49 protein-coding genes and 6 pseudogenes (2 of these 55 running past the window's edge) are annotated in these 56607 nt (G+C 68.1%); 23 read left to right on the forward strand and 32 right to left on the reverse strand.

Annotation, left to right across the window (positions count from 1 at the left end; all coding sequences use genetic code 11):
- Nucleotides 1-466 carry the 3' portion of a purine-nucleoside phosphorylase gene (gene deoD / locus L2X99_RS12980; RefSeq protein WP_236135216.1) on the forward strand. The gene continues 248 nt to the left of window position 1, outside the view, so 466 of the gene's 714 nt are visible here — the last part of the coding sequence; its start codon lies beyond the left edge, outside the window; it ends in the stop codon at nt 464-466.
- Nucleotides 467-1022: 556 nt separating this feature from the next.
- Here deoD and L2X99_RS12985 read toward each other — a convergent pair.
- On the reverse strand, nt 1023-2774 hold the full coding sequence (locus L2X99_RS12985; protein ID WP_236135217.1) for a beta-galactosidase: 1752 nt from the start codon (nt 2772-2774) through the stop codon (nt 1023-1025).
- Nucleotides 2775-2872: 98 nt separating this feature from the next.
- Between L2X99_RS12985 and L2X99_RS12990 the strand changes: the two genes are divergently transcribed.
- Nucleotides 2873-3898 (forward strand): LacI family DNA-binding transcriptional regulator, encoded by a 1026-nt coding sequence (locus L2X99_RS12990; RefSeq protein WP_236126368.1) that lies wholly within the window; start codon nt 2873-2875, stop codon nt 3896-3898.
- Between the two features lie 195 nt (nt 3899-4093).
- On the opposite strand, the gene L2X99_RS12995 is transcribed toward L2X99_RS12990, so the two are convergent.
- On the reverse strand, nt 4094-7960 hold the full coding sequence (locus L2X99_RS12995) for an endo-alpha-N-acetylgalactosaminidase family protein (protein ID WP_236135218.1): 3867 nt from the start codon (nt 7958-7960) through the stop codon (nt 4094-4096).
- Between the two features lie 347 nt (nt 7961-8307).
- Here L2X99_RS12995 and L2X99_RS18665 point away from each other — a divergent pair.
- Nucleotides 8308-8832 (forward strand): annotated as a pseudogene (locus L2X99_RS18665) (glycoside hydrolase N-terminal domain-containing protein); the annotation flags it as partial.
- A 128-nt stretch (nt 8833-8960) separates the two neighbouring features.
- On the opposite strand, the gene L2X99_RS13005 reads toward L2X99_RS18665, so the two are convergent.
- Entirely contained in the window at nt 8961-9122 is a 162-nt protein-coding gene (locus L2X99_RS13005) for a hypothetical protein (protein ID WP_236135220.1), read from the reverse strand.
- Between L2X99_RS13005 and L2X99_RS13010 the strand changes: the two genes are divergently transcribed.
- A complete protein-coding gene (locus L2X99_RS13010; protein WP_236135221.1) occupies nt 9113-11392 on the forward strand; it encodes a glycosyl hydrolase family 95 catalytic domain-containing protein in 2280 nt (759 codons plus the stop codon). The genes L2X99_RS13005 and L2X99_RS13010 overlap by 10 nt on opposite strands.
- A gap of 100 nt (nt 11393-11492) precedes the next feature.
- Nucleotides 11493-12530, forward strand: a complete 1038-nt coding sequence (locus tag L2X99_RS13015) for an FUSC family protein (RefSeq protein ID WP_236126364.1) — start codon at nt 11493-11495, stop codon at nt 12528-12530.
- A 122-nt stretch (nt 12531-12652) separates the two neighbouring features.
- Here the strand turns inward: L2X99_RS13015 and L2X99_RS13020 are convergent, their stop codons facing one another.
- Entirely contained in the window at nt 12653-13303 is a 651-nt protein-coding gene (locus tag L2X99_RS13020) for a TetR/AcrR family transcriptional regulator (RefSeq protein ID WP_236126363.1), read from the reverse strand.
- A gap of 66 nt (nt 13304-13369) precedes the next feature.
- Here L2X99_RS13020 and L2X99_RS13025 point away from each other — a divergent pair, with 66 nt between their 5' ends.
- Nucleotides 13370-14188, forward strand: coding sequence for an oxidoreductase (locus tag L2X99_RS13025; RefSeq protein WP_236126362.1), 819 nt, complete (start codon nt 13370-13372; stop codon nt 14186-14188).
- A 24-nt stretch (nt 14189-14212) separates the two neighbouring features.
- Here L2X99_RS13025 and L2X99_RS13030 read toward each other — a convergent pair whose 3' ends face one another.
- Nucleotides 14213-14626, reverse strand: a complete 414-nt coding sequence (locus tag L2X99_RS13030; RefSeq protein ID WP_236126361.1) for a protease inhibitor I42 family protein — start codon at nt 14624-14626, stop codon at nt 14213-14215.
- 63 nt (nt 14627-14689) lie between these two features.
- Between L2X99_RS13030 and L2X99_RS13035 the strand changes: the two genes are divergently transcribed.
- From L2X99_RS13035 to L2X99_RS13045, 3 genes are all read left to right on the forward strand, one after another.
- On the forward strand, nt 14690-17323 hold the full coding sequence (locus tag L2X99_RS13035) for a DEAD/DEAH box helicase (RefSeq protein WP_236126360.1): 2634 nt from the start codon (nt 14690-14692) through the stop codon (nt 17321-17323).
- 210 nt (nt 17324-17533) lie between these two features.
- Nucleotides 17534-18607 (forward strand): M4 family metallopeptidase, encoded by a 1074-nt coding sequence (locus tag L2X99_RS13040; RefSeq protein WP_236126359.1) that lies wholly within the window; start codon nt 17534-17536, stop codon nt 18605-18607.
- Entirely contained in the window at nt 18582-19190 is a 609-nt protein-coding gene (locus L2X99_RS13045) for a protealysin inhibitor emfourin (RefSeq protein WP_236126358.1), read from the forward strand. Before L2X99_RS13040 ends, L2X99_RS13045 begins: the two co-directional genes overlap by 26 nt.
- Here L2X99_RS13045 and L2X99_RS13050 read toward each other — a convergent pair.
- The 7 genes and pseudogenes from L2X99_RS13050 to L2X99_RS13080 form a co-directional block, all read right to left on the reverse strand.
- Nucleotides 19187-20077: a hypothetical protein gene (locus tag L2X99_RS13050; protein WP_236126357.1), complete on the reverse strand. Its 891-nt coding sequence runs from the start codon at nt 20075-20077 to the stop codon at nt 19187-19189. The two genes, L2X99_RS13045 and L2X99_RS13050, sit on opposite strands and share 4 nt — an antisense overlap.
- A gap of 70 nt (nt 20078-20147) precedes the next feature.
- Nucleotides 20148-20684: a hypothetical protein gene (locus L2X99_RS13055; RefSeq protein WP_236126356.1), complete on the reverse strand. Its 537-nt coding sequence runs from the start codon at nt 20682-20684 to the stop codon at nt 20148-20150.
- 200 nt (nt 20685-20884) lie between these two features.
- A complete protein-coding gene (locus L2X99_RS13060; protein WP_236135222.1) occupies nt 20885-21685 on the reverse strand; it encodes an alpha/beta fold hydrolase in 801 nt (266 codons plus the stop codon).
- 58 nt (nt 21686-21743) lie between these two features.
- A complete protein-coding gene (locus L2X99_RS13065) occupies nt 21744-22724 on the reverse strand; it encodes an SRPBCC family protein (protein ID WP_236126354.1) in 981 nt (326 codons plus the stop codon).
- A gap of 176 nt (nt 22725-22900) precedes the next feature.
- Nucleotides 22901-23233, reverse strand: a pseudogene (locus L2X99_RS13070) (ArsR/SmtB family transcription factor); the annotation flags it as partial.
- A 157-nt stretch (nt 23234-23390) separates the two neighbouring features.
- The gene (locus L2X99_RS13075) at nt 23391-23615 is read right to left on the reverse strand and encodes a hypothetical protein (RefSeq protein ID WP_236126353.1); all 225 of its coding nucleotides are present in this window, start codon (nt 23613-23615) and stop codon (nt 23391-23393) included.
- Between the two features lie 287 nt (nt 23616-23902).
- The gene (locus tag L2X99_RS13080; RefSeq protein WP_236126352.1) at nt 23903-25114 is read right to left on the reverse strand and encodes an MFS transporter; all 1212 of its coding nucleotides are present in this window, start codon (nt 25112-25114) and stop codon (nt 23903-23905) included.
- A gap of 403 nt (nt 25115-25517) precedes the next feature.
- On the opposite strand from L2X99_RS13080, the gene L2X99_RS13085 reads away from it, so the two are divergent.
- The 4 genes and pseudogenes from L2X99_RS13085 (at nt 25518) to L2X99_RS13100 (ending at nt 29352) form a co-directional block, all read left to right on the forward strand.
- Nucleotides 25518-27035 (forward strand): hypothetical protein, encoded by a 1518-nt coding sequence (locus tag L2X99_RS13085; protein WP_236135223.1) that lies wholly within the window; start codon nt 25518-25520, stop codon nt 27033-27035.
- 77 nt (nt 27036-27112) lie between these two features.
- Nucleotides 27113-27781 (forward strand): hypothetical protein, encoded by a 669-nt coding sequence (locus tag L2X99_RS13090; RefSeq protein ID WP_236126350.1) that lies wholly within the window; start codon nt 27113-27115, stop codon nt 27779-27781.
- A gap of 388 nt (nt 27782-28169) precedes the next feature.
- Nucleotides 28170-28331 (forward strand): annotated as a pseudogene (locus L2X99_RS13095) (AAA family ATPase); the annotation flags it as partial.
- A gap of 118 nt (nt 28332-28449) precedes the next feature.
- Nucleotides 28450-29352 carry an ATP-binding protein gene (locus tag L2X99_RS13100; protein WP_236135224.1) on the forward strand — a complete coding sequence of 301 codons (903 nt, stop codon included), beginning with the start codon at nt 28450-28452 and terminating at the stop codon, nt 29350-29352.
- A 16-nt stretch (nt 29353-29368) separates the two neighbouring features.
- Here L2X99_RS13100 and L2X99_RS13105 read toward each other — a convergent pair whose 3' ends face one another.
- Nucleotides 29369-34159: an NAD-glutamate dehydrogenase gene (locus L2X99_RS13105; RefSeq protein WP_236135225.1), complete on the reverse strand. Its 4791-nt coding sequence runs from the start codon at nt 34157-34159 to the stop codon at nt 29369-29371.
- Between the two features lie 206 nt (nt 34160-34365).
- Here L2X99_RS13105 and L2X99_RS13110 point away from each other — a divergent pair, with 206 nt between their 5' ends.
- Entirely contained in the window at nt 34366-35412 is a 1047-nt protein-coding gene (locus L2X99_RS13110; RefSeq protein ID WP_236126348.1) for an FUSC family protein, read from the forward strand.
- 45 nt (nt 35413-35457) lie between these two features.
- Nucleotides 35458-36225 carry a hypothetical protein gene (locus L2X99_RS13115; RefSeq protein ID WP_236135226.1) on the forward strand — a complete coding sequence of 256 codons (768 nt, stop codon included), beginning with the start codon at nt 35458-35460 and terminating at the stop codon, nt 36223-36225.
- A 452-nt stretch (nt 36226-36677) separates the two neighbouring features.
- On the opposite strand, the gene panB is transcribed toward L2X99_RS13115, so the two are convergent.
- The 10 genes and pseudogenes from panB to L2X99_RS18390 all read right to left on the reverse strand — a co-directional run.
- Nucleotides 36678-37547, reverse strand: a complete 870-nt coding sequence (gene panB / locus L2X99_RS13120; RefSeq protein ID WP_236126346.1) for a 3-methyl-2-oxobutanoate hydroxymethyltransferase — start codon at nt 37545-37547, stop codon at nt 36678-36680.
- Nucleotides 37544-37927: an aspartate 1-decarboxylase gene (gene panD / locus L2X99_RS13125; RefSeq protein ID WP_236126830.1), complete on the reverse strand. Its 384-nt coding sequence runs from the start codon at nt 37925-37927 to the stop codon at nt 37544-37546. Before panD ends, panB begins: the two co-directional genes overlap by 4 nt.
- Nucleotides 37927-38793 (reverse strand): pantoate--beta-alanine ligase, encoded by an 867-nt coding sequence (gene panC / locus L2X99_RS13130; RefSeq protein WP_236126345.1) that lies wholly within the window; start codon nt 38791-38793, stop codon nt 37927-37929. The genes panD and panC overlap by 1 nt, the downstream gene beginning before the upstream one ends.
- Nucleotides 38790-39767, reverse strand: coding sequence for a Rossmann-like and DUF2520 domain-containing protein (locus tag L2X99_RS13135; protein WP_236126344.1), 978 nt, complete (start codon nt 39765-39767; stop codon nt 38790-38792). The genes panC and L2X99_RS13135 overlap by 4 nt, the downstream gene beginning before the upstream one ends.
- A gap of 127 nt (nt 39768-39894) precedes the next feature.
- A pseudogene (locus L2X99_RS18670) lies at nt 39895-41771 on the reverse strand (ABC1 kinase family protein).
- 5 nt (nt 41772-41776) lie between these two features.
- Nucleotides 41777-42352 carry a PadR family transcriptional regulator gene (locus L2X99_RS13150; RefSeq protein ID WP_236126343.1) on the reverse strand — a complete coding sequence of 192 codons (576 nt, stop codon included), beginning with the start codon at nt 42350-42352 and terminating at the stop codon, nt 41777-41779.
- A gap of 71 nt (nt 42353-42423) precedes the next feature.
- Nucleotides 42424-42762 (reverse strand): HepT-like ribonuclease domain-containing protein, encoded by a 339-nt coding sequence (locus L2X99_RS13155; RefSeq protein WP_236126342.1) that lies wholly within the window; start codon nt 42760-42762, stop codon nt 42424-42426.
- Nucleotides 42759-43097 carry a nucleotidyltransferase family protein gene (locus L2X99_RS13160; protein ID WP_236126341.1) on the reverse strand — a complete coding sequence of 113 codons (339 nt, stop codon included), beginning with the start codon at nt 43095-43097 and terminating at the stop codon, nt 42759-42761. The genes L2X99_RS13155 and L2X99_RS13160 overlap by 4 nt, the downstream gene beginning before the upstream one ends.
- A gap of 142 nt (nt 43098-43239) precedes the next feature.
- Nucleotides 43240-43737 (reverse strand): MFS transporter, encoded by a 498-nt coding sequence (locus tag L2X99_RS18385; protein WP_329608024.1) that lies wholly within the window; start codon nt 43735-43737, stop codon nt 43240-43242.
- Between the two features lie 170 nt (nt 43738-43907).
- Nucleotides 43908-44441, reverse strand: a pseudogene (locus tag L2X99_RS18390) (MFS transporter); the annotation flags it as partial.
- A gap of 45 nt (nt 44442-44486) precedes the next feature.
- Here L2X99_RS18390 and L2X99_RS13170 point away from each other — a divergent pair.
- The 5 genes from L2X99_RS13170 (at nt 44487) to L2X99_RS13190 (ending at nt 46303) form a co-directional block, all read left to right on the forward strand.
- The gene (locus L2X99_RS13170) at nt 44487-44813 is read left to right on the forward strand and encodes a hypothetical protein (protein ID WP_236126339.1); all 327 of its coding nucleotides are present in this window, start codon (nt 44487-44489) and stop codon (nt 44811-44813) included.
- A gap of 14 nt (nt 44814-44827) precedes the next feature.
- A complete protein-coding gene (locus L2X99_RS13175) occupies nt 44828-45124 on the forward strand; it encodes a DUF503 domain-containing protein (RefSeq protein ID WP_236126338.1) in 297 nt (98 codons plus the stop codon).
- A gap of 92 nt (nt 45125-45216) precedes the next feature.
- Nucleotides 45217-45663 (forward strand): hypothetical protein, encoded by a 447-nt coding sequence (locus tag L2X99_RS13180; RefSeq protein ID WP_236135227.1) that lies wholly within the window; start codon nt 45217-45219, stop codon nt 45661-45663.
- A 20-nt stretch (nt 45664-45683) separates the two neighbouring features.
- Nucleotides 45684-45914 carry a FitA-like ribbon-helix-helix domain-containing protein gene (locus L2X99_RS13185; protein WP_236135228.1) on the forward strand — a complete coding sequence of 77 codons (231 nt, stop codon included), beginning with the start codon at nt 45684-45686 and terminating at the stop codon, nt 45912-45914.
- On the forward strand, nt 45911-46303 hold the full coding sequence (locus L2X99_RS13190; RefSeq protein WP_236126335.1) for a type II toxin-antitoxin system VapC family toxin: 393 nt from the start codon (nt 45911-45913) through the stop codon (nt 46301-46303). The genes L2X99_RS13185 and L2X99_RS13190 overlap by 4 nt, the downstream gene beginning before the upstream one ends.
- A 6-nt stretch (nt 46304-46309) precedes the next feature.
- On the opposite strand, the gene L2X99_RS13195 is transcribed toward L2X99_RS13190, so the two are convergent.
- Entirely contained in the window at nt 46310-48130 is a 1821-nt protein-coding gene (locus L2X99_RS13195) for a nuclease-related domain-containing DEAD/DEAH box helicase (protein WP_236135229.1), read from the reverse strand.
- 283 nt (nt 48131-48413) lie between these two features.
- Here L2X99_RS13195 and L2X99_RS13200 point away from each other — a divergent pair, with 283 nt between their 5' ends.
- The gene (locus L2X99_RS13200; RefSeq protein WP_236135230.1) at nt 48414-49259 is read left to right on the forward strand and encodes a DUF5067 domain-containing protein; all 846 of its coding nucleotides are present in this window, start codon (nt 48414-48416) and stop codon (nt 49257-49259) included.
- A gap of 91 nt (nt 49260-49350) precedes the next feature.
- Here L2X99_RS13200 and L2X99_RS13205 read toward each other — a convergent pair whose 3' ends face one another.
- The 7 genes and pseudogenes from L2X99_RS13205 to L2X99_RS13230 form a co-directional block, all read right to left on the reverse strand.
- Nucleotides 49351-50004, reverse strand: coding sequence for a hypothetical protein (locus L2X99_RS13205; RefSeq protein WP_236126332.1), 654 nt, complete (start codon nt 50002-50004; stop codon nt 49351-49353).
- A 262-nt stretch (nt 50005-50266) separates the two neighbouring features.
- Nucleotides 50267-50851, reverse strand: a complete 585-nt coding sequence (locus L2X99_RS17945; protein ID WP_268928515.1) for an aldo/keto reductase — start codon at nt 50849-50851, stop codon at nt 50267-50269.
- Complete coding sequence (locus tag L2X99_RS17950; protein WP_268928516.1) at nt 50733-51227, reverse strand: aldo/keto reductase; 495 nt, start codon at nt 51225-51227, stop codon at nt 50733-50735. Before L2X99_RS17950 ends, L2X99_RS17945 begins: the two co-directional genes overlap by 119 nt.
- Nucleotides 51228-51230: 3 nt before the next feature.
- Nucleotides 51231-52016 (reverse strand): amino acid ABC transporter ATP-binding protein, encoded by a 786-nt coding sequence (locus tag L2X99_RS13215; RefSeq protein ID WP_236126330.1) that lies wholly within the window; start codon nt 52014-52016, stop codon nt 51231-51233.
- Complete coding sequence (locus L2X99_RS13220; RefSeq protein WP_236135231.1) at nt 52003-52335, reverse strand: ABC transporter permease subunit; 333 nt, start codon at nt 52333-52335, stop codon at nt 52003-52005. Before L2X99_RS13220 ends, L2X99_RS13215 begins: the two co-directional genes overlap by 14 nt.
- A 76-nt stretch (nt 52336-52411) precedes the next feature.
- Nucleotides 52412-52903 (reverse strand): annotated as a pseudogene (locus L2X99_RS18675) (ABC transporter permease subunit); the annotation flags it as partial.
- The gene (locus L2X99_RS13230; RefSeq protein WP_236126328.1) at nt 52887-53768 is read right to left on the reverse strand and encodes an ABC transporter substrate-binding protein; all 882 of its coding nucleotides are present in this window, start codon (nt 53766-53768) and stop codon (nt 52887-52889) included. The gene L2X99_RS13230 and the pseudogene L2X99_RS18675, both read right to left, overlap by 17 nt.
- 197 nt (nt 53769-53965) lie before the next feature.
- On the opposite strand from L2X99_RS13230, the gene L2X99_RS13235 reads away from it, so the two are divergent.
- The gene (locus L2X99_RS13235) at nt 53966-54463 is read left to right on the forward strand and encodes a MarR family winged helix-turn-helix transcriptional regulator (protein WP_236126327.1); all 498 of its coding nucleotides are present in this window, start codon (nt 53966-53968) and stop codon (nt 54461-54463) included.
- 43 nt (nt 54464-54506) lie between these two features.
- On the forward strand, nt 54507-55589 hold the full coding sequence (locus tag L2X99_RS13240) for a hypothetical protein (RefSeq protein ID WP_236126326.1): 1083 nt from the start codon (nt 54507-54509) through the stop codon (nt 55587-55589).
- A 20-nt stretch (nt 55590-55609) separates the two neighbouring features.
- Here the strand turns inward: L2X99_RS13240 and L2X99_RS13245 are convergent, their stop codons facing one another.
- A protein-coding gene (locus L2X99_RS13245) for a type I restriction endonuclease (RefSeq protein WP_236126325.1) crosses the window boundary here: on the reverse strand, nt 55610-56607 show its 3' portion. The gene runs 85 nt beyond the window's last position; 998 of the gene's 1083 nt are visible here — the last part of the coding sequence; its start codon lies off the right edge, out of view; its stop codon occupies nt 55610-55612.

Genomic DNA, 56607 nt, shown 5'->3' on the forward strand with positions numbered 1-56607 from the left:
GCAGACCGTCGTGCGGGTCGGCTCGTGCGGCGGGCTCACCGAGCGCGTCGGCATGCGCGACATCATCATCGCCAACGGCGCCTGCACCGACTCCGGCATCAATAGGGTGCGGTTCCAGGGACTCGACTACGCCCCGGTCGCGGACTTCGGCCTGCTGCGGGCAGCGGTCGAGGCATCCGAGACGATGTCGCTGGCCAGCGCCGTGCACGTCGGCCTGCTGTTCTCGAGTGACCAGTTCTACACGACGCGGCCCGAGCTGAACGACCCGTTCATCGCGCACGGCGCGCTCGGCGTCGAGATGGAGACCAGCGCGCTGTACACGCTCGCCGCGTACCGGCAGCGCCGCGCGCTGAGCATCTGCACGGTGTCGGATCACCTCGTCACGCACGAGGCGACCACCGCGCAGGAGCGCGAGCAGACCTTCGGCGACATGATCGAGATCGCGCTGCGCGCGGCGACCGCCTGACTCCGACGCTCCGGTCGCGGTCGCGGTTCGGCTCAGCTCAGCTCGGCTCGGCTCGGCTCGGCTCGGCTCGGCTCGGCTCGGCTCAGCTCGGCTCGGCTCGGCTCAGCTCGGCTCAGCTCAGCTCAGCTCAGCTCGGCTCGGCTCGGCTCGGAACTAGCCTCGCCCGGCGTCCAAGTCGCAGTTCGTCCCCGAATCACCACAGCCCCGGCATTCAGGTCGCGGTTCGTCCCGGAATCCGACCGACAGAACGGGACCAACTGCGACCGGAGCGACAGAGGAACCGGCAGAGCGGGACCAACTGCGACCCGGAACGACGCGGACAGGGCGACTCACAAGCCGGCTTCACCGAACGTCCAGGTCCCGGCTCGTCGCCGAAACCGGGCTCGCCCCGACGTTCAGGTCGCAGTTCGTCCCCGAATCACCACAGCCCCGACGTTCAGGTCGCAGTACATCCCGGAATCCGACCGGCAGAACGGGACCAACTGCGACCTGAACGAAAGAGGAACCGGCAGAGCGGGACCAACTGCGACCCGGAACGACCCGGCGGCCCCGGCGCTCACGCGCCGATGAACTCCTCGGATGCGCCGAAGTCGGGGTTCTCGCGGATCTCGACCCTCGCGCCGAGGCGGTCGGTGTCGAGTACGACGATCTCGTTGCGGCCCTCGCGCCACAGCGGACCGGGGGCGTAGAGCGTGACTTGCGGGCCGCGCTCCCAGTACCGGCCGAGCAGGAAGCCGTTCAGCCAGACCATGCCCTTCGCCCCGCCGGGGAACGCGAGCCAGGCGTCGGCCGGATCGGTGACGTCGAAGGTCGCGGTGGCGAGGCCGTCGGGGGGCGTTTCGTCTCGCTGCGCTCGCTCAACGACCACCGACTGCGGCACGACGCGGTGCTCCCAGCCGTGCGCGTACCGACGCCCGATGAGCACGCCGCCGAGGATGCCCTTGCGCTGCCCGGTATACGGCCCGTAGTTGATGCGCCCGAGGCTCTCGACCACGATCGTCAGCACACCCTCACCGCCGGATGCCGGCAGCGCCAGCGACTGCTCGCCGTCGTGCTCGATGGTGCCGAGCCGCACGCCGTCGAGGAACACCGTCGCCCGGTCGCGCAGCTCGAGCAGCCGCAGCGTCGACGAAACCGGGTACGACACGGATGACTCGTACGCGACGACCCCGTCCTCGACCCCGAGCTCCTCGTAGCTGAGCGGCTGAGGCGCGGTCGCCGCCACCGGCTGCGCGCGCACCACGTCGAGCAGCGACGCCACCGGCGACAGTGCGGCGGATGCCGCGGACTGCCGCCTCGGGGCATCCGGCACCTCCGGCAGCGGGCCGGAGTGGAACGGGGCGAACGCCGCGCGCAGCGCGTGGAACTTGTCGTTCACGGTGCCGTCCTCGCCGATCGGCGCATCCGAGTCGTAGGACGTGATCGTGGGCTGGATCGCTCCGTCGTGGTTCGCGCCCGCCCACAGCCCGAAGTTCGTGCCGCCGTGCGCCATGTAGACGCTGACCGAGCCGCCCTCATCGAGAAGCTCCTGCACGGTGCCGATCATGCTGTCGGCCGAGCGCACGTGGTGGTGCTCGTCCCAGTGGTCGAACCAGCCGCCCCACAGCTCGCTGCACATCAGGTGGTGGTCGTCGCGGCGCAGCGCCACCGCGTCCTGCACGCCGGTGCCGAAGGTGAAGGTGCCCATCGCCCCGGCCACCGACCCGTTGCGCACCATGTCGGGCAGGGTGCCGTCGGCGGTCGTGAGCATCTCGACCATCCCGCGCGAGCGCAGTCCGTCGCGCAGGTGCTCGAGATAGGTGGCGTCCGATCCGAAGGATCCGTACTCGTTCTCGACCTGGATCAGCCGGATCGGGCCGCCGTGCGCGGCCTGCAGCGGCTCGAGCTGCGGGATCAGCGCGTCGTACCAGGCGTCGACGGCCGAGAGGAACCCGGCATCCGACGTCCGCAGTGCGCGCACCCGTCCGGACAGCCAGAACGGGATGCCCCCGTTCGACCACTCGGCGCAGATGTACGGGCTGGGACGCACGAACACGTCCAGCCCCACCTCGCCGGCGATGCGGATGAACCGCGCGATGTCGCGCCATCCTGTGAAGTCGTACTCGCCCTCCACGCGCTCGTGGAAGTTCCACGCGACGTAGGTGTCGACGGTGTTCGCACCCATCGCCGCGAGGCGGCGCAGCCTGTCCTCCCACTGGTCGGGATGGATGCGGAAGTAGTGCACCGCGCCGGACAGGATGCGGTTCGGTGCGCCGTCGCGCAGGATCTGGCCGTCGTGCCAGGTGAGCGAGGGTACGGAACCGGTCAAGACGTCTCCCCAGATCAAAGAATGTTTGCGTTCACACTATCTCAGCAGAGGCTATGAGGATCCCCGGATTCCCGGGGATGGACCGTTACCATGGCTCCATGTCACCCCGTCGCCCGAGCGTGGACCGCGCCCCGAATCAGCTCGACGTCGCCCGCGTCGCCGGCGTCAGCGCGCAGACCGTGTCGCGCGTGCTCTCCGGCCAGCAGAACGTGCGGCCCGAGACGGCTCGCCGCGTGCACGCCGCCGTCGAGTCCCTGGGCTATCGGATCCATGCCGCCGCCGCGTCGCTGGCCTCCGGCCGCACCCGCATCCTCGGCATGATCATCGTCTCCACGGACCGGTACTCCTCGGCCGCTCTCGCCGCCGGCGTGGAGCAGGCGGCCGCCGCGAACGGCTACACGGTCACCATGGCCGCCGTGCCCGACCACGCGTCGACGGCGGCCTTCATCGATGCGTTCGACCGGCTGGAACGGCAGGGCGCGGAGGGCATCGTGCTCGGCCTGCCCGTCGAGCTCGACTCCCCGGCGATGCGCATGCGCACCGATCGCACGCCGTCGACGCGCACCGAGCACGCCTCGCTCGACATGGACGCCCCGCTCGTCGTCGACCAGCACGCGATCGCCCGTCTGGCCGTCGAGCATCTGCTCGACCTCGGGCACCGCACGGTCTGGCACGTGCCGGCGGATGAGTACTGGATCGAGTCGCGGCAGCGCCGCGAGGCGTGGGAGCAGGTGCTCACCGAGCGCGGCATCACCCCGCCGCCGGTGATCCCCGGCGACTGGACTCCCGAGTCGGGTTATCGCGCCGGCCGCACGATCGCCGCGATCCCGGATGCCACGGCGGTGTTCGTCTCGAGCGACGAGATGGCGTTCGGACTGATCCGCGCCCTGCACGAGGCCGGACGCCGAGTGCCGGAGGACGTCTCGGTGGTGAGCGTCGACGACATCGCGCTGGCCGCGTTCGCCTCGCCCGCGCTGACGACCGTGCGGCAGCCGTTCGAGGGCATGGGCCGCGCCGCCGCGCAGCGCCTGATCGTGCACATCGAGGGCCGCGACGCCGAGGCGGCCGATGACCTGCATCCCGAGCTCGTGATCCGCTCCTCCGCCGCACCGCCGCGCGCCTGACCCGCAACCGTTGGGACCGGAGCAGGAGGGGCGCCGGCCTTCCTGAAGCTCCGGTCTCACTCGTTGCGGGTGCCGTGAGGAGCACACCCGCAACCGTTGGGACCGGAGCAGGGAGGGAAGGCCCGGAACATGAAGGAGCGGATGCCGCATGTGCGGCATCCGCTCCTCAGGATCACCTGGCGTGTCGGGCCACCGTCATGATGCGCAGGTGAACTTCGCGTCGGCCCAGTCGGCGTGGTCGTTGCCGTTGCCGTCGCCGCCCTCTCCGACGACCAGCTCGACGTACTGCCCGCCGGTGACGTCGGCGGTCAGGTCGAAGGTCTCGCTGGTGGGCTTCATCAGCGGCGAGGTGACGACGGTGGTGCCGTCGACCTTCACCGAGAACTCGACCGATCCGCGGGTGGGCTGGGCGTCGTCGACGCCGACCTTCGCGGTGAACGTCGTGCACTGGCCGCCGAGGAAGTACTTCACGGTGCTCGGCGCGTGAGCACCCAGCCCCTTCTCGAACACCACCCCGTTCAGGGTGAGCGGGGTGCCGTCACCGGCGCCCTGTTCACCGTTGGAGAGGTCGCGCTCCACTGGACCCCAGCCGTTCGTCGTGCTGACCCAGTCGTGGTCGCTCGCGTAGACGGTGCCGGTCGGAGGCTTCGGCAGCGTCTTCACCTGGGTGGTGTTCTGCACGCTCCTGGTGCCCACCGGGTCGGCGGTCGTCGTGTACGTCGCGGTCGCGGCGACATCGTACGAGCCGTCGGCGGATGCTGGTGCGGTGATGCGCCACTGGGTGACCAGCGTGCCCTTCGGCGCGATGCTCGCGGCGGTGGCCGGTGTCACGGCCTCGGCCGTCCAGCCCTCCGGAACGGCGAGCTTCACCGTCACATCCGAGATCGCCGCCGACTCGTCGGAGGTGAACGTGGTCGTGTACGTGCTCGGGGTGCCCTGCTGGATCACGTCGCCGCCGAGCTTGCCGCTCAGCTGCGCGCAGGCGGGAACGGCGTCGGAAGCCCCCAGGTCCTCGACGAGGAAGTCGTCCAGGATGAGGTCGGCGTCGCCGCCGGCGATCCGCTCCAGCCCGACGAAGGTGTCGCCGCAGGCGCTCGCGTCGACGATCTGCTCGAACCGCGTGGTCTCGTGCACGGTGCCGAACGGCGTGCGCTGGGTGACGCGCGGACCGGTCGCGGAGTCGTAGCCGGTGACCCACGCGTACTGGCCGGCCTCGGTCGACTGGTGGTCGAACGAGACGCGGTAGCGGTGTCCGGCCTGGAACGGCACGGAGTACTCGCTGGTGCGGTACACCAGGCCCGAGTTCTCCTGGTGCGCCATGAGCGACCACTCGCCGTTCAGGACGTTGTCGATCTTGCGGCCGTTCCAGCCCTGCTGCGTGTAGTCGTTGCGCTTCGCGATGTGGGTGCGCGGATCGGTGCTGCCGCCGGCGTTGCCCTTGAAGAAGGGACCCCAGCCGGCGTCCACGTCCTCGAAGTCCTCGCTGGCGATCACGTCACCGCGGAGTTCCGGAGCGGCGGAGCGGATGATGCGCACGTCGTCGATCCGCACAGCGGCATCGCCGTCGCCCGCGGCGAACGACAGCGTCACCTTGCCGTTGCCGCGCTTCGGCACCGTGAAGTGCACCTTCAGCCGCTGCAGAGTGGTGCCGTGCCATTCGTCGGCCGCCACGTAGTTGACCGCGTTCGACGAGTCGATCGAGACCTTGGCGTCGTTCCCCTTCGGCACGTCCACGCCGAGTGTCACGGGGCGGGTCTTGTCCTTGTCGATTCCCACCCAGGCGCTCGCGGTGTACTCACCCGGCTTGAGCTTGTCGAGCTGCTGCGAGATCGAGGCCTTGCCGGCACCGATCTTCGCCGAGCGACGGCCGAGGCCGTCGCGCTCGATCGCCACGTCACCGCGCGGATGCCACGACGAGAGAGTGGTCTCGTTGAACCCGGGGTCACTCACCGGGGTGTCCTGGCCGAAGTCGGCGCTGCGCGGCAGCGCGCTGCCGGCATTCGTCTTCTTTCCCTCGACCAGCACGTACGGCTGCCCGGCCTTCGCGTCGATCGTGACGGTGCCGTTCACCACGGGCACGTCGGCGACCTTGGTGCGGCCACCGTCGCCGAGCGAGAACAGCTGCATGGTGCGGTTCTTGCGGAAGTCGTCGGTGAGAGTCCAGGTGGTCTTCCCGCCCGCGGGGTTGTAGTGGTAGAGCTTGTCCACCCGACCGTTGTCCTTGGACGCCCAGGGCAGCAGGTAGCTGGTGCCGTGCAGCACCTCGGCGCCGTCGACGGTGATCGACCGGCTCGCGGCATCCGTGCCCGTGACCCGCACGCCGTCCTCGAGATCGATCGCCTCGTCGGTCCAGCGGGTGATCTCGTGGTGCTGCAGGAACTTGGCGGGAACGTTCGCCTCCCACACATTCTTCAGGAAGCCGTTGAAATCGTTCTGCCCGGTCCACCCCTCGAACTCGACGATGTGACTGGTGCCCAGGCGCGGGTCGGGGTTCCAGACATCCGCCTCGGTGTTGTTCACGAAGCGCAGGATCTGCGAGTTGACGCCCTTGTTCGACGAACCGCCGTAGTTCTCGTCGTTGGCCCAGTGCGACCAGGTGTTGTTCGCCGGCAGCTTGTCGGCCCACTCCGAGCCCACGCGGAAGCCGTGGTCGATCAGCGACTCCTGGATCTTCTTCGCCAGCCATCCGTACTGGTAGTAGACGTCGACGTAGACGAAGTCGAGGTTGTCGTTCGTGGCATCGGCCAGTTCGCCGATGCGCTTGTCGAGCCGGCCGGAGTTCGTGTCGAAGCGCTGGTCGATGTAGTACGACTGGTCGAGCCAGTTCCACCCGGGCGACTTCGGGTTCATGATGTCGTCGCTGAACGAGTTGGCCTCGGGGTAGATCTCGGTGGCGTTGATGTGCACGCCGAACGAGGCGTTCCACTTCTTGCCCGCCTTCAGCGCGTCGTTGAGCTCGTCCAGCCCGCCGGCGCGCTCGTTGAAGTTGTCGCCGTAGTCGGTGTTCGCCGAGTCGTGGCCCTCGCTGGTGTAGCCCTTCAGCATCGCCACCTGGCCGAGGCCGTCGGTGTTCAGCGCGATGCGCTTGACGTCGTCGAGCGTGCGCAGGAAGGGATGCGTGGCCTGCGAGGCGAAGTTGAACGGGATGTGCGTGATGACGTTGTCGGGGGTCTGCTCACCCTTGTACGGACCGACGCGAAGGTCGCGCAGGGCGATCGCGCCGTCCTGCCAGTCGACCGCGCCGTCGTCGTTGGCGTCGGGGGTGATGGCGACCTTGACCCAGGGCAGCTCCTCGGGTTTCGGAGCGTCGGCGGCCCGGTACAGCCACTGCCCGCTCGAGATGCCGATCTCGACGTTCTCGCCGTCCTTGACGGCCTGACGCCAGAAGTTGCCGGAGTCCTTGTTCGCGGGGCCGCTCGAGGCGTCGTACATCACGTTGGTGGTGAACGCTGCGGCGAGGCTGCCGGTGTTCGCGATGACCGTGTTCGACGACACCGGTGCGGCGTCGACCGGGGTCTGCGCGGTCAGCGGGATGAACGTGTCGCCCGACTTCGCCCGGTCGACCGACAGGTTCGCGGCGGAGACCGCCGAGCCGGAGTCGGCCGACGAGACCGTCACCAGGTTCTGGCCGGGGAAGCGCAGGGTCGCGACCTTCTTGCCCGGGTCGACGATCTTGGTGAAGGCGAGCGTCACGACGTTCTTCTTCGCGCTCAGGCGCACCCGCAGCTCGACGCCGTCGAGCCCCTCCGGCACGATCCGGTAGTCGACCGCCGAGCTCGAGGTCTTGTGCGAGGTGACCCGGACCGGCACGCTCTCACCGTTGATCTCGATCGCGGTGAGGGGCACGTCGTTGCCCTGCATGACCGCACCGCTGCGCCGGTCGGTGTAAGCGATCACCTGCGGGAACGCGCTGGAGGCCTGCACCTCGAGCGAACCGGTGCGAAGCACCGGGTCTGCGTGGTCGGCCGCCCACGCGGGAGCCGTGCTGAAGGCCGAGAGGCCCGCCGCGACGACCGCACAGGTCAGGCCCACCCCCGCCCATCGTCGTTGCGTCGTCTTCACCCTGGTTCTCCTTCGAATCGGCGTCAGGTCACGATGATCGCAGAAGATGTTTGCGGAAACAAGAGTGGGAGATGCATACCCCGCAAACCGTGTCGAAAGATGACATCTCATCGCACGAAGATCATGTCGGGCGCTAACACTCAGTCTAGACATCGGATGAATCGATGCGTAAGAATGCCGAGCAGTGCCTCTCACGGGGCACGCTCCCACTCCCCACCGATGACGCTCCGGAGGCATCCATGCTCGACACCCGGCTCTCCCGTCGCCAGGCGCTCCAGATCGGCGGCTTCGCCGCCGCGGCCGCTCTGGCACCCACGTTCCTCGCCGCACGACCGGCATCCGCGGCGATGACCGCGCCGCATGCCGCGGCATCCGCAGCAGGGTCACTGCCGCGTCCTCGGCTGTCCCGGTACGCCCTCTGGTACGGCACGCCGGCAGCCGACTGGGAGACCCAGGCGCTTCCCATCGGCAACGCGCGACTCGGCGCGAAGCTGTTCGGCGACCCCGCCGCCGATGTCGTGCAGTTCAACGAGCAGAGCATGTGGGGCGGGCTGAACGACTACGACAACGCGCTGGCAGGACAGCCGGACGGCGCGTACGACACCTCGGTGACCGGCTTCGGCTCGTACCGCGACTTCGGCACCGTGACCGTGTCATTCGGCGGTCGCACCGCCGTCACCTCACCCGGCGGCCCGTACAAGACCTCGGGCTCCGAGGGTGTGGACAAGAGCTACGACGGCGACTCGCGGACGAAGTGGTGCATCGACGGGCCGCCCGCGCAGGTGATCTGGCAGGCCGAGCTGGCGAACCCGGCCGAGGTCGCCTCGTACACCCTGACCAGCGCGAACGACGTCCCCGCCCGAGACCCCCAGGAGTGGAGCTTCCAGGGCTCGGCCGACGGCTCGTCCTGGACCACGCTGGACAGCCGCGCCGGCGACCCCTTCGAGAGCCGGTTCCAGACGAAGAGCTACGCCGTGGCGCAGCCCGGCTCGTACCGGTTCTACCGGTTCGTGTTCGTGCCGAAGGCGGGAGTGAGCCACTTCCAGCTGTCAGAGATCGGCCTGGCCGGGGTCGCGCTCTCCGGCGGGGACGCCTGGTACGTCTCGTCGCCGAGCGGCCACGCCGACTCGCTGCTCGGCAGCGTCGACGGCGATGCCGGCACGGTGTGGCGCGTCGGCAGGACCAGGTCCGACGCGATCTGGCAGATCGAGTCCGCGACGAAGCGCGCCTTCACCGGATACACCCTCACCGCCGGCATCCGACGGCCCGGCACACGATCCGCGGTCGTGGACCGTCGCCGGATCGCACGACGGCCTCACCTGGACACCGCTGCACGAATGCAGCGGCGAGGCCTTCGCCGAACGGGGACAGACCCGTGCGTTCACATTCCCGAACACCACGGCTTACGCGCTGTACCGCATCACCTTCACCGGCCACGCGGCGTTCCGTGTCGCGGGGATCGCGTTCACGGCGGGAGCGTTCACGACGGCGGGCGCACCCGCCGTCGTCGACTACCGTCGCGCGCTCGACATCGCCGACGGCACGTACAGCACGCACTTCGCCACGAAGGAGGGCACCGTGCTGCGCGAGGCGTTCGCATCGCGCGACTCCGACGTGATCGTGCTGCGCTATTCGACCGACCGCAAGGGCGGGCTGAACGCCGACATCGGCATGAGCTCCGCGCAGGAGGCCGGCACAGCCGCGGATGCCGGGAAGCGCAGACTGTCGTTCTCGGGCACGATGGCGAACGCCCTGAGCTACGCCGCCGTCCTGCAGATCGCACGCACAGACGGAAAGGTCTCCGCCGCAGGCGACGGGCTGCGCGTGACCGGCGCGACGTCGATCACCCTGCTGCTGGACGCGCGCACCGACTACCTGATGGATGCGTCGAAGGAGTGGCGCGGAGCGGCGCCGGCGCCACGGATCGAGAAAGCACTGGCCGCGGCATCCTCCCGCTCGTTCGACCGGCTGCGCTCAGCGCACGTGAAACAGGTGTCGACATTGATGAAGCGAGCGGCGGTCGATTGGGGACGCACCGCCGACGACGTGCTCGCGCTGCCCACCCGCACGCGTCTCAGCCGATATGCGGGGGGCGAGTCCGACCCGACGCTCGAGCAGACCATGTACGCCTACGGACGGTACCTGCTGCTCAGCTCGTCGAAGCCCGGCGGGCTGCCGGCCAACCTGCAGGGGCTGTGGAACAACAGCAACCAGCCGGCCTGGGCCAGCGACTATCACACCAACATCAACATCCAGATGAACTACTGGGGCGCCGAGACCACCGACCTGCCCGAGGCGCACGAGGCGCTCACGGCGTTCATCGAGCAGGTCGCCGTGCCCAGCCGCATCGCCACCCGCAATGCGTTCGGCGACGTGCGCGGCTGGACGGCACGCACGTCGCAGAGCATCTTCGGCGGCAACTCGTGGGAGTGGAACACTGTCGCCAGCGCCTGGTACGCGCAGCACCTCTACGAGCACTGGGCGTTCACGCAGGACAAGCGCTACCTGCGCGACCACGCCTACCCGCTGATCAAGGAGATCTGCCAGTTCTGGGAGGACCGCCTGAAGGAGCTGCCCGACGGAACTCTCGTGGCCCCGGACGGCTGGTCGCCCGAGCACGGACCCCGCGAGGACGGCGTGATGTACGACCAGCAGATCATCTGGGACCTGTTCCAGAATTACCTGGACTGCGCGAAGGCCCTCGACGTCGACAGGAAGTACCGGGCCAGGATCGCCGACATGCAGTCCCGGCTCGCACCGAACAGGATCGGCAGCTGGGGTCAGCTGCAGGAGTGGCAGACCGACCGCGACGACCCGGCCGACATCCACCGGCACACCTCGCACCTGTTCGCGGTGTACCCCGGACGGCAGATCACGACCGGCGACGAGGATCTCGCCGCGGCCGCCCTCGTCTCGCTGAAGGCGCGCTGCGGCGAGAAGGAGGGCGAGCCGTTCACCGCCGGCACCGTGTCGGGCGACAGCCGGCGCTCATGGACCTGGCCGTGGCGGGCGGGTCTGTTCGCCCGGCTCGGCGACGCGGAGCGCGCCGGGATCATGGTGCGCGGCCTGCTCACGTACAACACGCTGCCGAACCTGTGGGCGAACCACCCGCCGTTCCAGCTCGACGGCAACTTCGGCATCACCGGAGCGATCGCCGAGATGCTGCTGCAGAGCCACGACGGCGCGATCCGCCTGCTGCCGGCGCTGCCCGCGGACTGGGGCGAGCGCGGATCGTTCACCGGTCTGCGGGCCCGCGGCGGCTACTCGGTGAGCTGCGAGTGGCGAGACTGCAGAGTCGTGTCCTACGACGTCGTGGCCGATCGCGCGCCGAACATGAGCAACGTCGTGGCGGTGGTCAACGGCCGGCGGCGCAAGGTGAAGCCGGCGAACCCGAAGTCGGGCAAGAGGATGCGCGACCTCGGCCCCGCCTGAGCCGCGTGGGCTGCCGGTGCCCGCGAGAGACCACGTCCCGCTCGGGAGGTGGTTTCTCGTCCAGGGCGGGAGCTGCCGCGGAGCGACTAGCGTGGTCGGCATGCGCATCCCCGCCGCGCTCCGCACCGCCCGCCGCGCTCCTCTGCTGCAGGTGGTCAAGTCCGCTGTCGCGACGATCGTGGCGTGGCTGCTCGCGGGCTGGCTGATCCCGGGACCGCTGCCGATCTTCGCGGCCATCGCGGCGCTGCTGGTCGTGCAGCCGAGCGTGAACCAGTCGCTGTCGAAGGCTCTGGAGCGCAGCGTCGGCGTGATCGCCGGCGTCGTGATCGCCGTGCTGCTCAGCCTGCTGCTCGGCCCGCAGAGCTGGGTGGTGCTCGCCGCCGTCGTCGTCGCACTGGCGATCGCCTGGGCGCTGCGCGCCTCCCCCGGCACGGGCAACCAGGTCGCGATCTCGGCCGTTCTCGTGCTGGCGCTCGGCTCGTCGAACCCCGACTACGCCATCGATCGCATCCTCGAGACACTGATCGGCGCTGCGGTCGGCTTCGTCGTGAACGTGTTCATCGTGCCGCCCGTGCTGAGCGGGCCGGCACGACGGGATGTCGGGCTGCTGGGCGGTGAGGTCGCCGCCAGCCTCGACCGGCTGGCCACCGCGCTGCCCGAGACGCGCACCCCGGCGCAGCTGCAGGAGCTGATGCTCGAGGTGCGCCTGCTGCGACCGATGAACGATGCCGCCGAGGCATCCGTGAAGGCCGCGGAGGAGTCGCTCGCGCTGAACCCGCGCGGGTCCTCGCACCGCGATGATCTGCGCCAGGTGCGTGCGCTGCTCGACACCGTGTCGCCGATCGTCACGCAGGTGATCGGCATGACCCGCGCGTACTTCGACCACTACGAGGACTCGCTGTCGTCGGATCCGACCGTGCGCGCGATCGCCGAGCAGCTGCGCCGCGCCGGTCACGACGTGCGGCTCGCCGTGCAGGATGCCGCCGCCGCGCCGGAGCCGGACGACCTGACCAGTGCCATCCCGGCGCTCACGACTCCGCTCGTGGTGCGCGCACCGGCATCCGATCACTGGATCCTGGTCGGCTCGCTGATGGAGGATCTCCGCCGCATCCACGGCGAGCTCGCCGGCGAGGCGTAGGTCGCCGCACGGCGCCGACGCCCCTGCTCCGGTCTCACCCGTTGCGGGTGCTTCGGCACCGCACCCGCAACGAGTGAGACCGGAACAAGCGGGGGATCAGTCGCCGCGAGCATCCATCGCCGTCAGGCGGCGCCGCGGAGCACGGCCTCGACGGCGTAGCGCAGCTCGGCGCGCACGTCGGTGACGTCCTGCTGCTCGGCGCCGGCCAGCCGGGGGAACCGCTCGGCGACCGCCTCTCCGAGCCAGGCCGGCGGAGCCGCGCCGTTCGTGCTGCGCTCGAGGGTCGCATAGGTGCGGATGAGGCTGTCCAGCAGCATCGCAAGGCGCAACGCGTCGACCGGCGCGTCATCCGCGATCGCGTTGAGGAGCGCGTCGATCCAGGCGTAGGCGCGTGGCTGGGTGGGCATGCCTGTCGGCTGCACCTCGGAGAGCCACGGATGCTGCGCATAACGATCCGCGAGCAGTTCGGTCCATGCGCGGCAGCGATTCTGCCATCCGTCGCCCTCGATCGCGGGCGGATCGCCGACCGCCGAGTCGACCATCAGGTCGATGAGCGTCGCCTTGGCGTCGACGTAGCGATAGAGCGCCGTGGTGGTCATGTCGAGCCGCGCGGCCACCCGGGCGAGCGAGATGGCGTCGAGGCCGACCTCGTCGGCGAGTTCGACCGCCGCCTCGGCGACCTGTGCGAGGCTCCACCGCGCCTTGGGCCCCTTGGCCGCGGGCGGATCGATCCCCCAGAGCTGACGAAGCGCGCGATCCCCTTGACTGTGCATGACATTCACTGTAACGTCCTTAATCAGTGAACGACATTCACAGTTAAAGCATCCAAGGAGCAGATCATGACGAACTTCCTCATCACCGGCGCATCCTCCGGCATCGGCGCCCGGGTCGCCGCGATGCTCGCAGCGCAGGGGCACACCGTCCTCGGCGCCGCACGCAACACAGCCGCGATCGCCGAGATCGACGGCGTCGTCCCCGTGCCGCTCGACCTCACCGACGAGGTGTCCATCACCGACGCCGTGGCCACGGCCACCGCCGAGACCGGGCCGATCGACGTGCTGATCAACTGCGCCGGCTATGGCGAGTTCGGCAGCGTCGAGGAGACCTCGCTCTCGGACGCCCGCGCCCAGCTCGAGGTGAACGTGGTCGGAGCGGTCGGCATGATCCAGGCCGTGCTTCCCGGTATGCGCGAGGCCGGGCGCGGCCGCATCGTCAACGTCTCGTCGCTCGCCGGCGAGTTCGCCGCTCCCCTGGGCGGCTGGTACCACGCCTCGAAGTTCGCGCTAGAGGCGATCTCGGACTCGCTGCGCGGCGAGGTCGGCCAGTTCGGCATCGACGTGACCCTGGTGCAGCCCAGTTACGTCGCGACCGACTGGCACGACACCGCGATGGATCGCTTGGAGCGGGCATCCGGCCGCGGCCCGTACGCCGCGATGGCCGCCGCGATGCGCAAGTACTTCTCCAGCCCGGCGCTGGCGAAGCAGATGTCGAGCGTGGATGCGGTGGCCGAGCTGATCGTGAAGGCGGCGACTGTCGCCCGCCCGAAGACGCGCTACCGGATCGGTCCTGGCGCGAACATCGCCGTCGCCCTCGCCACCGTGCTGCCCGACCGCGCCTTCGACGCCATGACCCGCAAGCAGTTCGGCTACGCCGCCTGAGCGGCGCGGTATCCGGCGCCGGCGTCAGCGCACGACGATGCGGTAGGTCTGCGTCATCTGCCGGGCGGGGTCCTCCGGGACCTCGCCGCGGAAACGGTACTCGTAGTTCAGCGTGACCTCACCCGGGCCGACGGCCTCGTACGTGTCCGTCATCTCATGACTGCCGCCGACGCCGTCGTGCTCGTCCCCTGAGACGGGCTCGGGCTCTTTCTGCGCGAGCACCGCCGGATCGGGCTCCTCGGTCAGCACCCATGCGTCACCCACGCCGGAGCTCCACTCGCCGAGGTGGACGAGCACGGTGTCGCCCTTGTCCACAGTCGCGCTCGATGTCCCGGCGCCGACTGTCGCGGCCGGCTCGGGCGCCGCTGCACCCGTACAGCCCGCCAGAGCGATGGCCAGCGCCGTCAGCATCGCCGCACCGGCGCCACGCGTCCTCATCCGCATCATCGTCCCCCTCGCCGCCCACGCTACTCGAACAGGCCGGCGTGAAAGGATCGACGGATGACCCTCGATCCCTCCTCCGTGCGCGGCTCCGACGCGGATGCCGTGTACACGGCCTTCGTGGAATGGGCCGAGGGCACCGGCATCAGCCTCTACCCGGCGCAGGACGAGGCGGTCATCGAGATCGTCTCGGGACAGAACCTGATCCTGTCCACGCCGACCGGCACCGGCAAGTCGCTCGTCGCCGTCGGCGCGCACTTCGCAGCCATGGCCGACGGCCGCCGCACGTACTACACGGCTCCGATCAAGGCGCTGGTCAGCGAGAAGTTCTTCGCGCTGGTCGACGTGTTCGGCGCCGAGAACGTCGGTATGGTCACCGGCGACTCGGCCGTGAACGCGGATGCCCCGATCGTGTGCTGCACGGCGGAGATCCTGGCCAACCTCGCGCTGCGCGAGGGTACGGACGCCGACGTCGGCCAGGTCGTGATGGACGAGTTCCACTTCTACGGCGACCCCGACCGCGGCTGGGCCTGGCAGGTGCCACTGCTCACGCTGCCGCAGGCGCAGTTCGTGCTGATGTCGGCGACGCTCGGCGACGTCACCGAGCTCGCCGCCGACCTGACCCGTCGCACCGGACGCGAGACGGCCGTCGTCACCGGCGTGGAGCGCCCCGTGCCGCTGCACTACTTCTACGAGGTCACGCCGATCCACGAGACCATCGACGACCTGCTGCACACCGACCGTTCCCCGATCTACATCGTGCACTTCTCGCAGGCGGCGGCGATGGAGCGGGCGCAGGCGCTCGCGAGCGCGAAGGTCGCCAGCCGCGAGCAGCGCGACGAGATCGCGGCGCTGATCGGCGACTTCCGGTTCACCACGGCGTTCGGCAAGACTCTGTCGCGGCTGCTGAGGATGGGCATCGGCGTGCATCACGCCGGGATGCTGCCGAAGTACCGTCGCCTGGTCGAGCAGCTCGCCCAGCGCGGGATGCTGCGGGTCATCTGCGGCACCGACACGCTGGGCGTCGGCATCAACGTGCCGATCCGCACGGTGCTGCTCACGGCGCTGACGAAGTTCGACGGCACCCGGATGCGCCAGCTGAACGCCCGCGAGTTCCACCAGATCGCCGGGCGCGCGGGCCGTGCCGGGTTCGACACCGCCGGCACCGTGGTCGCGCAGGCGCCCGAGCACGAGTCGGAGAACATCGCCGCCATCCGCAAGGCGGGGGACGACCCGAAGAAGAAGCGCAAGATCATCCGCAAGAAGGCGCCGGACGGCTTCGTGTCGTGGGGCGAGCCGTCCTTCAACAAGCTGATCGAGGCCGAGCCCGAGACGCTCACCTCGCACATGCAGATCACGAGCGCGATGATGCTCAACGTGATCGGCCGCGGCGGCGACGTCTTCGCCAATATGCGCGCGCTGGTATACGACAACCACGAGCCGCGCTCCCGCCAGCGGATGCTTGCCCTGCGGGCCCTCGGCATCTACCGCACGCTGCTGGAATCCGGGGTCGTGGAGCGACTACCGGTCGTTGAGCGAGCGACGAAGGTGGTCGTTGAGCGGAGCGACGAAGGAGCGCAGACGAAACGCAGAGACGAAACGCCCCAGCATCCGGGTGAAGGCGCTTCGTCTCGGCCGCAGGCGGCCTCGCTCGACGACCGGAAGTTCACGATCCGCCTCACTGTCGACCTGCAGCCGAACTTCGCGCTCAACCAGCCGCTGTCGCCGTTCGCCCTCGCGGCGTTCGAGCTGCTCGATCCCGACCCTTCGACGGGCTCGGGGACCCATACGTTCCCGCTGGACATGATCTCGATCGTCGAGTCCACCCTCGACGACCCGCGGGCGATCCTCTCCCAGCAGGAGTTCATCGCCAGGGGCGAGGCGGTCGCCGCGATGAAGGCGGACGGCATCGAGTACGACGAGCGCATGGAGCTGCTCGAGCAGATCACGTATCCGAAGCCGCTCGATGAGCTGCTGTCGGCCGCGTTCGACACGTTCAGCGCCGCCCAGCCGTGGATCCGCGACTTCTCGCTGCATCCGAAATCCGTCGTGCGCGACATGTACGAGCGAGCCATGTCGTTCGGGGAATACGTCGCCTTCTACAAGGTGGCCCGCTCTGAGGGCGTCGTGCTGCGGTACCTCTCCGACGCCTACCGCGCCGCCTCGCAGACCATCCCCGAGCACCTCAAGAGCGAAGAGCTGCGCGACCTGATCGAGTGGCTCGGCGAGCTGGTGCGCCAGGTCGACTCGAGCCTGCTCGACGAGTGGGAGGAGCTCGTCTCCGGGCATCCGGTCGACCACGAGGACGGCCCTGTGGTGCCTCCGGCGCCGAAGCGACTCACCACCAACGTGCGCGCGTTCCGCATCCTGGTGCGCAACGAGCTGTTCCGCCGCGTGCAGCTCGCCGCCCGCGAGGACCTCGACGCCCTCGCCGAGCTCGACCCGTCGTTCGACGGCTGGGAGGCCGCGCTGGACGGCTACTTCGCCGAGCACGACGAGATCCTCACCGGGGCGGATGCCCGCAACTCGGCGCTGCTGATGATCGAGGAGGGAGCGTCGTCGTGGAGCATCCGCCAGATCCTGGACGACCCGGAGGGCGACCACGACTGGGGCATCTCCGCCACCGTCGACCTGGCCGAATCGGATGAGGCCGGCCAGGCCGTGATCACGGTCACGGCGGTCGACCGGCTCTGAGCCGGGCCGGGACACCTGCACGACCCGGGAACATCTGCACGGTGGATTCCGTGTTCTGACCGTGCATCCGCTTCTCGGTCGTGCATCCGTGCCCGGAGACGCGTGCCGACCAGCCGGACGGGGCGCACACTGGAGATGGGCCGCCGCCGATGTCGGGCCCTGCGCGTATCGTCGGGGGCAACGACGAAGATGATGGAAAAGACGATGAAGATGACGAAGACGTATCAGGGCCCGATCCGCCAGGGCATCGTGCCCGCATATCTGCTGGCCCGGCTGGCGCAGTCCGAGCGGTACTCCACGGCGGCGGATGCCGCGCGGCAGACGCTGATCGCAGGACGGCCGCCGTTCCGATCGCGACTGGAGTTCTCGATCGACGAGTCCGGTGCGCTGGTCGCCGAGGTGACCGCGGCTCCGGATCGCACGATCTCGGATGCGAAGGGCACCGAGACCCTCCCCGGCACGGTCGTGCGCAGAGAGGATGATGCGCCCGTGGACGATGTGGCGGTGAATCAGGCGTTCGACGGGCTCGGCGCCACGTTCGACCTGCTGCTCGAGGCGTTCGAGCGCAACTCGCTTGACGGCGCCGGTGCGCCGCTGAACGCCACCGTGCACTACGGCCAGAAGTACGACAACGCGTTCTGGGACGGTGCGCGCATGGTGTTCGGCGACGGAGACGGAGAGGTGTTCCAGGGCTTCACCGGTTCGGTCTCGGTGATCGGCCACGAGCTGGGCCACGGCGTCATCCAGTCCTCGTCGGGCCTGGAGTACCAGGGCCAGCAGGGCGTGCTGAACGAGTCGATCGCCGATGTGTTCGGTGTGCTCACCGAGCAGCACCTGTTCGGGCAGACCGCCGACCAGGCGACCTGGCTGGTCGGCGAGGGCATTTTCACCGATGCGGTGCAGGGCCGTGCGCTGCGCGACATGCTGAATCCGGGTACCGCGTACGACGACGACGAGCTCGGCAAAGACCCGCAGCCCGCGCATATGCGCGACTACGTCACCACCGATGAGGACAACGGCGGCGTGCACATCAACTCCGGCATCCCCAATCGCGCCTTCGCCCTCGCCGCGACCGCACTCGGCGGCAACGCCTGGGAAGAGGCCGGCACGGTCTGGTACCGCGCACTCATCGGCGGGCTGCCCACAACGGCCACGTTCGCGCAGTTCGCCGACGCGACACTGGTTGCGGCGCGCGAACTCGGCGATAACGTGGAAGAGGCGGTCCGCAACGGATGGGTCGCCGTCGGAGTGATCGAGGATGCCACGAGTCGAACCACCGGATGACGCGTCTTCCGGCGTGATCGCGGTGCTCGTCATGCGCACCGGCGGGATCGCCGGCATCCGCCGGCGCTGGCGGGTCGATCCCCGCCCCGATGAGGAGCAGCGCTGGGTCGAGCTCGTCGAGAGCTGCCCCTGGGACGAGCCCGAGCCCGAGTCCCCGCTCGGGGCGGACCGGTTCACATGGACGATCCAGGCGACCACCCAGCACGACGAACGGCGCCGCGAGCTGCCGGAGTCCGCGCTCGTCGGCGCCTGGCGCGACCTCGTCGACGCGGTGCGGGATGCGCCACGGGAAGAGCCGCCCGATGCCCGGCCCGATGCCTCGTCTGCGGGGGAGAATAGCCGCATGGGTCTTTTCCAGCAGCGCCCCGAGGAGGAGCAGAACGAGTGGGCCGGACTGCCCTCCGAGCCGCTCGACCCGCAGAGCGCCGCAGAGCAGCTCGATGTTCCGCCGACGGCATCCGATCTCTTCGGCGTCGGCGGCGGTCCTCTGTACACGTCGGTCGTGTTCCCGGTCGCCGCGCCCGCGCCGGAAGCCGTGGATATCAGCGCGAACGGCGATGATGACGACGACGAGGACGACTAACCCCGCTGCCGCCGGATGATCGCCGAGAGCGCCGCTCCGACGACGCCGATCACAGCCGCGACGACGACGGGCATCCATCCGATCGCGAGCGCGGCGGGGAACACCTGCATGCCGGCCTCGGCCATCTCTCCGAGGTCGCCGGCCAGCACCCGCGACCCGAGTGCGTACTGGATCGCGGTGAACGCGGGCGGCACGATCCACAGCGCGCTCAGGCCGATGACCCAGACGATCAGTCGCGCCGGCGGCCAGCCGCCGCACCAGGCGAGCGCGAGACCGACGACGAGCGCCGGCAGCCAGCGCAGCACCAGGAGAACGCCCTGCGGAATGCCCATCGGGCCCGAGAGCAGCTGCACCCACATGCCGATCCACGCCGCGAACGGCACCGCGGCGAGCGCGATACCCAGAGCCGCCGGCCCGCTCGACGGACGCGAGATCAGCCAGTAGCCGACCTGCGCGAAGCCGACGGCGACGATCGCTCCGAACAGCAGACCGCCGAGGTACCACCACGAGCGGGTGTCGTCGAGGTTCAGTCCGCGGGCATCCGCGATGAAGCTCTGCGTGACGGCGACCGCGTGTCCGATCAGCACGCCGAGCGCGATCGGCCAGGCGGCCCAGGTTCGGGCGAGGATGTGGCGGGCAAGGCCCGCGAAGACGCCACCCATCACGATGAGCACGAACATGCTCGTCGCGTAGTACTGGCTCACCGGCAGCAGCGAGAAGGGCATCTGGAACTTCTGCACCTCGGTGCGCCACAGGTTCTGCACCGGAAGGATGCCGCCTGCGGCGATCCATGGGGCGATACCCGCGGCGACCCCCACGACACCGAGCGCCGTGCCCGCGAGCGCATTGCTCTGCTGCGGGGCATGCGCGGGGGTGTGGACACTCATGCCATCAACGTTGTCACGACATGCTGGGACGGGGCTGGATCGCGCCGCGACCCGAACGGATGAATCGGGGTCAGCGCGGTTCGCCGGGAGAGGGCCATCGCCCCGTCCGCTCCTTGAACCGGATCGCGGCGAGCACGGGCGACATGTCGTACACGGCCGGGTTCACCTGCATCCGGGTGCCGTCGGCCGCCCGCAACCGCAGGTGTGAGCGCCATCCCGCCTCCGTCACGCGGTATGCGGTGACATCGCGGTAGGCGATCGTCTTCTCGCGACCGAGGAACGTGCGGAAGCGCACCCCGTCGGCGTCCGGCTGCACGTACCTGTTGCGATGCATCAGCAGCACCAGCAGGCCGAGGATCAGCGACACGACCGCGCCGATCCGCATCGGCATCGGATCGGTGCCCGGCCGGGCGGAGAACCCGGCGAGCGCGAGGCCCAACCCGGTGATCAGCAGCAGCCAGCCGATCAGGGGCACGAACAGCGGCATCCGCTGCTGTCGAGGGCCGGTGTTCTGCGGGGCGGTGGGCCGCCGGAACATCCGCATGACCATGCCGATCACCAGCACCGCGACAAGCGCGATCAGCAGGAACTTGACGATGATGCCCACGAGCCGACGCTACCAGCGGATGCCTGGTCCCGATTCGCCCGGCGGGACTCGCACGCGCACTGCGGGGAGCCGCATCGCACGTGCACCCGACGCGGAGAAATGCGCCAACCTCGGACAGAACCCCGCGGTTCATCCGCAGCACGGGCACATATCCGCGCGAAGCGCCCGCAGGCGTCCCGCGCGAGCCCGCCTCGTGTGCGTCAGCCCCGCTCGGACGTGAGGAATTCGGTCGCCGCGTCACGGAACCCGCAGGATGCCGGGGTGTTGAAGTGATGCCGCCCGGGGACCTCGACCAGACGGCCCTCCGGGGTCACCTCGGCGAGGCGACGAGATCCCTCCAGAATCGTGTCCTCGGTGCCGGTGACGAACAGCACCGGCACCTGCGGCGCGTTCTCGGGGTGCGCGATGATCGCGTCGTTGCGCATGCCGCGGGCGAGGGCGAGCAGGGCGGGCAGGTCGTTGCCCGGCACGCGCTCGGTCAGCTCGATGTACGACGCCGTGACCGGATCGGTGATCGGCGCGCCCGCGTCGAGGTGCGCCTGCACCTCTTCCAGCACGATGCGGTCGAGAGCGGTGCCGTCCGGTACGCCGCCGAGCACGGCCCGGTCGATGCGATCCTCGAGGTCGATCATGACCTGCCATCCGACGCGTCCGCCGAGCGAGTAGCCGAGGTACGAGGCGGTGTCGACGAGATAGGTGTCGAGCACCGTCTCGACGTCGGTCGCGAGAGTGCCGAGGCTGTACGCGCTCGCCTCGTGCGGCTTCTCGCTGCGGCCGTGGCCGCGCTGGTCGATGCCGATCACGCGCAGACCGGATGCCGCCAGGCGGCGTTCCAGACCGGTGAGCACCCAGTTGTCGTGGGTGTTCGACGCGAACCCGTGCACCATGACCACGACCGGCGCGTCGAGCTCGCCCCAGGTGTACGTGGCGAGGCTCGTCCCGTCGGTCGCGTACACGCGCTGAGGGTCGGGCATCTGCAGTTCGGAGAGCGGAAGGGCCATGACATCATTCTGCTCCCGTGCCGGTTCGCGCCGGCACGGGAGCAGAACAGGGCGGATGCTACGGCACGAGCACCGTCCGCTCGAGGCGGTCGTATCCCGCCTCCATGCCGTCGATCATGCCCGTCGCGAGGATCATGTCGCGCGTGTCCTTGTCGGGGTACTCGATGAGCAGCGTGATGAGGGTCGCGCCGTCCTCCTCGTACAGGCTGAGGTCGTTCAGGGTGCTCGGCCCCTCGGTGCCGATCATCATCTCGGTGGTGACCGCGCGGCGCGGGGCGTCGATGAGCAGCACGTCGCCCTCGAAGCCGAACGGCTCGCCCTCGGTGTCTCCGACCGGCGCCCACGAGGTGCGGTAGTGCTGGCCGACGGTGTCGGACGGCGTCGCCTCCGTCATCACCCAGCCGTCGGGTCCGGTCATCCACTGCTTGGTGAGCTCGGGGTCGAGGTGTGCTCGCCAGACCAGTTCGCGCGGGCCGTTCACCAGGCGGGTGATGCGCACGTGGGTGTCGTCCAGGTATTCCAGGCGGGTGCCCTTGCCCTGGGCGTACTCGCGCAGGTCGTGCAGCACGGCGTCGAGCTGGCCCATAGCCTGGCGGGTGCCCTCGATGACGCCCATCTCGACGACCTGCTGCAGCGCCTCGACCGAGTCGAAGTGGCTGACGCAGACCATGCGCGTGCCGCCGTCGGTCTCGGTGAAGTCGTAGGTCATGCGCATCGCGGGGAAGCCGTCGAGCGGTTCGCCGGCATCGTCGACGAAGGAGTCCAGCGCCTCGAAGCGGTGCGGAGCCTCGATGGTGAGGAACTCCCAGCGGCCCGAGGACTTCTCTCCGTGCGGGCTGGTCATGTGGTACTGCGCGAAGCCGCCAGGCCGGTGGTCGAAGCTCGTGAACGTGGCCGGCCAGCCCGGAGGGCCCCAGAAGCGCTCGAGCTGGCGCGGGTTCGAGTACGCGTCCCAGACGCGATCGACGGATGCCGCGAACTCGGCGGTCACGGTGAGGGTGAGAGCCTCGGGGTCGTTGGTGATGTCGATGACAGGCATTGTCATTCTCCTTGTTCCGGTCGTGCGGTTTCGTTGTGGGCCCCTGAGCTCGTCGAAGGGTGGGTCCCTGAGCTTGTCGAAGGGTGGGTCCCTGAGCTTGTCGAAGGGTGGGTCCCTGAGCTCGTCGAAGGATGGGGCCCTGAGCTTGTCGAAGGGTGGGTCCCTGAGCTTGTCGAAGGGCCGGCCAGCAGGTCGTCGAGTCGGGCGATGCGCGAGCGCCAGAGTTCCTCGTAGCGCGCGAGCAGTGCCTTGGCGCGGGCAATCATGTCGGGGTTCGCGCGGACCAGCCGCTCGCGTCCCTCGGCGCGCTTGACGACCAGCCGTGCCTCTTCGAGGACGGCGACGTGCTTCTGGACCGCGGCGAACGACATGTCGTAGTCGCGGGCCAGCTGGGAGACGGACTGTTCGCGATCGATCGTCCGGCGCAGGATGTCGCGCCGGGTCGACGTCGCCAGTGCGTGGAACACACGGTCGATCTCCGTCTCACTCAGTTCTGTTTGTGCAACCATTTGGTTGTACGTTACGACGAGCGGATGCCGGTGTCAAGACCTGTTCACGGATTCGCCGCAGCACACATCGGGGGCCGACACGCCAGATGTCGGACGCTTTCGCGGCATCCGTCCGACATCTGGCGTGTCGGCCCCGGAAATGTAACGCCGGCCCTGCTCACCGCACCAGCGACCGCAGCCTCCGCACCGCCACCGACAGCGTCGCCAACCCGTCGCCGTCCTCCGCGACAGCCGCGGCGAGCGCCTCGTCGAGCACACGCCGGGCCGATGGGCCGCCCTGCTCCAGCCATGCCTCGATCCGGGCATCCGGGTCGGTCGCATCGGTCTGCTGCGCGATGGTCGCGGTGAGTTCGATCATCACGGCGTACAGGTCGTCGCGCATGGTCGAAGGCGGATGCCGCCGGCATCCGAGCCGTCCACCGACACCGCCGGCCAGCGGATCATCCGCGCGATCGACGCCGAGGCGATGCGACCGGGCGAACTCCAGGTATATCCAAGACCATCAAGGCCGTTAGGCGGGGCCGATGATCGAAACCATTGAGAGCAGACGATCGCGGCATTCTCAGTGCCTCTCATGAGCGACCGGTCCTCAGCGCTGCGATCTTCACCTCCGATATCGGGCATGGAGCCGCCCTGCGATCGCGGACGGCTCCATGCCAGGTCGGCTGGCTAGGCGACGGTCTTATCCCGCCCCGCGTTCAGCGCTCCCGCGACGAGAAGGAGCAGCGCGGCGCTTACGGCGGTCCAGACGATTGCGGTTGGAGCGCCAGCCAGCTGCAGTCCGACGCCGATGAGTGCGCTTCCGGCCGCTGAGCCGAAGTTGTGGCTGGTGTTCACCCAGGTCGTCGCCGAGTTCTGCCGACGCTCGCCACCCATCGTGCCGGCGGTCATGTATCCGACGATCATGATCGGTGAGAAGAACAGACCCGCGACAGCCAGGATCACCACCACAGCGACCGCGCTGGAGAAGAAGGTCAGCGCCATGAGCACCGATGCCATCAACAGCGTGAGCACAGCGAGCTGACGGAAGGGACTAGCTGACAGACGAAGGCGCCCGAAGATCAGGCCGCCTATCGCGCTTCCTCCGGCGAAGCAGCCCAGCGCGATACCCGCTGCCGTCGAGCCCCCGTTACCCGAGAGGATGTCAGGCACGGCGACGCTCACCGCACCGGACAAGCCACCCGCGATCAGCACCGGGATCACGATCGTGAGGAAGCGTCTCTCCAGGATCAGCGGACGCTGACCCCGATCACTCGTGCCCGCTCTCGCGCGCGTCCCCATCTCACCCACTGCTGAGGTGGAGACGAAGAGCAGCCCTCCGACGAGAACCAGCACGGCAGGGCCGAACAGCACAACTTCCGGGCTCGCGACAGTCAACGCGAGCCCCGCCACTGCCGGACCGGCCAAGTAGAGCAGCTCTTCGACGACCGCGTCCAAGCTCATGGCGCGCTTGAGAAGCTCCCCTTCACGGGCGAGCGATGACCAGGCGACTCTCATCGTCGGCCCGAGCGGCGGCGCGACCACTCCCGCCAAGGCGCTCAGTGCCAACAGCAGGATCCCGCCTGCCGAAGAGAGAGCCGCGACGGCGATCGCGCTGATCGCCGTCGAGAAGAGGACCACCAGGATCGTCAAGATCCTGCGGGCACCGAATCGGTCGATGAACCACGCTCGCACCGGTGCGAGGAAACTCGCGCCGGCACCATAGAGCGCGATCGCGGCACCGGCTTGAGCAATGGAGCCTGTCGCATCGGTTACGGCGTACAGCAGGGGGAGAAAGACGAGGGCGTATGCCGCCCGTCCGATGAGTGCAGTCCCGAACGTGACGGGGACTCTGGGCAGTTTGAGCACGTCGAAGTAACGTGCCTCCGAAGTGGATGGCATGGAAGAACCTCATGCTGAAGAGCACGCGGAGCGTGCTGGTGAATATGGATCGGTGAGGTGACGCGACCAGAAAGCCGCCGCTACCGATCAATCACAGGCATGAAGCATGAGCACACTCTAAGCGATCGCGAGCGCCGTGACCGCCCGCGGCCCATACGCAAGCGCCACAAGGGCTCTCGTGAAGTGATACACAGTGTCGCTTCACCGCGTTTCTGGCGCCTTGGGACTGCTGCACACTTGCCGTCCGCATGAATGTCTGACTGGCGCGACATACTGTTTCCAGATGTTCGAGTAAGCGCTACTGTGCGCGATCGACAGAGGGGACAGCACAGTGACTGGAGCTACGGCGCAGCAGCTGCTTGAGCGGCACACGGATTCCTCATGGCGGGGTCGTTTCCTCGACGTGTCGGATCTCGTCGAGGTCCTCCGGGACTGCATCATCGGAGACGAATACTCCATTCCGGACGATCTTAACGAGTCCATCGTCCTTACCGAAGCGGGAAATCGGCTCAAGAGCAAGCTCATCCGCAAGGAAGATGTCCCCGCGAAGGAAGCACACCTCATGTGTGCGCTGTCCATCGGCCATGACGAGGTCTTCATCGATGTGGCGGCCACCGATATCAGTAGTCTCGTTTCTTCGATCTCGCGTCAGATTCGGGAAGGGCTGATCCGGTTCCCCTTCATCTACTGGCGGCATCTGTACGACGCGTTCTCGGACCAGTTTGAGGAAGAGCAGGACTCGTTGACGTCCGAAGAGACGATCAAGATCCTCAATGCCATACCGACGGGCGTCTTCCAGTACGGCAGATTCGTGATTGGCCCTGCCGGGCTCTCGGAGTCCACTCACACCCGAGCGCTCCGATTCTCCAAACGGGTTCCTGCGTACCATTGCAGCGATCCAGTGTGCAGGGACCTCCACTTCGTCGTGCTCAGCACCAGCCACAAGGCAGAAATCAACGCGCACCGGCACAAGCTGGTACGCGTCCTGGAGTCGAACGGTGAACCGGAAGCGGACTGGTCAGGTCTCGCGATGGAGCTCAATCGGCTGAGTGAAAGCCACTTCGGGAACCACTGGATCTCGCCGATGGTGACGTTGCTGGGTGATGCGCTCAGCGACGAGGAGCTCACCAAGCTTGCCGCCTCGTTGGGCCGCCCCAGCATCGATGGGGGTCGCCCCGAGTTGCTTGAGTCAATACTGCAGGTGAGTGACCAGTCAATCGCAGCGAAGCTCGACGAGCTTGTAACCTCCGGAGAGATCACCGTGCCTGAGGGCGAAGTCCGCCGACCAGTCTCAACGGCACATCTTCGCTCCGGCGCGTATCGACTACAGCCACAGCTCGGCACGAGAGGCGTCCGGTTCGTATCTGGCGATCAGGGTCTTGCGACACTGCGCGAGCGGGAACTGATCAAGAAGCTCTATCTCACGGACAACGAGCATGAACGCCACGAACTCGATTGGCAGTTGCGCTCGGTAGACGGCGTGTCTCTCGAGACTCGCCTGGATGAATTTCTCCGCACGCGGTCGCCGCAGGAGGCCCTCGCACGGTTGGTTCTGACGCGCAGCAGTAGTGCGATTGCGGCGAGCGAAGTGGTCGGGCTTGGGGACCTCGACGGGATGAGCGACGATGAACTCATTGCTCGGTTAGCGTGGAAGCTTGGCTTCGAAGTGGACGACGCAGACGATAGTCACGCAACCTTCTGGCGCCAGCACGAGAAGCTCGCGGCCACAGTGCAAAGTTGGCTTGGCTCTGGCCCAGGAGACACGAACGAATTCAAGGGACAGGCCTCGACGTACTTCTTCTCCTCGAAGGCATCCTTGAGGAGAGTCTGGCGTTTGCCTCTTGGGCGCTACTCCGCGATCACATCGCGGCGGCACGACCGTTCAGTTACGACAACGAAAGTGATCGTCGATCTGGGCTAGACCTTCTTCAATCAACTTCTGCAGATTGGACCGAGAAGCGGCCGAAAGAGACACTTCGATTCACAGGCCGGCTCACGATGTACTCCCTGGTGCGCGGGTTCGGCGTGCTCGCTGACGCGCTCAACGCAGTGCGGAGCCGGTCGGTTGACTATGTCAGGCCTTCCGACGACTTCCCTGATTTCGCCACCCGCAGTGCACTTCAGAGCTTTCCCTTCGAATCCACCCGCCCTTTCCTGGATCTCGCGGGCCACAGCCGTGAACGTGTGATCGAAGGGCTCAACGAGGTGGAAGCGACACTTGACGCCGAGCAGCTGTCGCGTGTCAGAAATGATTACTCGCACTATCGCCGGACTTCACCGGAGCTCGTTGCCATGGAGGCCACGCTGGAGTCCGTCGGACGTGCTGTACGGGCCATCGAGAACCTCGGCTTCGGACTCAATCTGTGCACGCCTTCGACCGAGACCACCGACCAGTGGGGCCGCCGAAGCATCACGTTTGTTGGGCCACGGAGCCTCACACACGTCTTCGCGCGTCCGTCGAGTCTCGAATGGGTCGGACTACCGTCGCTGCGGTCCCGTCAATACCTTGTCCGCTCGGCCGCCTTTGACGATGCGAACGAGGTCCTTCGTTTCGAGCGTCGTTACGACGGCGAGTATGCAACGCTGTGGGATTCCTACCCCCGTCCTCGGAAGAAGTCTGCTCCGACGATTGACGGAACGATCGAGCCCCATCCACTGGGCGCATAGCCTGCCTCTCCGTGAGGAACGGATTCTCCATAGGGGGCGCTCGCGCTTTGCGTCGAGCGCCCGAATCCTGCGGAAAGTGTTACGACAAAGCCGTGCCGATCAACGGCTGACCGACGCTAGTCGTGACATCCAGTGTCACTTCACCGTGTTTCCGACATTCCTGTCGGGGCGAGCCTCGCGGTCCCTCGTGGCGCCGCTCGGCACGAGCGGCCGCAGCCTCCGCACCGGAGTTCGTTGAGCTGTTCATTACAACACCGCTCAAATGTTAAATAGAGTCCTGCTCATCTGTTAGATTGGGCCGGTGGACTACACGAGACGGTCGATCGATGACGACCTCGACGAGCTGTTCCCCCACCTGGCGGCCATCGCGATCGAGGGCGCAAAGGGCGTGGGCAAGACGGCGACAGCCACGCGACGGTCCAGAACGGTCATCTCCCTCAATCAAGCCAGAGACCGCGAGCTTGTCGGCAGCGACGCCGACTACATCATCGAGCGCGAGGCACCGGTCTTCATCGATGAATGGCAGCTCGTCCCAGAAGTATGGGAGCGGGTCCGTACTGCCGTCGATGAGGACGCAAGCGGTGGGCGATTCCTGCTCGCCGGATCCGGCGGGGCTTGCATCCGACGTGCGGATCCATTCGGGCGCAGGGCGCGTCGTCCGGATACCGATGCGCCCCCTGTCCTTCCACGAGCGCGGTGTCGCCGCGCCGACGGTGTCGTTGTCTGGACTGCTCGCAGGACGACAGGAGATCTCCGGGCGCACAGATGTCGATATCGAGGTCTACGTCGACGAGATCCTCCGATCCGGGTTCCCCGGGATCAGGAACCTCCCGGATACCCCGCGAAGGGTTCAGCTGGACAGTTACCTGAATCGGATCGTCGATCGTGATCTGCCGGAGAACGGTGTCTCCGTGCGGCGACCGGCCGCACTCCGCGCGTGGCTGAATGCCTACGCAGCCGCGACCGCTACGGATGCGTCCTATTCGACGATTCTGGATGCCGCCACTCCCGGTGAGGGTGACAAGCCGACGCGGCAGACCGTCGCCACCTACCGCGAACAGCTGCAACGGCTGTTCGTCCTCGATCCGCTTGAGGCCTGGCATCCGGCGCTCACACCTCTGAAGCGGCTCACGAAGGCACCGAAGCACCACCTCGTCGACCCGGCTCTCGCTGCGCGAGTCGTCGGCGTCGGGAAGGACGGACTGCTCCGCGGCGAGGGCGAGCGCGTCGCTGCCGAATCGGGAACCTGGCTCGGCGCCCTCTTCGAATCTCTCGTCGCCCTGAGCGTGCGAGCATCGCTCGGTATCACCGGCGCTCGCGCGTACCATCTGCGCACGGCGAACACCGAGCACGAGATCGATCTCGTCCTCGAAGGCGAGGACCGCAAGGTGGTCGCCATCGAGGTCAAGCTCGCAGCCACGGTCAGCGACCGGGACGTGCGCCACCTCAACTGGTTGAGGGCCGAGATCGGTGATCGCCTGGTGGAGCGGGTCGTGGTGACGACGGGGCGGGACGCGTATCGGCGACGCGACGGCGTCGCCGTGGTGCCGCTCGCACTCCTGGGCCGCTGACCTGCCCCGGCCCCGCTCACCGCACCAGCGACCGCAGCCTTCGCACCGCCACCGACAGCGTGGCCAGTCCGTCGCCGTCCTCCGCCACCGCCGCGGCGAGCGCCTCGTCCAGCACACGCCTGGCCGAGGGGCCGCCCTGCTCCAGCCAGGCCTCGATCCGGGCATCCGGGTCGGCCGCGTCGGTCTGCTGCGCGATGGTCGAGGTGAGCTCGATCATCACGGCGTACAGGTCGTCGCGCATGGTCGCGCGCGCCATCGACCCCCAGCGGTCGCCCTGCGGCAGGGCCGTGGCCTTGGTCAGCATCCGCTCGAAGCCCAGGCGGGCCGAGAGCGCGAAGTACAACGCCGCCAGCTCGCGCATGTCCCAGCCGCCCGCGCGCGAGCTCTCCGCGACATCCAGCAGCGGGAAGGCGTCCAGGATGCCGGCCGCGTGCCCGGCCAGTTCGGCCGGGACGCCGGCGTCCTCCAGCTGCTGCACCCGGCTCGTGTAGCGCTCCAGGTCGGCACCGCGCTGCAGCTCACCGAGCTGCGCCCACAGCGACGTCACGGGCTCTCGGAGGTCGTCGATCTGCCGGCCGATGTCGAACGGGTCGGAGCGATGCTGCATGAACCACCGCGCGGCCCGGTCGAGCAGCCGCCGGAACGTCAGGTACAGGTCGGTCTGCACGGCGGTGGGCACGAGGTTGTCGGTGGCCTCCACCGCGATGACGAAGCTGCGCAGGTCGAAGATCTCGCGCACCGCGACGTATGCCCGGGCGATGTGCACGGTCGACGCCCCGGTCTCCTCGGCCGCGCGCGATGCGAATGTGATGCCGCCCCGGTTCACCATCGAGTTGACGACCGCGTTCACGATGATCTCGGTGCGCAGCGGATGCGCGTCCAGGTCGGCCCCGTACGCCTGCCGCACCTGCTCGGGGAAGTACTCCACCAGCGTGCTCTCGAACCACGGGTCGTCGGCCAGATCGCTCGAGGCCAGATCGGCCTTCAGCGCGAGCTTCGCATAGGCGACGAGCACCGAGAACTCGGGACGTGTGAGCCCGCGGCCCTCGCCCGCACGCACCTGCACCTCGGCCGTGGTCGGGAGGAACTCCAGTTCGCGGTCGAGTTCGCCGCGCTGCTCGAGCCAGCCCATCAGGCGCTCGTGCACCGGCAGCATGACGGCGGCGTTGGCGCGCGAGTTGCCGAGCAGCACGTTCTGCTCGTAGTTGTCGCGCAGCACCTGGACCGCGACCTCGTCGGTCATCGACTGCAGCAGCTCGTCGCGCGCCTCCCTGTCCAAGCGCCCCGCGCGCTCGATCGCGCCGAGCAGGATCTTGATGTTGACCTCGCGGTCGGAGGTGCCGACGCCCGCCGAGTTGTCGATGGCGTCGGTGTTGATGCTGACCCCGGCGAGCGCCGCCTCGATACGGCCGCGCTGGCTCACGCCGAGGTTCCCGCCCTCGCCGACGACCCGCAGGCGCAGGTCCCGCCCGTTCACGCGGATCGCGTCGTTGCCGCGGTCGCCGATCTCGGCGTCGGTCTCATCGCTCGCCTTGATGTAGGTGCCGATGCCGCCGTTCCAGAACAGGTCGACGGGCGCGAGCAGCACGGCACGCTTGAGCTCGAGCGGCGTCATCGTCTTCACCGCCGGGTCGATCCCCAGCGCCGCCGCCATCTGCGGCGTCACGGAGATCGACTTCAGCGACAGCGGGAACACCCCGCCGCCCTCGGAGATCAGCGACCGGTCGTAGTCGTCCCACGACGACCCGGGCAGCTCGAACAGGCGCTGCCGTTCGGCGAAGGATGCCGTGGCATCCGGCTCGGGGTCGACGAAGACGTGCCGGTGGTCGAAGGCGGCCACCAGGCGGATGTGCTCGGAGCGCAGCATCCCGTTGCCGAACACGTCGCCGGACATGTCGCCGACGCCGACGACGGTGAAATCCTCGGTCTGGGTGTCGAGGCCGAGCTCGCGGAAGTGCCGCTTGACCGACTCCCACGCGCCGCGCGCGGTGATGCCCATGGCCTTGTGGTCGTAGCCCGCCGAGCCGCCCGAGGCGAAGGCGTCGTCGAGCCAGAACCCGTAGTCCGTCGAGATGCCGTTCGCGATGTCCGAGAACGTCGCGGTGCCCTTGTCCGCGGCGACGACCAGGTAGGAGTCGTCGCCGTCGCGGCGCACCACCCCGGCGGGCGGCACGATCTCGGTGCCGACGCGGTTGTCGGTGAGGTCGAGCAGACCGCGGATGAAGGTGCGGTAGGCGGCTTTGCCGCCCTCCAGCCACGCGGCGCGGTCGCTCGGCGCGGGCAGCCGCTTGGCGAAGAACCCGCCCTTCGAGCCGGTCGGCACGATGACGGCGTTCTTCACCATCTGCGCCTTCACCAGCCCGAGCACCTCGGTGCGGAAGTCCTCGCGGCGGTCGCTCCAGCGCAGACCGCCGCGGGCCACCTTGCCGAACCGCAGGTGCACGCCCTCCACCTCGGGCGAGTACACCCAGATCTCGGCCATCGGATGCGGCTTCGGCAGACCGGGCACGCGCCGGCAGTCGAGCTTCATCGACACCCACGGCTTGGACGAGCCATCGGATGCCGGCTGGTAGAAGTTCGTGCGCCAGGTCGCGCCGATCACGCCGATGAAGGTGCGCAGGATGCGGTCGTCATCGAGGCTGGAGACATCGTCGAGCGCCTCCAGCAGGGCGGCCTCCGCGGCATCCGCCTGCGCATCCCTGTCACCGGTCACGGCGGGATCGAAGCGCAGCTCGAACAGCCGCACCAGGTCGCGGCTGAGGCCGGCGTTGGCGACGAGTGCCCGCTCGATGTACTCGACCGAGAACGCCGACCCGATCTGCCGCAGATACATCGCGATCGAGCGCAGCATCACGATGCGGCGCCAGTCGAGTCCGCCGAGCAGGACGAGCGAGTTGAGCCGGTCGCTCTCGGCGGCGCCGGTCCAGGACGCCGCGAACGCCGCCTCGAAGTCGGCGCCCCACTCGGGATCGTGCCACCGCTCCGACCCGTCGGCGTCGAGATCGGGGGCGACGAGACCGAGGTCTGAGATGTAGCGCACCTCACCACTCGGCAGCGTGATCGTGTACGGGCGCTCCTCGACGACGTCGACGCCGAGGTCGGTGAGGATCGGCAGCACTCGCGTCAGCGGGTACTCGCGGTGTGACAGCAGCGTGAGCACGCGCTTGTCGGGATCGCCCCGCTCCGGCACGTTGAGGTGGACGGCGAAATCCTGCTCGTCGAGGGTCTCGAGCAGCGCGATGTCGTCGAGCGCCTCGTCGGGGCGGACGGATTCCTTGTACGCCAGCGGGAACGCGTCGCTGTACTGCGCGAGCAGTCGCGCCGTCTCATCCTCACCGTGGGTGCGGTCGAGGGCGTCGACGAGACCCTCGTCCCAGCCGCGGACGGCCTCGACCAGCTTCGCCTGCAGAGCGGACTCATCCACCTCCGGCAGGGACGACCCGCGCGGCACGCGCACGACGAAGTGCAGCTGCGCGAGCGGACCGTCGCCCACGCGCGTCGCATGGTCGATGCTCTCCGCGGCGAACTCCGTGCGCAGCAGGTTCTCGATGCGCAGGCGCAGCACGGTGTTGTACCGATCCTTCGGCACGTAGACCAGAGCGGAGACGAACCGGCCGAACTCGTCGCGACGCAGGAAGCTGCGGGCGCGGCGGCGCTCGCGCAGGCGACTCACCTCCGACGCGACCTCCAGGAGGTGTTCCGGAGAGTCCTGGAACAGTTCGTCACGCGGGTAGTCCTCGAGCACCTGCAGCAGGTCCTTGCCGGAGTGCGACATCGGCGAGAAGCCGGATGCCTCCAGCACTGCCCGCACCTTGGTCGACACGATGGGTAGCGTCAGCACCGACGCGGCGTACGCGGCAGAGGTGAACATGCCGAGGAACCGGCGCTCGCCGGTGACGTTGCCGGCATCGTCGAACATGCGCGCCCCGACGTAGTCCAGGTACACGTCGCGGTGCACGGTGGCGCGCGAGTTGGCCTTCGTGATCGTGAGCAGACGCGGATCGCGCGCCGTGCGCTGCGCCTCGGGGCGCAGGTGGGCGACCGCGGTGGTGGGCTTGCGCAGGATGCCGAGGCCGCTGTGCGCCACGGGGACGAGCACCTCCTCACCGCTCTCGTCGGTCTTCAGGTCGTACTCCCGGTAGCCGAGGAACGTGAAGTTGTCGTCGGCGAGCCAGCTGAGGAAGTCGATCGACGGAGAGATCGTCGCGGGATCGGCCGTGGTCGGAGGCGCCGTGCGCAGGTCGGTGACGATGTCGAGGCAGGCGCGGCGCATCGCCTGCCAGTCGTCGATCGCCGCGTGCACGTCGGCGATGACGGCTGTCAGACGCTGCTCGAGGTCGGTGCGGCCCTCGTCGGTGGGGATCCGGTCGACCTCGAGGTGGATCCACGATTCGAGCTCGCCCCCGCGAGCACCGATCTCGAGGAGCGTCCCGTCGTCGCCGCGGCGCACCTCGATGATCGGATGGACGAGCAGGTTCACCGCGAGTCCCTGGCGTGCGACCGCCGCGGTCACCGAGTCCACGAGGAACGGCGCGTCATCCGTGCAGATGTTCACGATGGTGCGCCGCGAGCTCCAGCCGTGCTCGCTGACCGTCGGGGTGAACACGGCGACGCGGGTCTGGCCGCGGTCGCGTCGGGCGGCGAGTTCGCGCATCGACAGGGCTGCACCCACGATGTCGCGCGGATCGCGCTCCGCGATGTCCTCCGGGTCGAGTCCGGCGACGAGGCGCTGCATCCCGGCCCGCAACGCCGGGTCGAGTGCGTCGAATGCCTCATCGAGTGCTGCGGATGCCGTTGTCTCGCCCATGAGCGTCGTCCTGTCTCGCGCCCCCTGTGCGCCCCCACTCTGGGACGCATGCGCGTCGCTTCGAGTCTATTCAGCGGAGGCGGTCGCCGCTCGGGCCACAGCAGGGGCTGACGGGCAACTGATCTCTGCGGTCCCTCCTTGTTCTGACCGCACGACGGAGGCTCCGCGCCGTCTCGACAGGGCGCCGCGGTGTCTACGCTTGATATATGGCGGAATCTCGCGGGCGGGTGTGGACGGGCGTCATCAGAGTCGCCCCGTCTCGCGGTGACCACCGCGTCGCGCTGCGAGCCGCCGTCAGCGTCGGGGTGCCGCTGCTGATCCTGTGGGCGGTGGGGCGACTCGATCTCAGCATCTACGCCAGCTTCGGCGCGTTCGCGGCGCTCTACGGACGCACCGACGGCTTCGGCGATCGCCTCCGCATGCAGGCGGGAGCCGGAGGGGTCCTGGTGCTGGCGATGCTCGCCGGCACCGGATTGTCCGTCGTCGGTGCGCCTCCGCTGGTGTCCGTCGTCTCGGTCGCCGTGGTCGCATCGCTGGTCACACTGCTCGCGTACGCGATGCGGTGGCATCCGCCGGGCGCCCTGTTCGCGGTGTTCGCGATCGGGGCGACGGCGAGCATCCCGGCATCCGGTATCGCGTTCGTGAACGTGCTCGTCGTCGGCGTCGGGAGCGTGCTCTTCTCGCTGCTGGTGACCGCGCTGCTGGCGACGGCCAGTGCCCGCAGTCTTCCCGAGATCGCGATCACCAGGGCCAGGCAGCCGATCGGGGATGTCGCCTGGGAGATGGCGGTCACGGTCGGCGCCGCCACCCTGCTCGGCGGCGCGATCGGGCTTCTGCTGGTGGGGTCGCACTGGTACTGGGCGATGGTGGGTGCGGCCGCCGCCGTCAGCGGCGCGCACCTCACCGCGCGGGTCATCCGGGGCGTGCAGCGGCTGGTCGGCACACTGGCCGGCGTCCTGATCGCCGCTGGGATCCTCGCGCTGCACCTGCCGCCGCTGGCCGTCATCCTGATCGCGATCGCCTTCCAGGCCTGTGCGGAGATGTTCGTGGGACGCAACTACGGCATCGCGATGGTCTTCATCACGCCGCTCGCACTGCTCATGGTGGAGCTCGCGGCGCCGACCTCCATCGACGTGCTGCTGCGGGACCGGGCGCTGGAGACCGTGATCGGAGTGGCGGCGGGAACCCTGATCGCCGTGATCTCTGCGGCGGTGCGCCGCCGACAGGCACCGCCGACGCACCCCGGTCGTTGAGCGAGCGAAGCGAGACGAAACGCGTCGACCCCGCAGACTGGGGAGATGGATGCCACGCTCGCCTCGCTTCCGGCGGATGCCGATCACCGCACCGCCCAGCGTGTGTTCACGGATGCCGGATGGACGCCTGGCGGAGCAGGAGACTGGGCCATCGCACTGCGCGCTCCGGACGGGTCGGCGGCCGTGCGGATCAGCCCGTTCGATCCGACCGGCCCGTACACCGCCGAGCTGTACCGCGCGGCGGTGCACACCCGGCTGGTGCCCGAGCTGTTCGCGCATCGGCGCCTGGCAGGAGGTGGTGATCTGCAGCTGATGGAGTGGCTGACCCCGGTCGACGAGGCGGATGCGACGGCGTTCCACGGGCTGATCGCCGAGCGCGACGAGGCGGTGGCGGAACTCGTCGACCTCATCGACGGCATCCATGCCAGGGCGCTGCGCGAGCTGCCCTGGTGCGGGCCGCTCGACACGAATCCGTCGAACGTGATGCGCGGGTCGGACGGGCGGCTCGTCGTCACCGACCTGTTCTACGCCGACGGGCCGGCGCTCTACGCGACCGCGGGGAGCGACCCCGACCTGCTGGTCGCCCGCATCCCGGAGCCGGAACGGCGCTTCCTCACCGAGATCCCGCTCGCCGCGTCCGGCCCCTGGGACGACGCATCGCGCGAGCAGATGCGCCGCCGGCATCGCGGAGGCGGATGCCCGGCTGTCGCATCCCCTCGGTCGTTGAGCGAGCGGAGCGAGACGAAACGCACCCGCCCACCGGTCGTTGAGCGAGCGAAGCGAGACGAAACGCACCCGCCCACCGGTCGTTGAGCGAGCGAAGCGAGACGAAACGCACCCGCCCGCCAGACACCTCACGACGTTCCTCCTCGCTCCTCCGTCGCTCGCTCAACGACCGAGAGATGGTTCGCCCACCGGTCGTTGGGCGCGCGAGCTCATCGACCGAGATGGTTCGCCCACCGGTCGTTGAGCGAGCGAAGCGAGACGAAACGCACTGCGCCCGCCAGACACCTCACGACGTTTCGTCTCGCTCCTTCGTCACTCGCTCAACGACCGAGAGATGGTTCGCCCACCGCCCGTTGAGCGAGCGGAGCGAGACGAAACGCGCTGCGCCCACCAGACACCTCACTCGCTCAACGACCGAGATGGTTCACCCACTGGTCGTTGAGCGAGCGAAGCGAGACGAAACGCACCCGCCCGCCAGACACCTCACGACGTTTCGTCTCGCTCCTTCGTCGCTCGCTCAACGACCTGAATGGGCGAGATCACCGCTCCGCGAGCAGCCGCTCCAGCCGGGCGACCTCCTCGGCCGGCATCCCGTAGGTGTGCTCGACTGCGGGATACGCGCGCGAGCGCACCTCGTCCGCATACTCCCGCACGCCGTCGACGGCGGCGCCGCGCAACTCGGCATAGCGCTTCACGAACTTCGCCTGGGGTCCGTCCAGCAGACCGAGCAGGTCGTGGAAGACGAGCACCTGGCCGTCGGCATCCGCTCCGGCACCGATCCCGATCGTGGGGATCCGCAGCAGCGACTGCAGCGCCCGGGTGATCTCCGCGGGCACCGCCTCGAGCACGATGAGCGAGCATCCGGCATCCTGCAGCGCGAGCGCGTCGTCGATCACGGCGAGGGCGCCCTCGGCGGTGCGCCCCTGCGCGCGGTAGCCGCCGAGCGCTGTCGCGGTCTGCGGAGTGAGCCCGACGTGCCCGACCACAGGGATACCCGACGCCACGATCGCCCGCGCACGGTCGACGGTGGTGCCGCCGCGCTCGATCTTGACCAGGTCGCAGCCGGCCTCCTTGACGAAGCGCTGCGCCGTCTCGATCGCCAGAGAGTCGGATGCCTCGTACGATCCGAACGGCAGATCGCCGACGAGCAGGGCGCGGGACAGCCCCCGCCGCACCGCGCGCGTGAGCATGAGCATCTCGTCGACGGTGACCGGCACAGTGCTGTCGTAGCCCAGCACGGTCATCGCGCCGGAATCGCCGACCAGCACCATGTCGACGCCGGCGGCCTCGGCGATCTGCGCGCCGGGGTGGTCGTAGGCGGTGACCATGACGATCGGGTCGCCGGCATGCTTCTTCGCAACGAGATCGCCGAGCGTCAGGCGGCGATCCGGCGCCGGGTGTGCGCTCATGCCGTCACCAGTTCGCCGACGAGGTCGTCCACCCGGACGATCCGGTTGCCGCGATCAACGTGCACGACGGTCGGCTCGTACTCGGCCAGATCCTTGCGCGAGTACTCCGCGTACGAGATGACGATGATCGTGTCGCCGGCGTGCACCAGCCGTGCTGCGGCGCCGTTGACCTGCATCGCGCCGGATCCGCGCTCGCCCTCGATCGTGTAGGTGACGAAGCGCGATCCGTTGTCGACGTCGATCACGTGCACCTGCTCGTGCGGCAGGATGTCGGCCGCCTCGAGCAGGTCGGGGTCGACGGTGATCGAGCCGACGTAGTTCAGGTCGCTTCCGGTGACGGTTGCGCGGTGGATCTTGGACTTCAGCATGGTGCGTCGCATCATGCGCCGCCTCTCGGGTCTGCGGAACGGAGGATGTGGTTGTCGATGAGCCGCGCCGCGCCGACGCGGGCGGCGACGGCCAGCAGGGCCTCGCCGTCGAGTTCGGTGACCGGGCTCAGGTCGTCGAGGTCGCGCAGCTCGACGTATTCGGGCTCGATGTCGGCGTGTGCGAGCATGCGGCGCACGGCTCCCGTGAGGGTCGCCGCATCGCGCACGCCCGAGGCGGCCAGGGCGGCCGCGTCGTCGAGGCCCCGGTTCAGCGCGGTGGCCTGGCGTCGGGCATCCGCGTCGAGGTAGACGTTGCGGGAGCTCATCGCGAGCCCGTCGGACTCCCGCACGATCGGGCACGCCTCGATGCGCACATCGAGGTTCAGATCGCGCACCAGCCGGCGCACGACGAGCACCTGCTGCGCGTCCTTCTGACCGAAGTAGGCGACATCGGGGGTCACGATGTTCAGCAGCTTCGTGACGACGGTGGCGACGCCGTCGAAGTGGAGCGCACCGCGGCTCGCGCCGTCGAGCACATCGGTCAGACCCGAGACGTGGATGCTGGTCGCGAAGCCCTCGGGGTAGATCTCGGATGCATCCGGGGCGAAGAGGAGGTCGACACCTTCAGCCTCGGCCATCGCGGCGTCGCGCTCCTCGTCACGCGGGTACGATCCGAGGTCCTCGTTGGCGCCGAACTGCGTGGGGTTGACGAACAGCGAGACGACGACGAGGCCGTTGGCCTTCCGCGCTGCGCGCATGAGCGAGAGGTGCCCTTCGTGGAACGCGCCCATGGTCGGCACGAGGCCGACGGATGCTCCGGTCTTGCGCGACTCGGCGACGGCGGCGCGCAGCTCGGGGATGGTGCGGATGATCCTCATGCGACGCCTTCCGGTCGTTGAGCGAGGGAGCGCAGCGACCGAGACGAAACGCCGTCAGCTCCGCCAGAGACCTCACCACGTTTCGACTCGCTCCGCTCGCTCAACGACCGGGTGGTCGCCTCACAATCCGCTCCGCCCGGAACCTCGCTGCGTTTCGACTCGCTCCGCTCGCTCAACGACCCATCCCCCGCGAGGGAGCGCAGCGACCGAGACGAAACGCCCTCAGCCCTCCTGGGAACCCCACCAGGGGAGGCGAGGAGGCGGGTGGCGGAGACGAGCTCGTCGAACAGCGCGGCGAGCTCGGGCCGCGCGGCGGCGACCGCACCGCGCTGACGGGCGACGGTCTGCTCGTCCCCGCGGGAGATCGGACCGGTCAGAGCCGACGCCGCCCCCTGCTCGGCCCAGTTGTCGACGGTCCGGCGGACGAGCGGTGCGAGCAGTTCGCGAGAGTCATCGAGGCCCGCACTGCGTGCGATGTGCTCGGCAGCGTCCAGCACGGCAAGCACGAGATTCGAGGCGAAGGAGGCGGCCGCGTGATAGCCCGCCCGATCGTCGACCGCGAAGGGCCGCGCGCCGAGCGCCTCGGCGAGCGCGGTCGCGACGGCGAGGGCCTTCGGAGTGCGGCCCGCGACGGCGGCGCCGATGCCGTGGAACACGTCCGGCTCCTCGGATCCGGTGAAGGTCTGCAGCGGATGCAGGCTGAAGTCGACGTCGTCGAGCCCGGTGGCGCCCGAGACGTGGCCGATCAGCGTTGCACGATCGCGCGCCCGCGCGGCAGCATCGGCGATCGCAGCATCCGGAACGCACAGCAGCACAATCGCGTCCTCCCGGATCTCTTCGTTGCGACCGAGGGGTCCCGCGACCTCCACGTCCGCCGCGCGCAGCGCGCGGGCGAGCACACCGCCGAGGCGGCCGGCGCCGATGATGGCGACCGTCCGCGGGCATGACGGAACGGATTCAGAGGAGGGGAACATTGCGGGTTGAGTATCCCGCCGTCGCCCGGTCCGTCAAAATCAGAGAGCAATCAGCCCACCTGATAGGCCGACCCACTTGGCATCTTGACACGTGGTTGAGGAACTGGCTTGGTCTATTGATCTCGAGCTAGGCGCGCGGCCCGAACAGCCCCGCCGCGAGCGCGTACAGCAGCGGCACCGCCGACACTCCCATCAGCACGCCGCCCCAGGCCGGACTCGTGGGCAGCAGCAGGATGCCGCCGATCAGCAACCCGGCGAACAGAACCGCCCCGACGGCGCGGCGCACGAGCAGTTCGAGGCGCCCCATCCGCCGTTCCAGCCTGCTCAGGTCGAATGTCAGACTGCCCTGCTCGAGCCTCGTGATCGCCGAGTCGATGCGCCCCGGCATCCGCCACAACACGCCGGCGTTCTCCAGCGCCTGCTTGGCGAGATCGCCCACGACGTTGCCGCTCTCCTCACGGAGCAGCCGCTTGGCGTAGGGCTCGACCGCGTCCCACACGTTGAAGGCGGGGTCGAGGCCACTGCACATGCCGGATGTCAGCGACACCGCACGGAACAGCATCAGCAGCCCCTCGGGCAGCTGGAACGGCATGGTGCGCACGACATCGCCGAACTCGACGGCGAAGTCCTGCAGCTCGTGCGGGTCGACGTCGCGCAGTTCGGCGAAGCCCATACCGCCGAAGCGCGCGAACAGCGTGCTGAGCGCGCGCTCGAGCTCGGCGTTCTGTGCCGAGGGCAGCAGCACGCCCATGTCCTGCGCGGCGGCGACCAGCTTCGCCCCGTCGCGCGCGGCGACCGCGATCACCAGGGCGCGCAGTCCGTCGCGGATGCCGGCCGGCACCTCGCCCATCATCCCGAAGTCCACGAACGTGAGCCTCCAGCGCACCCCTCGTTCCGGTTCGGATGCTTGCGGGTGGTCGCCCCGGTGACCCGCATCCCTTGAGACCGGAACTTCGGGGAACCGATCCCCACCTGCTCCGGTCTCACTCGTTGCGGGTGTTCGGCCGAAACACCCGCATCGATTGAGACCGGAGCCGGGGAGGCACCGCCCGCGAGGGGCGTCACGAAGATGTTGCCCGGATGCGGATCGGCGTGGAAGAACCCGTGCGTGAAGAACTGGTCGAACATGACGTCGGCGAACTCGCGCGCGACCTCGGACGGGTCGATGCCGGCCGCGCGCAGCGCATTCGTGTCGTTGATCTTGATGGCCGTGACGTCGGCGAGCGTCAGCACCCGTCGCGTCGTCCGCTCCCACGCCACCGCCGGCGCCGCGACGCGCGGGTCGCCCTCGAAGTCGGCCGCGAACCGCTCGCCGTTCGCGGCCTCGTGCAGGTAGTCGACCTCTTCGAGGCTGGTGCGGGCGAACTCCTCGACGAGCGCGGGGGCGTCGACGCGCTCGCGCACGATGCGGATGCGGCGCAGCCATCCGCCGACCTTCCGCAGCGCGGCGAGGTCGGTGTCGATGATGTCGTCGATGCCGGGGCGCTGCACCTTGACGACGACGTCGGCGAACCCGGCATCCTCCGCCGCGGCGGCCGAGAGCCGGGCGCGGTGCACCTGACCGAGCGAGGCCGCGGCGACCGGCACCTCGTCGAACCGGTCGTAGGCCTGGGCGAGGGTGGTGCCGAGCTCGGCCTCGGCGAGCGCGCGGATGTCGGGGAACGGCACGGCCGGCACCTCGTCCTGCAGTCCGGCGAGCTCCTGCGTGACCTCGGGCGGCAACACGTCGAGGCGGGACGAGAGGAACTGTCCGACTTTGATCATCAGACCGCCGAGCTGCACCGCGAGGTCGTGGAAGCGCCGCGCGATGCGCAGCATCCGATCGTCTCGTGTGCGGTCCGCGAGGCCCGCGAATCCGATGCGCGGCAGCACAAGCTCGAACCACCACACCTGCACGAGCACGCGCGAGGCGAACGCCAGGATGCGGCGATAGCGACGCCCACCCGGTCGCCCCGCGAGCGAAGCGAGACGAAGCGCTCTGGGATCGTCGATGCGCTGCTCCATTCCGATCAGTCGGCGGCGAGAATCGCGTACAGCTTACGGCGGGCGTCCTCCAGCACCTCGACCGCCTGCTGCACCTGCTCGGGCGAGCCGGTGCGGCCGACCTGCGCGGCTGCGGCTGCGAGCTCCATGCCGGCCTTGGGAAGGGCGGCGAGGTGGGCGCCGGGGCGGGACGCGGATGCCTCCCATGGGGCCTGCTTGTCGTCGGCGGTCGCCTCGCGACCGGCATCCGTCAGTGAGTAGGTCTTGCGGCCGTTGTCCTCCACGGCCTCGATGAGACCCTCGTCGGCGAGCAGCTGCAGCGTGGGGTAGACCGAGCCGGCGCTCGGCTTCCAGGTGCCGCCGCTGCGCTCGGAGATCTCGTTGATGATCTGGTAGCCGTGCATGGGCTGTTCGGCGAGCAGGGCGAGCACGGCGGCGCGCACGTCGCCGCGGCCCATGCGCGGGGTGGGCACGCGCTGCTCGAAGGCGTTGCGCAGCTGCTCCATCGCCTCCCAGATGGCGGCGCCGGGGCCGCCGCGGCCGCCGGAACCGAAGTCGAAGGGGGAGTTGCCGAACCCGTTGGAAGAGAACGAACCGTTCATGATGGCCTCCTCGGTCGATAGCGAACGATGGTTAACGATATATCGGTAAGTGTCGTTCGGGAAGAGGACCTTCAGTGATTCCACTCCTCGTCCAACAGCTCAGCCAGTTTCGGGAAGCTCACGGACACAGTGCGCCAGAGAAGTTCCTGGTCGATCCGGTCGTAGTGGTGCACGACGAAGTCGCGCGTGCGCGCAGCCGCCCGCCACATCGGATGCCGGAACCGATCGCCCGTCGCCGAAGTGAGGCGCTTCGCGAGGTCACCCACCCTGTTCACCAACGCCTCGAAGGCGAGGGGAATCGCCGGGTCCTCCGCGTAGGCGTCCTCCCCACGCGCCACGAGCATCGCTGCCTGTGACAAGGCATCCTCAAGCTCGCCCAGCCAGCGCTCGATGCGGTCCTGGTCGTTCACAGCCGCACCGCATCGGAAAGGATCGCCGTGTCGCGCTCAGCGTCGAGGGCGTTGATCGAGATCACCGACACCGGCAATTGCAGCAGCACCTCCATGTCCATCTCGAACTGGGCGAGATCGAACAGCGTGACGCCGCCGCCCGGCGTCACCAGCAGATCGACGTCACTGTCGGGCCCGGCTTGGCCGCGCGCCACCGACCCGTAGACACGGACGTCCTCAAGTCCCGCCGCGCCGGCGAGACGCTCGATCACCGGCTTCAGCTTCCGCAGGCGCTCGAGCGTGACGACGTTCTGCGGCTGAGCATCGAGCAGCTCTCGATACCTGAGGATCGGCACCAGCGCGGCCTCTGGCTTGCGGTGCGCACCGATGATGACGACCGGGGCGTCCGGAGCGGTACGGAAGTCGACGAGAAGCCGCGTGAGTCCCGCACGGGCCTCGGAGACAGGCAGAACCTCCATGGACGACCTCCTGTACAGATTATTGTACAGATCTCGTCGGCCAGCGCCCCTCCAGCACGCCCGCGAAGAGGATCGCCACCAGCCCCGCGATCGGCACCACCAGCAGGCCGGTGCGCAGGCCGGCGTTGTCGGCGATGAGGCCGACCAGGGGCGGGGCGAGCAGGAATCCGAGGCGCAGCAGCCACGACACGATCGTCAGGCCCGCACCGTGCCGCAGGCCGGGCAGTTCGTCGGCGGCCTGCAGCGCCGCCGGGATCAGGGTCGCGACGCCGAAGCCGGCGGCTATGAATCCGACGATCGTGCCGGGCACCGTGGGGAACGCGAGCGCCAGCCCCATGCCGACGGCGACGATCACGCCACCGGCTCGCGCGATGGTGCGCTGCCCGAACCTGTCGACGAGGCGGTCGCCGACCAGGCGTCCGACGAACTGGGCGCCGACAAGAGAGATGTAACCGACGGCGGCGAGCGCCGCGGGTGCGCCGAGTGAGCTGCCGAGGTACAGGGTGGCCCACGACATGCCGGCATCCTCGACGACCGCGCCCGCGATCGCGATGAGCACGAGGGCGAGCAGGATGAAGACGGTGCGGGCGCTGACGCGCGGCTTCGTGTCTGCCACGGCGTGAGGCGCGTCGGGCGCCTCCCCGCCTCGTCGCGGCCCGGCAGGCAGAGCCGCGCGGCGACGAGCGACACGGCCACGAAGATCACCGCCGAGATCGACAGGTGGATACCGAGGGGCAGGCCGAGCGCGATCGCCGCGGCCGCCATCGCCCCGCCGAGCACGGCGCCGGCCGACCAGATGGCATGGAAAGAGTTGATGATCGAGCGGGAGTAGCCGCGCTGCACCCGCAGGCTGTGCGCGTTCTGGGCGACGTCGGTGATCGAGTCTGCGGCGCCGCCGAGCAGCAGCGCGAGGGCGAACAGCACGGCGGAGGGCGCGAGGCCTGCGGCGAGCAGGCTCAGGCTGACGACGACCGTGCCGACCACGGCGACCCGCGCCGAGCCGAACCGGCGCACGAACATCGCGGCGGTGAGCCCGGCGGCGATCGCCCCGGCGGGGAACGCCGCGATCGCGAGGCCGTAGGTGGCGGCATCCAGCCCCAGTGCCGACTTGATCTCGGGATAGCGCGGCAGGATGTTCGCGAACAGCGCGCCGTTGGTGAGGAACAGCAGCGCCGTGCCGAGCCGGGCGCGACGCAGGGCGAGGGAGGGCGACGAAGGCATCCGTTCAACGCTATCGAGACGGATGCCGGGAACTAGGCTCGCAGCATGCCGCAGCCTCAGATCGCCGAGTACCTCCTCCAACACGCCAAGGATGCCCGCTCCCGAGGCGACGTCCTCCTGCACCTGCAGTTCGACGTCGCGCAGCTGACCGGTGAGACCTCGTCGTGGGGCTCGGCCGAGAACCGCATCCAGCGCGACGATCAGGTCGGATACCTGCTCAGCCAGGTCGAGGCGCTGGGCTGGCGGCTGGAGCACACCGGCTACGTCTTCGTCGAGAGCGGGTCCACCAGCTCGGCGAGGATGTTCAGCACGGGCGCGGGGGTCGTGAACCACGGGGGCGTCGAGGGGATGTTCACCTTCCGCCGGGTGTGAGGCAGACTGGCGGCGTGTGGATCGGGTGGATCGAGTTCGACATCCTGCTCGGCGACGTGCAGTCGCTGAAGGAGAAGCGCAGCGTCATCCGCCCGATCATCGCCGAGCTGAGCCGGCGCACCGAGGCCTCCTGCGCCGAGGTCGGCGCGCAGGACCTGCACCGTCGCACCGAGATCGGCGTCTCGGTGGTCGCCGCGCACGCAACGCACGTCCGCGACGTGCTCGATCAGGCCGAACGGATGCTGGTGGAGAACCATCCCGAGGTGACGGTGCTGTCGGCGCGGAGAGGGTTGCACTCGAGCGGGGACTGAGTTGCCTTCCACAAGCCGCGGATCAGGCGGAGATCTCCCCATGCCCGGGTTCTCCGCCGAGCTGGCCGTCAGCGCCCCACCACAGTTGTCGCATGGGAATCAGATACTTCGCCAGCCCGGTTTCACCGCGACAGATCGAGCAGTCGCACGAGTGCCCGAGAGAATGCTTCGACGGTGACGACGCGTGGGACCACTGGGGTCCCGGCCGAGAACCCACGCTGGACCTGGACAAGTGCTATCCGGAGTTGCAGTGGCTGCTCGGTGGAGATCGTCCCCGACGGTCCTACGCACTCGTCAGGGGAGAGACCCGGCAGTCGCGTTACGGCTGGGAGTCGTTCCATCGTCTCTTGGATCCGTCGGAGACCCGCGCGATTGCCGCCGACCTGGACGAGCTGCTCGCCGCGCCCGACCAGCTCGCCACGATCGGATGCCGGTTCGGCGATCGGAGTGATCACGCGCACGAGGATCTTCGCCGAGCGCAGGCGTTCACTACGCGAGTCGCCGATGCCGGCTTCGGCATCCACTATCGGATCGGCTGAAGTGCATGCATACTGTAAGCATGCCAAACGTGCTGATCAGAGACCTCGATCCGGCGGTGCACTCCGTACTGTCGGCACGGGCCGAGGCGCGCGGGCAGTCACTACAGCAGTATCTGACTGCGGAATTGACGGAGATGGCGTCGAAGCCGACGTTGGAGGAGCTTCTTCTGGAGTTCTCTCATCGTCCGCCGCAGCACATCCCGTCCGAGGTGATCGTCAAGGCCATCCACGACGGCCGACGCGATCGATGATCGTCATCGATGCGTCTGCCGTCGTGAAGCTGATCGGCGAGCACGGCACCACCCCTCAGCTGCACGAGCAGGTCTTCGGCGAGAGGCTCATCGCCCCCGATGTCCTGCCGCTCGAGACCGCTTCAGCCCTGCGCGGCCTGAGTCTTGGCGGGCACCTGGACAAGCGCGGTCTTCACACCGCCGTCGACGATCTCATGCGCCTGCCGATCGATCTGCATCCGTCGCTGCCACTGATCCCGCGCGTCATGGCACTGCGCCAGAACTTCTCGGCGTACGACGCGAGTTACGTCGCTCTCGCCGAACTGTTCGGATGCCCGTTGCTGACCTTCGACAAGCGGCTGGCGAAGGCCGCGCAGAAGCACTGCATGGTCGAGATCGCGGAGGAATGAACCCCGTCAATTCGGGATGACCACGCACCGGTATCGGGCCCGCGTCAGCCCGACGTAGAGCAGATCGAACCAGTCGAGGCCCTCGCCGCGCACGAAGGCGAGGCCGTCGTCGCCGATGTCGGTGAGGATCACGGCCTCGGCATCGAGGCCCTTGTACTTGAAGATCGATCCCCAGCGCACGCGGCTGGGTGGGGCCTTGGGCATCGGCACGGCGGCATCCGCCGCATCCGGCACCTCCGCGACGGCGCCGGTCGCCGCCGCATCCACCGGTCCCAGAGTCGAGGCGGCGGATGCCTCGACCCGCAGACGTTCGCGCAGCCAGCGCTCCTCTTTGGTGAAGCTGTCGGCGGCGAGCAGCCGCCCGACCAGCGAGTTGCGCGCGCCGAACGGGCTGAGGACGACGATGTCGTGCGCGGCGTGATGCTCGAGAAGCTCCTTCAGCGCCGTGAACAGCACGTGCGTGGCATCCGCCGGCGTCGCCGGCTTGACGACCAGCGGGGCGTCCACAGTGGAGGTGACGCGGTGGCTGCGGTAGCCGAACTGTCGCGAGAGAAGTTCCTGCGCGGATGAGGTGAGGATGCCGGTCTGCCGCAGGCTGCGGCGCAGCGCGACGTGCACGAGGTCGGGGATGCGCTCGCGTGCGATCGTGTACGGGTCGACGTGCGCGGCGGAGGGGCGCAGGATCTGCTGGCGCGCGTCGCCGGCGAACGCGAGCTTCGTCGGCGCCCCAGCATCGTCTCGGGCCAGTGCGAAGATGACGTCGAGCACGGCGGGGAACCCGGCGATGTCCTGGAACTCGTCGACGCAGATCGCGTCGTACTCGCCACGCGCGGGATCGTCGTGCAGCGCCGCGAGCGCGAGGGCAGGCAGCTCATCGGTGTACCACTGCTGCGTGGCATCCGCCGGGTTCTCGTCGAGGCGCGCGAGGCGCAGCATGAGGGTGTTCAGGTCGTCCACGACGATCTCGCGCTGCGCGCGCAGGGCGTCGCGCAGGTCGTCGGCCATGAGCAGGTTCCAGCAGGTGACCAGGGTGCGGTGTCCGGGCCGCCAGCGCTTGGCGAGCTGGGTCAGCAGGTAGCTCTTGCCGGTGCCGGCGGGGCCGTCGAAGTAGATGTGGTCGTTGCCGTCGACCATGTCGAGCACGGTGCGCTGCTCCTTGAGCAGGCGGTGCTCCTCGTCGAGGCGCTCGAGCTTGCGGTCGGCCGCGGTGCGCCCGCCGACGAAGTCGCCGAGCAGCGTCGCCGCGATCTCCTCGACGTGCTCGGACGTCATCACCGACGGGTCGTGCTCGACGTCGTCGATGGCCGAGTACCAGGCGTCGTGCTCGTCGAGCACGTGCCGGACGGCAGACGTCGGATGCTGCAGATCGCGGCGCCAGGCCAGCTCCCACTCGAAGAACTGCATGTCACCGGGGGTGGCGTTGTTGAACTGGTGGCGGTCCAGCGAGGTGAACCAGACCAGGCGCGCGATCGGCTCGGTTCCGGTGAGGATGCCGCGTCGCTTGAGGTAGCCGCGCAGGCTGCGGATGCTGCCGTCGAGCTGCGCGAACGGGCTCTTACCGGGGCTGGGCACCCGGTCGAGCCGCCACTCGCCGTCGCGGTACTCGACGTACTCGGGGCTCTTCGCCTCGACCACGACGATGCCGCGGCCGGGGACGAGCACGATGAAGTCGGCCTCGCCCTGGAACTGCGCGGCGTGCCGGCGGATCTCGAGGCTGTGCAGCACGATCCAGTCGTCCGCGTCGTGGGCTCCGGCGAAGGCGTCGAAGATGCGCTGCTCGGAGAAGCTCGCTCCGGTGCGCGGTCGCGGCGGGACCATGCGGGTCATGATTCGGATGCTAGCGGGTTCAGACCTGTACCCGAACTGGGCGCCGGAGCCCGCCGAGGAGGGGTCAGCACCTGCGCCGCGAGCGATGTCCCCGGCGTCCACTACTGTGATCAACAGCCGGTCCGCTCGGACCACGGAGCAGCACCTGACGCTCCGCGCATCGTGTCCTTGGGAGGGGACACGCCCTGGGAGGGGCCTATTCGTTGTGCGCGCGTGATCCGGCGCCCCTTGGCGACCGCTGCGGGGCAGGCCGGTGCCCAGCACCTCTCCGAAGGATACGAATATGTCCGTTCCCAATGTTCCGAGCGACTCTGTTCCGCCGCAGACGTCCGTAGCCGCGCCGCAGCCGCCGATGGCACCGCAGCCCGCGCCCGGCGCATCGAAGAAGCTGAACGTCCTCGCGCTGGTCGCTCTGATCACCGCGGTTGTGGGTTTCATCTTCGCGTGCGTCCCCGGCGCGCTCATCGTCGGATGGGTACTGCTACCCATCGCCTTCGTGCTCAGCATCGTCTCGCTGTTCCTCAAGGGCGACAAGAAGTGGATGGGCATCGTCGGCCTCATCCTGTCGATCGTCGGCACGATCGTCGGCTTCGTAGTGTTCTTCGCGACGCTGTCGGCTGCCGTCGACGATGCCTTCGGCGGCTCGGACACAACCGTCACGCAGCCGGAGGATGGCGAGTCGGTGAATGCCGGCGCCGTCGAAGACGCTCCTGCCGAGTCGACGTTCAAGGACAGCGTCCTGACCACGCCCGATGTGACGATCAAGATCACCGATGTGAAGACGATCTCGGTCGGGCAGAAGGGCAACGAGTACGGCGAGAAGCCGGTGATCGCGTTCTGGTACGAGGTGACGAACACCTCCGGTGGCGACGTCGACCCGAGCACCGAGTGGATCTCGACGTTCCGCGCATTCCAGGACAACGACCCGAACGCCGAGAACGAGCTCGAGGTGGGCATGGCACCGGATGAGACCTTCCTCGACTCGCAGCTGGAGAAGATCAAGAAGGGCGGCACCGTCGCGAACGCCGTCGCCTACGAGCTCGACGACTCAGCGACGGCCGTGAAGCTGGTCGCCTCGAACGACTTCGGCATGACCGAGATCGGGTCGATGACCTTCGAGCTGAAGTAACACGCAGCGCGCAGAAGGGCCGTCCTGCCGTCACGGCGGGGCGGTTCTACTGCGCGGTCCGACGGATCCTTCTTCCGGCCGGTACCGGCCTTCAGCAGTAGTCGCAGACCCCGCTCGGCGGCAGCACCATCCCGCATCCGGGAGTGGGGCACAGGTTTACGGCCTCCTCACGCTGCCGACGGCGGTGGTCGCCTCCGCCGCCCCTGCGGTTGTACGGCAGGTCGATGGAATCGATGGTGCGGTCGGCATTGCGGATGTGGATGTAGCCGACGTGAATCCAGGCATTCGGACTGGTGGCGCCCGGCGGGACCAGAGCGATGTAGCTCTTCCGCGGCGGGATGTAGTACTCGCCGACGTCTCGCCCCATGACGAACTCGCGCACCTTGGTGAGGTTCTCGACGGGAACGCGAAACTCATTGAGAGCCGCTTCCAACGTTTCAAAGGTCTGTCGCCGGGCATCCGGATCGAGTCCCTCGATCTCGTAGCCGAGCTGCGCCAGGCGTGCGGCCGCACCGGTCTTCCCTCCGGAGAACTCGTCGTTGGTCAGCGGCGTGCCGTGCTGGTTGCCGTAGGCGACTCCGAAGATCGCCTTGGAGTCGTACAGGCGGTCATCGGTAACGAGGAAGTACTCGGTCGCCTCGCCGAAGCCGTACTTCTCGAGGAAGGCGAACCGGCCGATGCGATCGAACTCGGCGATGGCTTCATCGACCGCGTTCCGGTCGGTCAGGGACGAGTAGGACACCATGTCGAAATGCTATCGGCGGGCACGGACAGCGCGGTTTGGCAGACTTCCGACCTGGACCTCTCCTCCGCGCAATTCGACCCGCGCGATCGGCGCCGTCCTGTCCCCTGGCGGCAGGAATGCAGATACGGTCGCACAACCCTCGGTTCGCTGAGGTGTCCTGGCTTGCCCCCATCGCCCGGCGGCATGACATAGACAGGACCGGTGCGTGGGGGCCGGTGACCGAAACTCGTCGGTCACCGACCCCCGCTCAATCTGTTCCGGGTCAGGCGACGAAGTCGGCAGTCAGCGGCACATCGTGCCGGTAAGGCGGGTCGATCTCGTGCTTGTCGACACCGAGCGCGCGAGCGAGTGCGCGCACCTCGTCTCCCCTGGTCTGCGCCAGTTCCAGACCGCGCAGGTTCGAGTCGATCTGCTCCGGGCGGGTCGCGCCGAACAGCAGCGAGCACACCTGCGGGTTGCTGACCGCGAAGGCGATGCTGAACTCGGCCGCCGTGACGCCCAGCGACGCGGCTGCCTCTTCGATCGCCGGCACGCGCGCCTTGATGTCCTCGCGGATGCCGCCGATGTCGAGCCCGATGTGGCGGGAGGGCGACAGGTTGCCGGTGAGGATGCCGCCTTCGAGCGAGTCGGAGGCGTGCACCGACATCCCGGTCTGCGCCAGCACTCGCTGGTAGTCCGGCCCGTCCACGACGTTCTGACGCACGACGGAGTACTTCAGCTGGACGACCTCAGGCGTGGGCAGCCCCTCGGCGGTGCAGTACTCGTGTGCCCGCAGAATGAGCTCGGGGCGCCAGTTGAGCCCGCCCCAGACCCGGGCGCGGCCCGACGTCACCAGCTCCGGCGGCATCCCTGGCCAGCCGCTCGACGTCCATCTCGGGGCGCGGGTGCTCGACGATGATGAGGTCGACGTTCTCCACCGCGAGCCGGCGCAGCGACGCGTCCAGCTGCGCGGTCAGGGAACGCTCCGGATAGTCGAAGTACCAGACCTTCTCACCGAGCACGATGTCGTCACGGCCGAAGTCGGCTTCCTGCAGCATCCGGCCGAAGAGCACCTCGGTGTGCGGCTTGTCGCGGTAGTAGGCGACGTCGAAGAACCGGACGCCACGCTGGAAGGCGTGGTTGATCAAGTTGACGTTGGCCTCGAACGAGAGTCGCGAGTACGTGTGCCACGACCCGAGGGAGAGTTCGCTGACGGCGATGTCGCTCTTTCCGATGTTGCGCATTTACTACTTCCTTTTCATTGCATTGACGAACGCACGTGCGCGCGTCGACTGGGGGTTGGTGAGCACATCGTCCGGCGCCCCGAACTCGACGATCCGTCCGCCGTCGAGAAGGGCAACCCGGTTGCTGACTTCGCGGGCGAAGTTCAGCTCGTGGGTGACGATGAGCATGGTCATGCCGGAGGAGGCGAGCTCGCGGATGACGTCGAGCACCTCTCCGACCAGTTCCGGATCGAGCGCCGAGGTCGGCTCGTCGAAGAGCATCACGCTCGGATGCGGGGCCAGCGCTCGCGCGATCGCGACCCGCTGCTGCTGTCCGCCGGAGAGCATGCCGGGATACTCGTTCTCCTTCTCGGACAGCCCGACCCGCTCGAGCAGGCACCTGCCGCGTTCGAGCGCCTCCGCCTTCGGACGGCGGTGCACCACGCGGAGCCCCTCGCAGATGTTCTCGATCACGGTCATGTGCGGGAACAGGTTGAACTGCTGGAACACCATGCCGAAGTGCTCGCGCTGCTTCGCCCGCAGCTTCTCCGGCAGCGGATGGTAGACATCCTCACGCAGCCGGAACCCGAGCAGTTCGTCGCGGTAGTGCACGGCGCCGGAGTCGAGCGTCTCGAGCATGTTCACGCAGCGCAGGAAGGTGCTCTTGCCCGATCCGGACGGGCCGAGCAGCGAGATCACCTCGCCCTGGTGCAGATCGAGGTCGATGCCCTTCAGCACGTGGTTCTCGCCGAAGCGCTTCTCCACGTCGCGGGCACGGATGAGCGGCTGGGCCTGGTCATTCGGTGACACCGCGGAACCCCTTTCCGTACTTGCGCTCGAGCTGCCGCTGCCCGAGCATCGCCAGGCTGGTCAGCACGAGGTACCAGATGCAGGCGACGACCAGGAGCGGGATCGTCTGGTAGGTCACCCCGTAGATGAGCTGCACCGTGGTGAGCAGCTCGGTGTATCCGATGACGAACACGAGCGAGGTGTTCTTGAAGAGCGTGATCATCTCGTTGCCCAACGAGGGGATGATCACGCGGATCGACTGCGGCGCGATGATGCGGTGCATCGCCTGCCATCCGGTCATTCCCATCGACCGGGCGGCCTCGAGCTGACCGCGCGGCACCGAGAGGATGCCGCCGCCGGTAGATCTCGCCGATGTACGCGCCCTGGATGAGCGTGAGCCCGAGGATGGCCGCCGTCGACTGCGAGATGAGCTGGTTCGTCGGGAAGGTGACGAGCGGTGGCAGGAACGGAAGGCCGATCGGGATCTGCGGGAGCAGCGCCGACAGGAAGAAGATGAACAGCAGCAGCACCAGCGCCGGGATCGCCCGGATGAACCAGATGTAGACGGCACCGACCGCTCGGAAGACCGGATTCGACGACATCCTCAGATAGGCGACGACCCCACCCATCAGCAGGCCCGTGACCGCGCAGACCACCGTGAGGATGATCGTGTTGCGGAGCCCGGCGAGGATGTCGGGATGGAAGAGGTACTCCCACACGACGTCCCACTGCCAGTTCTTGCCCCGGATGAAGAAATCGGCCAGGCCGGCGACGACGATCGCGGCGATGATCCCCGAGATCCACCACGAGGTGTGCCGTGGCTTCGCAAACCGGTACTGCGTCGCAGTCTCGGTCCTGTGCTCCTGGGTCTCGGTGATGGCGGGCATCAGGTCAGAACTTCGAGCCATTGATCTCGATCTTCTCCAGGCCCAGGCTCTGCTGGTCCCACTTCGCGAGGATGCTGTCGTAGGTGCCGTCCTCCTTCATCTCGGTGAGTGCTTCGAGGATGGCGTCGCGCAGCGCAGCGTTGTCCTTCGGGATGCCGACGCCGTACGGCGCAAGGTGTTCGGGCTCTCCGGAGAGCTCGAACTTGTCGGGCTGGTCGGCGACGAGCTGGTTCGCGACAGCGAGGTCGGACCATTCGACGTCGGCGCGTCCGCTCTGCAGGGCGAGGGTCGCGGTGGGGCCGTCGGCATACCCCTGGATGTCGATCGCCGGTTTGCCGGCGTCGCCGCACTTCTTCTGCTCCTCGTCGGCGTAGCCCTGCTGGATACTGCCCTTGACGATCGCCAGCTTCGTGCCGCAGAGGTCGTCGCGCCCGTCGATGCCGGCGGGGTTGCCCTTCTGCACGATCAGCACGACGCCGCCTTCGACGAGGTCGACGAAGTCGAGGGTCTTGCGCCGCTCGGCGAAGTCGCCGGCCGCGAGCGCGACGTCGTAGCGCTTCGCGAGAACGCCGGGGATGACAGCATCCGATCCGACCTTCTCAAAGGTGACGTCGAGGCCGAGGCGCTTGGCGTACTCCTTGGTGAGATCGACGACCAGGCCCTTCATCTCGGGGCTGCCGGTGTCGGTGTACTTCAGCGGCTTGACGCTGCCGCTGTCGGCGGTGACGAGCATCCCCGGTGTTCCGAGAGCGGAACTGAGATCGGGCTTGCCGTCGTCGGATGAACCGGATGCGGGTTCGGCGGGCGAGCTGGAGCAGGCAGCCAGTGAAGCGGCGAGCGCGATCGCTGCGGTGAATACGAGCGCCCGGGTGGTGCGAAGCCTCATTGCTTCTCCTTTCGTTGAGGGTTGCCCAGAACGCTAACCAGGTCTTGCGCGATAGTCAATACGTTGACTAAATTGAGACATGTCGTCGCTAGACTGCTGAAATCGTTCTGACTCAGCGACGTGTTGGAGGTGCCCGCAGTGGGGGAGACGATGCAAGAGAGCAGCTCGGACGAAACCGCACCCCCGCGATCGACGACGTGACCTACTGGTCGTTCGTCGAGCACTTCAGCAAGGTCGCGAATGACCGAATGCCCTGGCTCGACGTGGACGCAGCGGCATTCTTCATGACGTTGCACCGGGCGTTCGAGCTGATCGTCTACGACATCCGTGGCGAGCTCGACCAGCGGTTGACACCGGCCGGACTGCGCGTGCTGATAGTGCTCTCGTCAGCGGGACAGCTGACATTGCTGCGGGTCGCGGAGCTCACCGGCATGAGCCGCGCTGCGGCGTCGGCACTGCTGAAGCGCCTCGAGGCCGAGAAACTGGTCACCCGCACGCCGGCCGAGAACGACGGCCGCAGCATCCTCATCGAGGCGACAACCGAGGGCAAGCAGCTGATGGAGACGGTGTATCGGGACTACAACGCGAGAGAGAGCCTGTGGTTCTCACGGCTCGAGCCGGGTGAGGCGGAGGTCATCAAGACGGCGCTGTCGCGATTGGCGTCCAGTGTGAGCGGGGCAAGGCGGCGGAACTAAGGCATAGCCCGTCGCTGTCGGTGGATGCTGTTAACCAGGAGATATGAGCACAGCACAGCCTCTTGGCACCTCACTCTTCCGACGCAGCAGCGCCTGGTTCATCCTTGTCGGCACCGGCAACCTGGCGATCCTGTTCCTAGTTCTCGCCACGTGGCTCTCGCCTCTGGGCATCCCCGTCCCTGATTCCGTGACCTTCTTGCATGCTTTTGTCGGGCCGATGTACACGCCCACTCTCCTCTTCTTCACCTCGGCTTTGAGCCTGCTCGCTGCCCTCAACAAGAGCGGCCGCTCAGAAGATGGAGACGACGACGCGAACCGGCTCATCGCCCGAGCAGTTCAGTTCGCGCTCACGATCGTTCTCAGTTTCGCCATTGTGATGGTCGCGGCAGAACCGATCTCGATTGCTCAGGTACTGTTTGCTCTGCTACTTGGATTCGTGACGTATGTCCTCGCGGAGCGGATAGCGCCGCCCGTCGTTCCCTCGGCCGAAGCCACCTTCCGCAAAGCTCAGTCGAATCACGCTCGTCGCGTTGCTTTGGCAAACGCGTCGCTGGGGTCGGACTGGCGCCACAACCTGATGCGCCGGGTGTGGCCGATGGTGACGTTGTTCGCGATCGCGCCGGTAGCGCTGCTGACAGTTCTCGGTGTCCTCATCTCGTCGGTGATGTGGAGCGCAGAATTGGCACTCTCCGCCACATCTATATCGCTATTTGCAACCTCCTCCTACGGAGCTGCAATTCTTGCCGTCGCGTGGCTGGCGACTGCGGACAAGACTGAGTCGCCATCTTCGCGAGCATGGCGCGGGGGGACGTTCATCGTGATGGGCCTTTTCACCAGCGGGGCTCTCGCGACCGTATTCTTCTTCGCTGGCGAGAGCGCCCAGGTGTTGGGCTGGTTGATCATCGTCGTTACTGCGCTGCAGGCGGCGGCATTGTGGGTCCCTGTTCCCTGGGTTGGAGCGAAAGTGCTCAAGCGCGTCTCGGTGACAATCACGGACCGCAGCCTCACCAAGGTCGAGAAGGCACTCGCCGATGCCAGGTCCGAATGGGTTGCCGACCTCATCGCGGAGCGAGAGGCAGAGGGGTTCTGGCGCCGTCTTGGACGGCGATTTGGATGGGAGGCCTGAAGCTTCTCCCCCGCAAATCCCTATTGATATCTGCGCACGGCCTCACGAATACGGTCTGCATGCGCGTAGATCTCGTCAAGCTCGCCGATGGCGTGACGAGTCTCGACCTTATCCTCATCGAGAAGACCCAGATACTTCTGCTTCCCGTTGAAATGCAGCCTCGCGATAGGCTTCCTGTTGTTGTCGTCGAGCAGCACCGCGAAGTAGCTCTTGGCATCCCGCTGGGTGATGCGGTGAGGCTTCACTTGGCCGCATGCAATCGCCTTGACGATCTGGTAGCCCTCAAGCTCCTCAAGCGTAGTGACGATCTCTGTGTCACGATCGAGGTCGTCTTCAGCTACTTCTGCGCTGGTATTTGTCGGCCTCTCCGGCATCGGCGCTCCCCCACTGACAACCAGGGCTGTCTTGAGTCGGTCGTTGACGCGCTCATTTAGGAACTGATGCGCAGCCTTGCTCACGAGTCCGGTGAACTGCTGCCGCACTCGCTGCGTGAAAGCACCGTCGTAGACGCGAGACGTGAAGAACTTGATCCACTCATCAGTCGGTTCGCGGAACTGCGCGGCGATCTCACGCTTCAGGGCACCGACGTACTTCAGCTCCTCCGCGGCGCTGATCACCGAATCGACATCAAAGCTCTCCTTGCTGAGCTTCTGGATCTCCGGGATGAGCGTCTCGTCAAGATCGAGCATGTCGAGCACCAAGAAGGGCTTCGAATCCATACGGTTTGGTGCGTCAAGATCGGTGTAGAAGTGCCACTCGATGCCGTTCGTCAAGATCGCGATGCGCGTATTTGTCACTGCGAAGTAGCGGAAGAGCTGCGAAGCGTGCTCGAACTTCAGCCCGCCGTTCGAGATCTTGCACTCGATCAGGATCTGCGCTTCGCCGTCGCGCATGATCGCGTAATCGATCTTCTCCCCACGCTTGGTCCCCAGGTCAGCCGTAAACTCCGGCACGACCTCGAGGGGATCGAAGACGTCGTAACCCAGGATCGAAGAGATGAACGGCATCACGAAGGCGT

This window comes from Microbacterium sp. KUDC0406 (assembly GCF_021582875.1).
Taxonomy (GTDB): domain Bacteria; phylum Actinomycetota; class Actinomycetes; order Actinomycetales; family Microbacteriaceae; genus Microbacterium.

Excerpts from the sequence above, each read along its gene's own strand:
- L2X99_RS13065 (WP_236126354.1), bottom strand. The coding sequence starts at position 22,724 with ATGCCTGTCATCGACATCACCAACGACCCCGAGGCTCTCACCCTCACC.
- L2X99_RS13195 (WP_236135229.1), bottom strand. The coding sequence starts at position 48,130 with ATGACCCGCATGGTCCCGCCGCGACCGCGCACCGGAGCGAGCTTCTCC.
- panB (WP_236126346.1), bottom strand. The coding sequence starts at position 37,547 with ATGAGCGCACACCCGGCGCCGGATCGCCGCCTGACGCTCGGCGATCTC.
- L2X99_RS13040 (WP_236126359.1), top strand. The coding sequence starts at position 17,534 with ATGACGAAGACGTATCAGGGCCCGATCCGCCAGGGCATCGTGCCCGCA.
- L2X99_RS13170 (WP_236126339.1), top strand. The coding sequence starts at position 44,487 with ATGCCGCAGCCTCAGATCGCCGAGTACCTCCTCCAACACGCCAAGGAT.
- L2X99_RS12990 (WP_236126368.1), top strand. The coding sequence starts at position 2,873 with ATGTCACCCCGTCGCCCGAGCGTGGACCGCGCCCCGAATCAGCTCGAC.
- L2X99_RS13090 (WP_236126350.1), top strand. The coding sequence starts at position 27,113 with ATGTACTCCCTGGTGCGCGGGTTCGGCGTGCTCGCTGACGCGCTCAAC.
- L2X99_RS13010 (WP_236135221.1), top strand. The coding sequence starts at position 9,113 with ATGCCGGCACGGTGTGGCGCGTCGGCAGGACCAGGTCCGACGCGATCT.
- L2X99_RS13110 (WP_236126348.1), top strand. The coding sequence starts at position 34,366 with ATGGCGGAATCTCGCGGGCGGGTGTGGACGGGCGTCATCAGAGTCGCC.
- L2X99_RS13100 (WP_236135224.1), top strand. The coding sequence starts at position 28,450 with ATGCGCCCCCTGTCCTTCCACGAGCGCGGTGTCGCCGCGCCGACGGTG.
- L2X99_RS13105 (WP_236135225.1), bottom strand. The coding sequence starts at position 34,159 with ATGGGCGAGACAACGGCATCCGCAGCACTCGATGAGGCATTCGACGCA.
- L2X99_RS13185 (WP_236135228.1), top strand. The coding sequence starts at position 45,684 with ATGCCAAACGTGCTGATCAGAGACCTCGATCCGGCGGTGCACTCCGTA.
- L2X99_RS13115 (WP_236135226.1), top strand. The coding sequence starts at position 35,458 with ATGGATGCCACGCTCGCCTCGCTTCCGGCGGATGCCGATCACCGCACC.
- L2X99_RS13080 (WP_236126352.1), bottom strand. The coding sequence starts at position 25,114 with ATGCCATCCACTTCGGAGGCACGTTACTTCGACGTGCTCAAACTGCCC.
- L2X99_RS13075 (WP_236126353.1), bottom strand. The coding sequence starts at position 23,615 with ATGCGCGACGACCTGTACGCCGTGATGATCGAACTCACCGCGACCATC.
- panD (WP_236126830.1), bottom strand. The coding sequence starts at position 37,927 with ATGCGACGCACCATGCTGAAGTCCAAGATCCACCGCGCAACCGTCACC.
- L2X99_RS13045 (WP_236126358.1), top strand. The coding sequence starts at position 18,582 with ATGCCACGAGTCGAACCACCGGATGACGCGTCTTCCGGCGTGATCGCG.
- L2X99_RS13030 (WP_236126361.1), bottom strand. The coding sequence starts at position 14,626 with ATGAGGACGCGTGGCGCCGGTGCGGCGATGCTGACGGCGCTGGCCATC.
- L2X99_RS13015 (WP_236126364.1), top strand. The coding sequence starts at position 11,493 with ATGCGCATCCCCGCCGCGCTCCGCACCGCCCGCCGCGCTCCTCTGCTG.
- L2X99_RS13050 (WP_236126357.1), bottom strand. The coding sequence starts at position 20,077 with ATGAGTGTCCACACCCCCGCGCATGCCCCGCAGCAGAGCAATGCGCTC.
- L2X99_RS13135 (WP_236126344.1), bottom strand. The coding sequence starts at position 39,767 with ATGTTCCCCTCCTCTGAATCCGTTCCGTCATGCCCGCGGACGGTCGCC.
- L2X99_RS18385 (WP_329608024.1), bottom strand. The coding sequence starts at position 43,737 with ATGTCGTGGGCCACCCTGTACCTCGGCAGCTCACTCGGCGCACCCGCG.
- L2X99_RS17945 (WP_268928515.1), bottom strand. The coding sequence starts at position 50,851 with ATGCCGCCGGAGCTGGTGACGTCGGGCCGCGCCCGGGTCTGGGGCGGG.
- panC (WP_236126345.1), bottom strand. The coding sequence starts at position 38,793 with ATGAGGATCATCCGCACCATCCCCGAGCTGCGCGCCGCCGTCGCCGAG.
- L2X99_RS13200 (WP_236135230.1), top strand. The coding sequence starts at position 48,414 with ATGTCCGTTCCCAATGTTCCGAGCGACTCTGTTCCGCCGCAGACGTCC.
- L2X99_RS13205 (WP_236126332.1), bottom strand. The coding sequence starts at position 50,004 with ATGGTGTCCTACTCGTCCCTGACCGACCGGAACGCGGTCGATGAAGCC.
- L2X99_RS13230 (WP_236126328.1), bottom strand. The coding sequence starts at position 53,768 with ATGAGGCTTCGCACCACCCGGGCGCTCGTATTCACCGCAGCGATCGCG.
- L2X99_RS13190 (WP_236126335.1), top strand. The coding sequence starts at position 45,911 with ATGATCGTCATCGATGCGTCTGCCGTCGTGAAGCTGATCGGCGAGCAC.
- L2X99_RS13150 (WP_236126343.1), bottom strand. The coding sequence starts at position 42,352 with ATGAACGGTTCGTTCTCTTCCAACGGGTTCGGCAACTCCCCCTTCGAC.
- L2X99_RS13180 (WP_236135227.1), top strand. The coding sequence starts at position 45,217 with ATGGGAATCAGATACTTCGCCAGCCCGGTTTCACCGCGACAGATCGAG.
- L2X99_RS13060 (WP_236135222.1), bottom strand. The coding sequence starts at position 21,685 with ATGGCCCTTCCGCTCTCCGAACTGCAGATGCCCGACCCTCAGCGCGTG.
- L2X99_RS13240 (WP_236126326.1), top strand. The coding sequence starts at position 54,507 with ATGAGCACAGCACAGCCTCTTGGCACCTCACTCTTCCGACGCAGCAGC.
- L2X99_RS17950 (WP_268928516.1), bottom strand. The coding sequence starts at position 51,227 with ATGCGCAACATCGGAAAGAGCGACATCGCCGTCAGCGAACTCTCCCTC.
- L2X99_RS13035 (WP_236126360.1), top strand. The coding sequence starts at position 14,690 with ATGACCCTCGATCCCTCCTCCGTGCGCGGCTCCGACGCGGATGCCGTG.
- L2X99_RS13025 (WP_236126362.1), top strand. The coding sequence starts at position 13,370 with ATGACGAACTTCCTCATCACCGGCGCATCCTCCGGCATCGGCGCCCGG.
- L2X99_RS13020 (WP_236126363.1), bottom strand. The coding sequence starts at position 13,303 with ATGCACAGTCAAGGGGATCGCGCGCTTCGTCAGCTCTGGGGGATCGAT.